Source organism: Lelliottia sp. 7254-16 (assembly GCF_002922995.1).
Classification (GTDB): domain Bacteria; phylum Pseudomonadota; class Gammaproteobacteria; order Enterobacterales; family Enterobacteriaceae; genus Enterobacter; species Enterobacter jeotgali.
The window spans coordinates 1-57,671 of record NZ_PQVS01000008.1; the positions used below are offsets into that span (position 1 = coordinate 1).

The following is a 57,671-nucleotide window of genomic DNA, read 5'->3' on the forward strand; positions in this document are numbered from 1 at the left end:
CTGCAGCGTGCCTTTGACCACTGGCGCAACGTCTATAACCTTGAACGGCCGCACACCTCGCTGGATATGGCAGTGCCCGCTTCGCGGTATCAGCCATCAGCGCGGCAGTACAACAGTCACGCTGAACCCCCGGAATACGACGAGGGCGTGATGGTCAGGAAAGTGGATATCAGCGGAAAGCTGAGCCTGAGAGGGGTAACGCTGAAGGCAGGAAAAGCGTTCAGGGGTGAATATGTGGGACTGAAGGAAGGGGCTGAAGATGGCTGTTATGAGGTGTGGTGGTACAGCACGAAAGTGGGGGTGATCGACCTGAAGAAAAAGTCGATCACCATGGGTAAAGGATGTTAAATAGTGTTCACTATGTCCCCGAACACCTGTCTACCATGTCCCCGGACCGTACAGACCTCAGGGAGAGGGCGAAAACCACGCCGATCTGATCCCCTCTCACTCAGGGAGAGGGTTAGGGTGAGGGTGGAAAATCACGGCTCAAACGGCCTTCTCTGGAACTGGTCGTGCCCGCATTTTGGGCAGCGCGGCAGGACGTCAGGCGTATACACCGCCAGGTGGAAATGACAGTTTTCGCACACCAGATTCCCCAGCCCTACCACCTCGCCGCTGTGATACACGCCGTGATGATTCAAATCCTGGAAAACTTCGCGCCACTCCAGCTGGGTTTTATCCGTAATATCCGCCAGCTCCTGCCACAGACTCTCTTTAATCACCCGCATAAATACACTGTCGGTGACCTCGTCCTGGCTCTCTTCGTAGCTCCGCGCAAACTCTTCCAGATCGCGGCGCACAGCTCGCGTCACCTCTTCTACTTCAGTCCGCGTTAACTCACCCGTTTGCACGACGCGCGCCCGTGCCTGTTCGACAAGAGCATCGATATCACGTTCGCCGTTACGCAGGCGTTCCGTGAGTGTGGCAACCAGTTCGCGGTAAAATTGAGCAACCTTGTTCATCCTTTCGCCTCCCAGGTAAGTAACTGTCTCTAATAATAGACCTTATTTGGCAACCGCTTTGTCAGGTCAGCCACACAGCGGGTAAATTCCTGCAAAGGGGAAATGCGATACCTTGCATAGTATTTGAACACTTCGTGCTAAGATGAAGCTCATTCATTGAAAGGTTAATCATCATGTCTCTTCTCGATTACGCAATGAAGCTCATCGGTGGAGCATCGACCACCACCGTCACCTGCCCGCACTGTGGGCTCAAGTCCTCACACCCAACATCTAAAATCCGTCTGAAACAGGCGATGCTGTGCCCAGGCTGTAAAGCGCTGTTTGTTGCGCCGCGCTGATCCCCACGCGCGTTCTGGCGCAAAATCGGTGTTCTATACTTAAGTAAGATTCCAGCAGCTGTTAAATCCCTGATGCCCCACACCCATCCTGAGAGAACGTTTCTGATCTGATTTCGCAACTGCTCCTGCGCGTTCACGTCGCACCAGAGCATCGCTATGAAAATGAACCTTAAGAAGTGGCGGAGTGGCTCCCGTTCGTTGCCCCCTGCGCTGGCTCCTGCCCTTTTGGGCCACGAACCTGCAGCAGAAAACAGTTTTAAAGCTGAGCTATTTTCGACGGCCCAGATGGCACGATACGGACAAAAACTGGCCCGCTCGCACAAGTTATCCCCGAATAAGCTGCCCTATTACCTGCTCAAACGCCTCGATGACAATGAGACGGTGATTACACAAAACTGCTACGTCCTCAATGCCGGAAAAAAAGCGAGCATCATGCCCGCCGGAGAATGGCTGCTGGATAACTACTACCTGATCGAGGAACAGATCCGCATCGTGCGCCAGCACCTGCCGAAGAATTTCGGCAAAGGGCTTCCGGCGCTGGCTTCGCCGCATGATTGTCCGCGCATCTATGATATCGCCGCCGAAGCCATCGCCCACGGTGACGGGCGCTGGGACGCCGCGAATCTGACCAGCTACATCACGGCTTATCAGCAGGAAACGCCGCTGACGCTGGGCGAAGTCTGGGCGTTGCCGGGCATGATGCGTCTGGCGCTAATCGAAAACCTGCGTCGGGTCAGTATCGACGTGGTCAAAGCCCAGCAGGAACGCAATCTGGCGGACAGTTGGGTCACACGCATTTTCGAGTGCGCAGAGAACACGCCCGCCGAGCTGATCATGGTGATCGCCGATATGGCACGCTCGCGCCCACCGTTAAGCAGCGCCTTTGTGGCGGAACTGGTGCGTCGTCTGCAGGGACGCGGCAATATGCTGGCGCTGCCCCTGACCTGGATCGAACAGCGCCTGACTGAACAGGGCGTGACCACGGATACCCTCATTCACCGATTCAATCAACAGTTAGCCGCCAGCCAGCTTTCCGTAAGCAACAGCATCGCGGGCCTGCGCTTGCTGAGTGAAACCAACTGGGCAGAATTTGCCGAGGCCATGAGTGTGGTTGAACAGACGCTGCGCCAGGATCCGGCCGGGATTTATCCACTGATGCACTTCGATACGCGCGATCACTATCGCCATGTGATTGAGCTTCTGGCACGAGACAGCCATTTCAGCGAGCCGGAAGTGGCCCGTCGCGTGCTGGCGCTGGCCGGTGAAAACGCCCCCGACACGCCGGGCGCCCATATTGGCTATTACCTGATGGGCGAAGGGCGTCAGCAGCTGGAAATCCTGCTATCCGCCGATGCCTCACGGCTCATCCGCCTGCGGCACAGTTTCAACCAGATCCCGTTGATGTCCTGGCTCGGTAGCCTGAGCCTGTTGACCACCGCAGCTACCGCTGAAATCCTGCACCACACCGCGCAGCAAGGCCTGGGCTGGCTGCTGATCCTCCTCGCAATCCCGTTGATTATTGTGCTCAGTCAGCTCGCCAGCGATCTGCTCAGCGAGGCGACCACCCGTTTTCGCACCCCACGCCCGCTGCCGCGTATGGATTATTCCAGCGGTATTCCGGCTGATTCCGCCACCATGGTGGTGATCCCCTGCCTGCTTACCAGCCCCGACGGGATCAGCAAGCTGATCGCCAGTCTGGAAGTGTGCTGGCTGGGCAATCAGAGCGAGCATCTGTGCTTCGCTCTGTTGACGGACTTTACCGATTCGGCGAATGAATCCTCTTCGCAAAACACGGCCCTGCTCGACCAGGCCATGTCGCTGACGCAGGATCTCAACCGGCGCTATCCGGCCAGCCGCCCGCGTTTTTATTTGCTCCACCGCGCCCCCGAATGGAACCCGCCGCAGGGCGTGTGGATGGGTTATGAACGCAAACGCGGGAAACTGGCGCTGCTCAACAGCTGGTTACGCCAGCCGGACAAACAATTTTCCAGCGTCGCCGACCTGCCTGCGCACCTGTTGCCGGAGCAAATCAAGTACGTCGTCACTCTCGACAGCGACACCCTTCTACCACGCGACACGGCGCATAAGCTGGTCGCCACCATGGCGCACCCACTGAACAAACCGGAATATGACGCCGCCCGCCAGCGCGTGGTGAAAGGCTACGGCATTCTGCAGCCGGGCCTCGCCGAAGAGATGCCGCGCAACGGCCAGGGGCGCTATGCCGCCATGTGCAGCAGCATCGCCGGGAATAATCCCTATTCGATGATGTCGTCTGATATTTATCAGGATCTGTTCAACGAAGGATCGTTTGTCGGGAAAGGCATTTACGATGTCGATATTTTTATGCAGGCCACGCACAACACCTGCCCGGAAAACCTGGTCCTCAGCCATGATTTGCTGGAAGGATGTTACGCCCGCTCGGGGCTGCTGAGCGAAGTGCTGCTCTACGAGCAGTACCCGAACAACTATCTCTCCGATGTTGCACGCCGGACCCGCTGGATCCGCGGCGACTGGCAGTTGCTGAACTGGCTCAAACCGCGCGTCAGAAAAGCGGATGGCACACGCGATAAAAACCCGCTCTCCGCTCTGTCGTACTGGAAATTATTCGATAACCTGCGCCGCAGCCTGGTCGCTCCATCCCTGTTAGCGCTGCTGTTTTGCACCCTGCTGTGGGTGCCGAATCCGTTTTACTGGCTGGGTGTGCTGGTACTGGTGTGGCTCCTGCCCACCGGGCTGGCGGTCGCCTGGGATCTGCTTAACAAACCGACCCGTCGCCCTGTTGTGCAGCATCTGCTGCTGGTCGCCACCGGGGCGCTGAAACGCCTTTCCCGCGTCGGGATGAATTTCGCCATCCTGCCTCATGAGGCAGGATATTCTCTGTATGCGATTGCCGTGACGCTCTGGCGTCTGGGATTCAGCCAACGCAACCTAAGCCAGTGGGCCAGCTACAGCCCCGACAACGATCGGGAAAAAACCTCCCCCATCCGCTTTTACCGGGCGATGTGGATTAATGTCGCCACAGGCGTGGCGCTCACCGTTCTGACCGCGCATATCGCACCGCTGTTTTCGTTCATCGCGCTGCCGGTCAGTTTGCTGTGGTGCCTGACGCCGCTGCTGCTGAGCTGGATGAGTCGCTCGCCCGCCCGCAGCGTGTTTTCACCGAACAAAGAGCAGAAGCAGTTACTGCGCCAGACGAGCCGTGAAATCTGGGCCTTTTTCGAAACCTTTGTCATCGCGAAAGAGAACTGGCTGCCGCCGGATAACTATCAGGAGATCCCGCACCCGGTGATTGCCCATCGAACGTCGCCTACGAACATTGGCCTGTCGCTGATGGCGAATCTGACCGCCTGGGACTTTGGCTATCTTCCGTCTGGCGAAGTGTTACAGCGCGTGACGCTGACCCTGGATACGCTCGACAAAATGGAGCATTTCCGCGGGCATTTGTATAACTGGTACGACACGCAGACCCTCGCCCCGCTTAGTCCGCGCTATGTCTCGAGCGTCGACAGCGGCAATATGGCGGGCCATCTGCTGACCCTGCGCGAAGGGCTGTCGGCGATGCGCAATCAGCCGGTATTAAACAGCGTCCAGGTGCTGGCCGGGCTGAACGACACGCTGGGGATTCTGGAGAAACACTGGGGGCAGAACGCCCCCACGGGTTTGCGGCTGTTGCGTAAACACTGTCTTAGCGCCGTTTCGTTGTCGCCCGCGCAGCTGTTTATCGAATTGAAACAGATGCGTACCCAAAGCAATCACCTGACCACGCTCTGTCATCAGGACGACACACTCACCCTGCGCTGGATCGAGCATTTACAGCGCCAACTGGTGATGATGTGCCACGAGTGGTCGCATCTCCTTGGCTGGATCACGCCCGCCTGGGACTCGCAGACGCTGCCGTCCCTGAGCTGGCTGGCTACTGCGAAACACAGCGGGGAAGGCACGCCGTCCGCCTCGGCGATTGCCCTGGCGCGTATGCGCCTGGATATCATTACCGAACTGGAACAGCGGCTGAATGAGCACGCACGGATGGATTTTACCTTCCTGTACAGCGAAGTGACCAGCCTGCTGAGCATCGGCTACAACTGTGACAGCAATATGCTGGATAAAAGCCATTACGACCTGCTGCCCTCTGAAATTCGCCTGACCAGTTTTATCGCCATCGCCACCAACCAGCTGCCACTGAAAAGCTGGTACGCGCTGGGAAGGCTGTTTACCACCATCGATCGCGACACCGCCCTGATGTCCTGGAGCGGTTCGATGTTTGAATACCTGATGCCGAATCTGGTGATGCCCACCTGGCCCGGCAGCCTGCTCGATGAAATGAGCCAGTCAGCCGTAACGCGCCAGATACACTGGGGCAAAGAGCGCGGCGTGCCGTGGGGGGTGTCGGAATCTGGCTACCATGCGTTTGATGTTCAGCAGAATTATCAGTATCAGGCCTTTGGTGTTCCGGGCCTTGGCCTGCGTCGCGGCCTGGCGGACGATATGGTTGTCGCTCCTTACGCTACGCTGCTGGCGCTGATGATTGCCCCACAAAAAGCCTGTGACAATCTGGCCCGTCTGGAGAAAAACGGCGCGCGCGGCGAGTTTGGTTTCTATGAAGCGCTCGACTATACGCCGTCACGCCTCGCCACCGGGCAGCTTTACGCCGTGGTGCAGTCGTGGATGGCGCACCATCAGGGGATGGCATTCCAGGCGCTGGCGCACGTCCTGCTCGATGCGCCAATGGCCGACCGGTTTATGGCCAGCACCGCCTTCCAGTCCGCGAGCCTGCTGTTACAGGAACGCGTGCCGGATGCGGTCGATCTCTACAGCCCGCGCCGTCACTTTGAGTCTCACGAAGGGCGCGTTAAACCTGTCCGCTACGAACCGCGTATTTTCACCGCCGCCGACAGCCTGATCCCAGAGGTACAGCTGCTTTCCAACAGCCATTACCATCTGATGATGACCCACACCGGCGGGAGTTACAGCCGCTGGAACGACCTGGCCCTCACCCGCTGGCGCAGCGATACCACCCGCGATAACTGGGGCGCTTTCTGCTACATCCGCGATCTGCAATCGGGCGACATCTGGAGCAATACCTGGCAACCTGCCGGCGAAACAGACAGCAACGACGAAGTGATCTTTACCGATGCGGGCGCAGAATTTAAACGCACGTTCGGCTCCCTGAACGTCAAAACGCAGGTGGTGGTGTCGCCGGAAGACGATATCGAACTGCGGCGCGTCACCCTTCTGCATCGCGGGCGTCAGCCGCGCACCATTGAATTGACCACCTACGCCGAGGTCGTGCTGGCCCCAGCCACCAGCGATCTGGCGCACCCGACGTTCAGTAATCTGTTTATCCAGACGGAGCTAGTCCCCGCGCAGAACGCCATTTTGTGCCACCGCCGCCCGCGCGCGCCAGACGAAAAGAGCCCCTGGTTATTCCACATGATGGTGGTGCATGGCAGTAGTCAAAGCGGCGTCTCGTTTGAAACTGACCGGGCGAAGTTCCTTGGACGTGGCAGGACGCCAGCGGATGCACAGGCCGCCGGGCAAAGCGGGCCGCTCAGTAACAGCTCCGGCTCCGTGCTGGACCCGATGCTGGCGATCCGCCAGACCATCACCCTGCAACCCGGCCTCCCGGTCACCGTCGATATCCTGTATGGCGTGAGCGAAAACCGCCAGCTCAGCCTGGCGCTGCTGGAAAAATATCGCGATCACCCTATCGCCGACCGCGTCTTTGAACTTGCCTGGTCGCACAGCCTGGTGGTGTTGCGCCAGATTAACGCCAACGAAGATGACGCCGCGCTGTTTAACCGTCTCGCCGGGGCCATTCTTTATCCGTGCCAGGAGTTGCGGGCCGACGGACAGGCCATCAGCCGCAACCGGCGCGGTCAGTCCGGCCTGTGGGGCTGGGCGATTTCCGGTGACTTGCCGATCGTGCTGCTCATCATCAGCAGCGAAGAGAGTATTCTGTCCATTACCACTTTAATTCAGGCGCACCGCTACTGGCGCCTCAAAGGGCTGGGTGCGGATTTAGTGATCCTCAACGACAGCCCCGGCGGCTATCAGCAAGCATTGCAAAATCACATCATGGATCTGATTTATGCCGGGTCTGAGGCCAGCCTGTTGGATAAATCGGGAGGGATCTTTGTCCGTAACGGCGAACATCTCTCCGCCGAGGACAAACTGCTGCTGCAAAGTGTGGCGCATCTGTGTCTGGATGACCGCGCGGGCGGGCTGAACGAACAGCTCGATCAGCGCCTGCACGCGTTAAAAACGGTTCCGAGACCCTTCGTTGCTCACAGCGTTCCGGGCATCAATCTGCACATTCCCTGGACGCCGAATACCGATCAACTCCTGCATTTCAACGGCCACGGCGGATTTTCGCAGGACGGTCGCGAGTACCAGATTGTGTTGCGGGAAAATGAACCGACACCCGCTCCGTGGTCAAACGTGCTGGCTAACGCCCGCTTCGGCAGCGTGTTGTCCGAGGCCGGGCAAGCCTACAGCTGGTATGAAAACGCCCACGAATATCGCTTAACGCCGTGGGAAAACGACCCCGTCAGCGATCGCGGTGGTGAAGTGTTTTATCTGCGTGACGAAGAGAGCGGCGCGTGCTGGTCACCGACCACCTTACCGGTGCGCGGTCAGGGGGATTATCTGTCTCGCCACGGCTTCGGCTACAGCGTGTTTGCCCATCGAGAGAGCGGCATCGACAGCGAACTGACGGTGCTGGTCGCCGAAGAGGCGCCGGTCAAACTGGCGATCCTGACAATCAGCAATAACTCCGGGAGGACGCGAAAACTTTCCGCGACAGGCTATGTGGAGTGGACGCTCGGCGAGTCTCGCACCTCATCGGCGCTGCACATCGTGACCCATGCGGCCAGCGTTGCGGACGGCTGCGGCGTGATGGCGAATAACTTTTACGGCAGCAACGGTGCCGGGCGCACCGCCTTTTTCGCCGTGACGGGTGCGCACTGCTCCCTGACGGGCGACCGCCGCGAGTTTCTCGGTCGCAACGGTTCCCTGCAAAACCCGGCGGCTATGCATCTGCGCTGGTTGTCGGACAAAACAGGTGCAGGTCTTGACCCCTGTGGTGCGGTGCAATCTGCCGTCACGCTGATCGATGGAGATCAGAAGACCTTTATCTTTGTGCTGGGCGTTGGCGAAGACGCGGTCGAAGCACAGACGCTTCTCGCGCGATACTTGAATGAAGATGCCGCCCGCGAGGAGCTCAGTCGCGTACACCGTTACTGGCACAGCGTACTTGATAAAATCGTCGTCCACACGCCTGATACCTCCGTCAATTTACTCACCAACGGCTGGCTGCTGTATCAGACGGTGGCCTGTCGTTTGATGGCTCGCAGCGGCTACTATCAGTCTGGCGGCGCGTTTGGTTTTCGCGATCAGCTGCAGGACACACTGGCGCTGAGCCACCCTGCGCCGGAACGCCTGCGCGAGCAAATTCTGCTCTGTGCCTCACGGCAGTTTATCGAAGGCGATGTGCAGCACTGGTGGCACCCGCCTCACGGTAATGGCGTGCGCACCCGCTGCTCGGATGATTATCTCTGGCTGCCGCTGGCGACCTGTCACTACGTGCAAACCACCGGCGACACCGGCGTACTTGAGCAGCGTATTTCGTATCTGGATGGTCGCCTACTCCAGCCTGGCGAAGAGTCGGTCTACGATACACCGGTCATCAGCGCCGTCGAAGAAACCCTGTGGCAGCACTGCGTGAAAGCCATCCGGCATGGTTTGCAGTTCGGCTCGCACGGGTTGCCGCTGATGGGCGCGGGCGACTGGAATGACGGAATGAACCGGGTCGGCATCGACGGAAAAGGCGAAAGCGTCTGGCTGGGCTTTTTCCTGTACGACATTTTGCAGCGTTTTGCGGATCTCGCCGAACTGCGTCAGGACGATACGATTGCGGAACTGTGCCGCACTGAAGCCTCCCGTCTACAGAAAAACCTCGAAACCTCCGCCTGGGACGGAGAGTGGTATCGACGCGGCTATTTTGACGGCGGCGAAGCGCTGGGATCGAAAGCCTCGCAGGACTGTCGGATTGATGCCATTGCACAAAGCTGGTCGATTCTCTCTGGTGCGGCCAGCCCTGAGCGCAGCGCGCGTGCCATGCAGTCGCTGGATAAACTGCTGGTAGATGACGACGCGGGGCTTATCAAACTCCTGACGCCGCCATTCGACGGTCACGGGCCGAACCCGGGCTACATTCAGGGCTATCTGCCCGGCGTGCGGGAAAACGGCGGACAGTACACGCACGGTGCCATCTGGGCCGTCATGGCCTTTGCGCGGATGGGCAATTCGGAACGCGCGTGGCAACTGTGGTCGATGATCAACCCCGTCAACCATGCCCTCACTCCCGATGACGTTGAGCGCTATAAAACCGAGCCGTACGTTATGAGCGCCGATGTGTATAGCGTCGCGCCGCATATCGGACGCGGTGGCTGGAGCTGGTATACCGGCTCGGCGGCCTGGGCGTATCGTCTGCTGACCGAGGAGTTACTGGGCATTAAGCGTTTCGGCGACATCATCACTGTCCATGCACAGCTACCTGCCCACTGGCCGTCTATCAGCATGACGTATCAGCATGGCGGCAGTCAGTATCAGATCTCCATTTCAAGGGGCAGCGAGCTGTACCGGGTCACAATGGATGGCGTACAGCTCCCGGATGGTCAGATTCCACTCGTGGATGACGGGAATCATCATCAGGTGGAAATTACCCAGCATTAAAGACCTATACTTGACAGGGTCTATCCATTATTGCTGTATGCAGAGAGGGGCTTATGAAAACCAAAAAAGCGGTGTTTATTGAAGGGCATATCGTCGAAAGCCGACGGCTCGGAGAAACATGTCACCCTTTCTGCATCCACAGCGTTGTCTTCAGCAATGGCAAATATGCCATTGTGCGCGAGGCGTCAGGCGTGTGCTTTCAACCGGGCGATACCCTTGAGCGCAACAATGCAGAGTGGTTTTTCCACCAGGCAAAAATACATCTGCTGCCTTTTCAGTACATTAAAGAGGACGAAACCCACAGGCAATTATCGGAATATGAAACCTGATCATTCGTGACCCCTGCTAAAAACGCCAATTCACGCCTCCTTCTGCGCAGACAGATAAGGGCTGTTTTGACGCGGGCGTTTGGGCTATGCTATGCGGATCTGAAATACCACATCCATTGGCTACGTTTGTAGCTGTATTGAGAACAGGACCACTGGCTGCCATGCAAGAGCAATACCGCCCGGAAGAGATAGAATCAAAAGTCCAGCAACACTGGGACGAGAAGCGTACCTTCGAAGTCACTGAAGACGAGAGCAAAGAGAAGTATTACTGCCTGTCGATGCTTCCCTATCCTTCTGGTCGACTACACATGGGCCACGTGCGTAACTACACCATCGGTGATGTGATCGCACGCTATCAGCGTATGCTCGGTAAAAACGTTCTGCAGCCTATCGGCTGGGATGCGTTTGGTCTGCCAGCCGAAGGCGCGGCCGTAAAAAACAATACCGCACCTGCGCCGTGGACGTACGACAACATCGCCTACATGAAAAACCAGCTCAAAATGCTGGGCTTCGGTTATGACTGGAGCCGCGAGCTGGCGACCTGCACCCCGGAATACTATCGCTGGGAGCAAAAATTCTTCACCGAGCTGTACAAAAAAGGGCTGGTGTACAAGAAAACATCTTCTGTGAACTGGTGCCCTAACGATCAAACCGTTCTGGCGAACGAACAGGTTATCGACGGCTGCTGCTGGCGCTGCGATACCAAAGTTGAGCGTAAAGAGATCCCACAGTGGTTTATTAAAATCACCGCTTACGCTGACGAACTGCTGCGCGACCTGGATAATCTGGACCACTGGCCAGATACCGTTAAAACCATGCAGCGCAACTGGATTGGCCGTTCTGAAGGCGTAGAAATCACCTTCGACGTGCAGAACAGCGATCAGAAACTGACCGTTTACACCACCCGTCCAGACACCTTCATGGGTTCTACTTACCTGGCCGTGGCTGCGGGTCATCCGCTGGCGCAACAGGCTGCGGCAACGAATCCAGAACTGGCTGCCTTCATCGATGAATGCCGCAATACCAAAATGGCCGAAGCCGAAATGGCAACCATGGAAAAACGCGGCGTGGCGACGGGCTTTAACGCCATTCACCCGCTGACCGGTGAAGCCATCCCTGTCTGGGCAGCTAACTTCGTTCTGATGGAATACGGTACCGGCGCAGTGATGGCGGTTCCGGGCCACGACCAGCGCGATTACGAATTTGCGACCAAATACGGTCTGAACATCAAGCCGGTTATCCTGGCAGCAGACGGTTCTGAACCCGATTTGTCCGAGCAGGCGCTGACTGAAAAAGGCACCCTGTTCAACTCCGGTGAGTTTAGCGGCCTGAGCTTCGAAGAAGGCTTCAACGCCATCGCCGATAAACTGGCAGCGCTGGGCGTCGGTGTACGTAAAGTGAACTATCGTCTGCGCGACTGGGGTGTTTCTCGTCAGCGTTACTGGGGCGCGCCAATTCCAATGGTGACCCTGGAAGACGGCACCGTGATCCCAACGCCTGAAGATCAGCTTCCGGTGATCCTGCCTGAAGACGTAGTGATGGACGGTATCAGCAGCCCAATCAAAGCCGATCCTGAGTGGGCAAAAACCACCGTTAACGGCCAGCCTGCCCTGCGTGAAACCGACACCTTCGATACCTTTATGGAATCGTCCTGGTATTACGCGCGCTACACTTGTCCGCAGTATCAGGAAGGCATGTTGGATTCCAAAGCCGCTAACTACTGGCTGCCAGTGGATATCTATATCGGCGGTATCGAACACGCGATCATGCACCTGCTGTACTTCCGCTTCTTCCACAAACTGATGCGCGATGCGGGCCTGGTGAACTCTGATGAACCAGCCAAACAGCTGCTGTGTCAGGGGATGGTTCTGGCTGATGCGTTCTACTATCTCGGCGAAAACGGCGAGCGCAATTGGGTGTCTCCGGTTGACGCCATCGTTGAACGCGACGAGAAAGGCCGTATCGTGAAAGCCAAAGACGCGGCAGGTCATGAGCTGGTGTATACCGGCATGAGCAAAATGTCGAAGTCCAAAAACAACGGCATCGACCCGCAGGTCATGGTAGAGCGCTACGGCGCAGATACCGTGCGTCTGTTCATGATGTTTGCGTCTCCGGCGGATATGACTCTGGAATGGCAGGAATCCGGCGTAGAAGGCGCAAACCGCTTCCTGAAACGCGTTTGGAAACTGGTCTACGAGCATACCTCTCAGGGTGATGCGCCAGCACTGAACGTGGCTGCGCTGAGCGAAGATCAGCAGGCACTGCGTCGCGATGTTCACAAAACTATCGCCAAAGTGACCGATGATATTGGTCGTCGCCAGACCTTCAATACCGCAATTGCGGCTATTATGGAACTGATGAACAAGCTGGCGCGAGCGCCGCAGGAAGGCGAGCAGGATCGTGCCTTAATGCGTGAAGCGCTGCTGGCAATCGTGCGTATGCTGAACCCGTTCACCCCTCATGCCAGCTTTACCCTGTGGCAGGAGCTGAAAGGCGAAGGCGATATCGATAATGCACCGTGGCCGGTTGCGGATGAATCCGCGATGGTTGAAAACACTATGCTGGTGGTGGTGCAGGTTAACGGAAAAGTGCGCGGCAAAGTTACCGTGGCTGTCGATGCTACGGAAGAACAGGTTCGTGAGCGAGCTGGCCAGGAACATCTGGTGGCGAAGTATCTTGATGGCGTTACCGTGCGTAAAGTGATCTACGTTCCCGGTAAACTGCTGAATCTGGTCGTTGGCTAAGCGCGGGAGGAAACGTGCGACTTCTGGCAACATTACTCTTATCTCTGGCGGTGCTTGTCACCGCTGGCTGTGGCTGGCACCTGCGTAATACAACAGCAGTGCCTGCTCAGATGAAAACCATGATCTTCGATTCTGGAGATCCGAACGGCCCATTGAGCCGCGCTATTCGTAACCAGCTGCGCCTGAATGGCGTTGAGCTTATCGAAAAAGGCACCTTGCGTCAGGATGTTCCGTCCTTCCGTGTACTGACCTCTTCCCTGAGCAAAGACACGGCGTCCATCTTCCAGGATGGTCGTACGGCGGAATACCAGATGGTGATGTCGGTCAGCGCTGCTGTCCTGATACCGGGTAAAGACATTTATCCGATCAGCACTAAAGTCTACCGTTCATTCTTTGATAACCCGCAAACTGCGCTGGCGAAAGATGCCGAGCAGCAGATCATTATCAATGAAATGTACGACAAGGCTGCAGAACAGCTGATCCGTAAATTGCCAAGCATTCAGGTTGCATCGAAAGAGACCAGCACGGAACACTCTGTTCCGCTGGATACTACGCCGCAAGTGACCGGAACCCTGGGTAACTAATGGTTCGGTTGTATCCTGAACAACTCCGCGCGCAGCTCAATGAAGGGCTGCGCGCGGCGTATCTGCTTCTCGGAAACGATCCGCTTTTGCTTCAGGAAAGCCAGGACGCCGTGCGCCAGGTGGCCGCGACTCAGGGCTTTGATGAACACCACGCCTTCCAGATAGACAACAGCACCGACTGGCAGACGATCTTTTCCCTGTGCCAGGCGATGAGCCTGTTTGCTTCGCGCCAGACTATCCTGATTCAGCTGCCGGAAAATGGTCCCAATGCGGCCATTAACGAACAGCTCGCCACGCTGGTGAGTCTTCTGCATCCGGATTTACTGCTGATTGTGCGCGGGAATAAGCTCACCAAAGCGCAGGAAAACGCCGCCTGGTTTACCCAGCTCGCGGCGAACTCCGTGCAGGTGACGTGCCAGACGCCTGAACAGGCACAGCTGCCAAAGTGGGTCGCGGTGCGCGCAAAACAAAAAAATCTGCAGCTGGACGACGCGGCCAATCAGCTGCTGTGCTATTGCTACGAAGGTAATCTGCTGGCGCTGGCGCAGGCATTGGATCGCCTGTCGCTTCTCTGGCCAGACGGCAAACTGACGTTACCGCGTGTCGAACAGGCGGTGAACGACGCGGCGCACTTTACCCCGTTCCATTGGGTCGATGCGCTGCTGGCAGCCAAGAGCAAACGCGCGCTGCATATTCTGCAGCAATTGCGGCTCGAAGGCAGCGAGCCGGTCATTTTGCTGCGTACACTGCAGCGCGAACTGCTGCTGCTCAATACGTTAAAACGCCAGTCAGCTAACACCCCTTTGCGCGCGCTGTTCGATAAACACCGCGTCTGGCAAAACCGCCGAGCCATGACCACTGAAGCGATCAATCGTCTTAGCGCTGAACAACTTCGCCAGGCGGTACACCTGCTGACGCGTGCTGAGCTGACGCTGAAGCAGGATTACGGTCAGTCGGTGTGGGCCGAACTGGAAAGTCTTTCTCTGCTGTTGTGCCACAAGGCACTGGCAGACGTTTTTATTGATGGATGATATGAGCTCTTTACAGGCGCTGTTTGGCGGTACATTCGATCCGGTCCATTACGGCCATCTGAAGCCGGTAGAAATACTGGCGAACCTGATCGGCCTGCAGCGCGTGATTATCATGCCGAATAACGTCCCGCCGCACCGCCCGCAGCCTGAAGCTACCTCTGAACAGCGTAAGCACATGCTGGAACTGGCTATTGCGGATAAGCCGCTGTTTCAGTTGGACGAGCGCGAACTGCGCCGCGATACGCCGTCATATACTTCGCAAACATTACAGGAGTGGCGCGCTGAGCGTGGCCCAACACAACCGCTGGGATTTATTATCGGCCAGGATTCCCTGCTGAATTTCCCAAGCTGGCATCAATACGAAACCATTTTACAAAACAGCCATCTTATCGTCTGTCGCCGCCCGGGTTATCCGTTAACCATGAAAGAAGAGCAGCATCAGGTCTGGCTGGATAGCCATCTTACAAACGATGCGGAAGACCTGCATACCCTGCCCGCCGGTAAAATTTACCTGGCCGAGACGCCGTGGTTTGATATCTCCGCAACCCTCATTCGTGAACGTCTACAGCAAGATTTATCCTGCGACGACCTTCTGCCCGCGCCCGTTCTCAACTACATCCGCCAGCAGGGGTTGTATCAGAAAAGCACAGATGAATGAGGCGATACGCGAAAAATCGCGTAATTCACCGCCCTGCCATTGACAGCCCTTTTCAGGCTGATATCCTCCGCAGCCTGAGTTCCTGCCAGTCATAGCTTTACAGAAATTGTTTTACAAAAATGGCGATGCATTGTCAGGCCGGGGATGGGATGATACCCGCCTTAAAAAGTCCGTCAGGTGACATTTGTCCCGACACAGCCGTCAGTTAAGGTATACTGCCAGGCTATCCATTTAATCGTTGCTCAACTTCACTCACCAGGGGGAAAACTTGCAGGGTAAAGAACTCCAGGATTTTGTTATCGACAAAATTGATGACCTGAAAGGTCAGGACATCATCACCATCGACGTTCAAGGTAAATCCAGTATCACCGACTGCATGATCATTTGCACCGGCACATCCACGCGTCACGTTGCCTCTATTGCTGACCATGTGGTTCAGGAATCGCGTATGGCAGGTCTTATGCCACTGGGCGTAGAAGGCCAGGCCATTGCTGACTGGGTTGTTGTCGACCTTGGCGATGTGATTGTCCACGTCATGCAGGAAGAGAGCCGTCGTCTGTATGAGCTGGAAAAACTCTGGGGTTAATGCGTGAAGTTGCAACTGGTAGCCGTCGGCACAAAAATGCCGGACTGGGTACAGACGGGTTTTACTGAATATCTGCGTCGTTTTCCTAAAGACATGCCGTTCGAACTGGTGGAAATCCCAGCAGGAAAGCGCGGCAAGAACGCGGATATCAAACGTATTCTCGACAAAGAGGGTGAGTTAATGCTGGCGGCCGCTGGCAAAAACCGCATTGTAACCCTCGATATCCCAGGAAAACCCTGGGATACGCCGCAGCTGGCGCTTGAACTGGAACGCTGGAAGCAGGATGGCCGCGACGTTAGCCTGTTGATTGGCGGTCCGGAAGGGTTATCCCCCGCCTGCAAAGCGGCCGCAGAACAAAGTTGGTCCCTCTCCGCGCTGACGATGCCCCACCCACTTGTTCGGGTGCTGGTGGCAGAAAGTCTTTATCGCGCGTGGAGCATTACTACCAACCACCCTTATCACCGTGAGTAATGATTGACCAGGGCAAATTAAGCAGCGGATGAAACTACAGAATTCTTTTCGCGACTATTCGGCTGAGTCCGCGCTGTTTGTGCGCCGGGCGCTGGTCGCTTTTACCGGGATTTTGCTGCTGTCTGGCGTGCTCGTCGCCAACCTCTACAATCTGCAAATCGTCCGTTTTACCGACTACCAAACCCGTTCCAACGAAAACCGAATCAAGCTGGTGCCCATCGCGCCAAGCCGTGGGATTATCTACGATCGTAACGGCACGCCGCTGGCGTTAAACCGCACCATCTATCAAATCGAGATGATGCCGGAAAAAGTCGATAATGTGCAGGACACGCTGGATGCGCTGAAAGGCGTGGTGGATCTCACTGATGATGATATCGCCGCCTTCAAAAAAGAACGTTCTCGTTCACACCGTTTTACCTCTATCGCCGTAAAAACCAATTTAACGGAAGTTCAGGTCGCCCGCTTTGCGGTGAATCAGTACCGCTTCCCCGGCGTTGAAGTCAAAGGCTATAAGCGTCGTTTCTATCCTTACGGCTCCGCGCTGACGCACGTCATCGGCTACGTTTCCAAAATAAACGATAAAGATGTCGACAGGCTCGATAAAGACGGCAAGCTGGCGAACTACGCCGCGACTCATGATATCGGTAAACTTGGCATTGAGCGCTTCTATGAAGACGTTCTACATGGGCAAACCGGCTACGAAGAGGTTGAAGTTAACAACCGTGGCCGTGTGATTCGCCAGTTGAAAGAAGTGCCGCCTCAAGCCGGTCACGACGTCTATTTGACGCTGGATCTTAAGCTCCAGCAGTATATCGAAACGCTGTTAGCAGGCAGTCGCGCTGCGGTAGTCGTCACCGACCCTCGCAGCGGCGGAATTCTGGCACTGGTCTCCATGCCAAGCTACGATCCCAACTTGTTCGTCGATGGGATCTCCAGCAAAGATTATTCCGGTCTGTTGAACGATCCAAACACCCCGCTGGTGAACCGTGCCACCCAGGGTGTTTACCCGCCAGCATCTACCGTCAAGCCTTATGTCGCCGTCTCCGCGCTGAGCGCTGGCGTCATCAATCGCAATACTAGCCTGTTTGACCCCGGCTGGTGGCAGTTGCCAGGTTCAGATAAGCGTTATCGCGACTGGAAAAAATGGGGTCACGGTCATCTGAATATCACCAAATCTCTGGAAGAGTCGGCGGATACCTTCTTCTACCAGGTCGCCTATGACATGGGGATCGACCGTCTGTCGGAATGGATGAGCAAATTTGGTTATGGCCATTACACTGGCGTGGACTTGTCTGAAGAACGTTCAGGAAACATGCCGACGCGCGAGTGGAAGCTAAAACGCTTTAAAAAACCGTGGTATCAGGGCGACACCATCCCGGTCGGTATCGGCCAGGGCTACTGGACCGCAACGCCAATTCAGATGAACAAAGCGATGATGATCCTCATTAACGATGGCGTGGTGAAAGTGCCGCATCTGCTGATGAGTACCGTCGAAGATGGCAAGCAGGTTCCGTGGTCACAGCCACATGAAGCGCCGGTGGGCGATATTCATTCCGGCTTCTGGGAAATAGCCAAAGACGGCATGTACGGTGTGGCCAACCGTCCTAACGGTACTGCACATAAATATTTTGCCGGAGCCCCTTACAAAGTCGCGGCGAAATCCGGTACCGCGCAGGTCTTCGGTTTGAAAGCGAACGAAACCTATAACGCGCACAAAATTGCCGAGCGTCTGCGTGACCATAAACTTATGACCGCGTTTGCGCCTTATGATAAACCGCAGGTTGCGGTAGCGATTATTCTTGAAAATGGCGGCGCTGGCCCGGCGGTGGGTACCATTATGCGCCAGATCCTCGACCACATTATGCTGGGCGACAACAACACCGAACTTCCGGCTGAAAACCCAGCCGCCGCTGCGGCGGAGGACCAATAAACATGACGGATAATCCAAATCAGAAATCGCTGTGGGACAAAATCCACATCGACCCGGCCATGCTGCTGATCCTGCTGGCATTGCTGACCTACAGTGCTCTCGTTATCTGGAGCGCCAGCGGCCAGGATATCGGCATGATGGAACGCAAGATTGGTCAGATCGCGATGGGTCTGGTGATCATGGTGGTGATGGCGCAAATCCCGCCTCGCGTCTATGAAGGCTGGGCACCCTACTTATACTTCATCTGTATCATTTTGCTGGTTGCGGTGGATGCATTTGGGGCGATTTCAAAAGGCGCACAGCGCTGGCTGGACCTCGGCATTGTGCGTTTTCAGCCCTCGGAAATCGCGAAAATCGCCGTTCCACTGATGGTCGCACGCTTTATCAACCGTGACGTTTGTCCACCCTCACTGAAAAATACCGCCATTGCGCTGGTGCTGATCTTCCTGCCCACTCTGCTGGTGGCGGCGCAGCCTGACCTGGGAACGTCCATACTGGTCGCATTGTCCGGCCTGTTCGTGCTGTTCCTGTCAGGTTTAAGCTGGCGCTTAATCGGCATTGCGGTGGTATTGGTGGCAGCCTTTATACCGATACTGTGGTTCTTCCTGATGCATGACTATCAACGTCAGCGCGTCATGATGTTGCTCGATCCGGAAACCGATCCGCTGGGCGCAGGCTATCATATTATTCAGTCTAAAATTGCCATTGGCTCGGGTGGATTACGTGGCAAAGGCTGGCTGCACGGGACGCAGTCGCAGCTGGAGTTCCTGCCGGAACGTCACACGGACTTTATCTTTGCGGTTCTGGCTGAAGAGCTGGGTCTGGTCGGCATTTTGATTTTGCTGTCACTTTACCTGCTGCTTATCATGCGCGGACTGTGGATCGCCGCGCGCGCGCAAACCACCTTTGGTCGCGTCATGGCGGGCGGATTGATGCTTATCTTATTCGTTTATGTCTTCGTAAATATTGGTATGGTGAGTGGGATTCTGCCTGTGGTGGGCGTACCGCTGCCGCTGGTGAGCTACGGAGGCTCGGCACTGATCGTGTTGATGGCCGGGTTTGGGATAGTAATGTCTATCCACACCCACAGAAAAATGTTGTCCAAAAGCGTATAACAATAAGGGGATCGCCATGCGTAAGCAGTGGCTGGGAATCTGCATCGCAGCAAGTTTACTTGCAGCTTGTTCAAGTGACGATGGTCAGCAACAGGCGACTATCGCGCCGCCGCAGCCTGCGGTATGTAACGGTCCGGTCGTTGAAATCAGCGGTGCGGACCCGATTTATGAACCGCTGAACGCCACGGCGAATCAGGATTATCAACGTGACGGCAAGAGCTATAAAATCGTTCAGGACCCGTCGCGTTTCAGCCAGGCCGGTTTTGCCGCTATTTATGATGCAGAACCCGGCAGCAACCTGACCGCGTCCGGTGAAGCGTTCGACCCTGCACAGATCACTGCCGCGCATCCGACGTTGCCGATCCCAAGCTATGTGCGCGTCACGAACATGGCCAATGGCCGTATGATTGTGGTGCGTATCAACGACCGTGGCCCATATGGCAACGACCGCGTGATCTCGCTGTCCCGTGCTGCGGCCGATCGCCTGAATACCTCAAACAACACCAAAGTACGCATCGACCCGATTATTGTGGCACAAGACGGTACGCTGTCTGGCCCAGGTACGGCGTGTACGACCGTGGCAAAACAGACTTACGCCCTTCCCGCTCGCCCGGATTTAAACAGCGGGATGGGCAGCGCCTCCTCTATGCCACAGGACACCACACCTGCGGATAACGTTCGCGCTATCAGCAACGATACCCTGAAAAGCGACGACGCCACCGGCGCACCGGTGAACAGCAGTGGTTTCCTGGGTGCAGCAACACCGCTGGCTTCAGGCGTTCTCGAAGGTAGCGAACCGACGCCAGCCCCCGTTGCAGCCACGCCTGTTACTCAACCAGCCCCCGTAACCGCTCCTGCTGTCGTAACGCCGCCAGCGGCGGGTTCTGCCAGCGGCAGTTTTGTGGTTCAGGTGGGTGCAGTGAGCGATCAAGCGCGTGCGCAGCAGTATCAGCAGCAGCTGAGCCAAAAATTTGGTGTCCCTGGCCGCGTTGAGCAAAACGGAGCCGTCTGGCGTATTCAGATGGGGCCGTTTGCCAGCAAATCTCAGGCCGCATCGTTGCAGCAACGTTTGCAAAGCGAAGCGCAATTACAATCGTTTATCGCTGTTGCGAAGTAATTAATCGGCGGTATCCGAATTGTCAGCTTAGGTAACTTGCGTTCACAAACTCGCGCTGAAAGTCGGATGCCTGCCTGTATAGCATTTGCTATAGTAAGGCACTTTTTTTAATTCCATCACGGATGTCGTAGTTCTGACCATGAAGACCACTCTCTCCGCTCGATTCCTGCAGCGCATGGCGCTGACCACGGCCCTTTGCGCAGCCGCTCTTTCAGCCGCTCACGCTGATGACCTGAATATCAAGACCATGATCCCTGGCGTCCCGCAGATTGATGCGGAATCCTACATCCTGATCGATTACAACTCTGGCAAAGTGCTGGCAGAACAGAACGCTGACTCGCGCCGTGATCCTGCGAGCCTGACAAAAATGATGACCAGCTACGTCATCGGTCAGGCCATGAAAGCCGGTAAATTTAAAGAAACCGATCTGGTCACCGTGGGTAACGATGCCTGGGCCACCGGCAACCCGGTGTTCAAGGGCTCTTCCCTGATGTTCCTGAAACCAGGCATGCAGGTGCCTGTTTCTCAGCTGATCCGCGGTATCAACCTGCAATCCGGTAACGATGCCTGTGTGGCAATGGCCGATTTCGCCGCCGGTAGCCAGGACGCCTTTGTTGGCCTGATGAACAGCTACGTTTCCGCGCTGGGCCTGAAGAATAGCCACTTCCAGACCGTCCACGGCCTGGATGCAGACGGTCAGTACAGCTCCGCGCGCGATATGGCGCTGATTGGCCAGGCGCTGATCCGCGACGTGCCGAACGAATACACTATCTATAAAGAAAAAGAATTCACCTTCAACGGCATCCGCCAGACCAACCGTAACGGTCTGCTGTGGGATAACAGCCTGAATGTGGACGGCATCAAAACCGGCCATACGGATAAAGCAGGCTACAACCTGGTGGCCTCCGCAACCGAAGGCCAGATGCGTCTGATCTCCGCAGTGATGGGCGGTCGTACCTTTAAAGGTCGTGAGACGGAAAGTAAAAAACTGCTGACCTGGGGCTTCCGTTTCTTCGAAACCGTGAACCCACTGAAAGCCGGTAAAGAGTTTGCCTCAGAGCCGGTGTGGTTTGGCGACAACGACCGCGCATCCCTCGGCGTAGATAAAGATCTGTACCTGACCATTCCTCGTGGCCGCATGAAAGACCTAAAAGCCAGCTACGTGCTGAACACCAGCGAACTTCACGCTCCGCTGCAGAAGAACCAGGTGGTGGGCACCATTAACTTCCAGCTGGACGGTAAAACCATCGATCAGCGTCCGCTGGTGGTGCTGGACGAAATTCCAGAAGGTAATTTCTTCGGCAAAATCATTGATTACATTAAATTGATGTTCCATCATTGGTTTGGTTAAAAATTGAACACTTGAAAGTGTGATTTTGATCCCCATATACTAAGTATCCTGATAACTCCCACCTGCACGTGGGAGTTATTATTTTTTGATGTAATGCCGGAGCTGACATGAAAACCAAACTTAACGAACTGCTTGAATTCCCTACCCCGTTTACTTACAAAGTAATGGGTCAGGCGTTGCCGGAGCTGGTTGACCAGGTGGTTGAAGTGGTACAGCGCCATGCGCCGGGTGACTACTCTCCGACGGTAAAACCAAGCAGCAAGGGCAACTACCACTCGGTTTCCATCACCATCACTGCTACACATATTGAGCAGGTCGAGACGCTGTATGAAGAACTCGGCAATATCGAAATCGTCCGTATGGTGCTGTAGTCCCCTCGTGGTTACCCGCTTTGCCGGGTAACCCGCTCTTCCTCTGTGATATACTTCCGCTCACCTTTTGTCGCTACATCCCCCGGAGTTGCCGTTTTGTATCAGGATAAAATTCTTGTCCGCCATCTCGGGCTGCAACCTTACGAGCCTGTCTCTCAGGCTATGCATGATTTCACTGACTCACGCGATGACACCACTCCTGACGAAATTTGGCTGGTCGAGCACCTGCCTGTCTTCACTCAGGGGCAAGCGGGTAAAGCTGAGCATGTTCTGGTTCCCGGTGATATTCCCGTGATTCAAAGCGACCGAGGCGGTCAGGTGACCTACCACGGGCCCGGTCAGCAGGTGATGTATGTGCTGCTGAATCTAAAACGCCGAAAACTCGGGGTGCGTGAACTGGTCACCGTACTGGAACAAACCGTGGTCAATACGCTGGCAGAATACGGCATTGATGCGCATCCGCGCGCTGATGCGCCAGGGGTGTATGTCGGAGAGATGAAGATTTGTTCGCTAGGACTACGCATCCGCAAAGGCTGCTCATTCCACGGTCTGGCACTTAATATCAATATGGATCTTTCGCCTTTCCTGCGCATCAATCCCTGCGGTTATGCGGGAATGGAAATGACCCAAATGCGTCAGTGGGTAGAAAAAGCCACACCTGATATTATTCGCCCTTCGCTTGTCAGTCATCTTTTAGCGCTGCTAAACAATCCACCGCACGAATATATTCCCGCTTAATATATAATACATCATGGTCCATTTATTTGATGGACCATCGCGTATTTACCGCATTTACGCTTTACAATAATCCATTGTTTCTATATTTTCGAAGCGCTTGAGCAGGTTTACTTATTTGCCTATTTTAATTTCAGTGCGTGAATACCACCTGTCGAATTGGCCTTCATTTGATTGAAAATTACACAGATTCTTGATTTTCTTAAACAAATTACATCCATAAATATCTTTACCAATAACAATAAGCACAATAATTAAATTCAACTATCATTCATATTGTGAATGAATACGGAGTGACAGCGTGGATTATAATAATTTACCAGCTAAACGACTGAATGAGCCCGGCGGTCAGGACAAGCCGCAAGTTTTTAGGACTTTACGTAATATTGACCTCAATTTATTGACAATCTTTGAGGCAGTATATGTCCATAAGGGTATCGTAAATGCTGCGAAAATTCTTAATCTCACACCCTCAGCAATTAGTCAGTCTATTCAGAAATTACGCGCGATATTTCCTGACCCTCTGTTTATTCGTAAGGGCCAGGGCGTCACACCAACCGCCTATGCCACGCACCTGCATGAGTACATTAGTCAGGGTCTGGAGTCTATTCTTGGCGCACTGGATCTCACCGGTAGCTACGACAAACAGCGCACAATAACTATCGGGACTTCACCGTCCGTCGGTGCGATGGTGTTACCTACTATCTACCAGGCAGTCAAACGCGAAGCCCCACAGCTGCTGCTGCGCAATATTCCTGTCAGCGATTCCGAAACTCAGCTATCGCAATTCCAGACTGACCTGATCGTCGACAGCAATGCCTTCGGTGCCCGTGCGTTGGCCCAGAATGTGCTCTATGCCGACGGACTGCTGCTGGTGTGTCGCAAAAACCATCCGGCATTGAGCCAGACGGCAACGGCGGAAAATCTGCGTGAATATGAATACGCGCTGTTCATGAACGACGGGCAGAATCTCAATCAGCTTCACCAGCGGATTAATGAACTGTTCCCGGATCGTCAAATCAGCTTTAGCAGTTACAATATGTTCACGATTGCCGCCCTGATTGGCAGCAGCGACTTACTCTCTGTTATGCCTGCTCGTCTTTACAACCTGCTAAATCAGTGCTGGCCGCTGGAGCATATTCCCTATGCGCCCCTCAATGCGGAATCTATCGAGATATCACTGCATTACAACAAACTGAGCCTGCGTGACCCGGTTCTTGAAAACGTGATCAATATTATCCGTCAGGCGTTTTGACGTCTCTCCCCAGCGCAAGCCCCCGTCCCGTAGGGGGCAAAGGGCACAAAACAACAACTATTTTACAATTTGGCGACCTCACAGGCTGCTTTATCGCCCTTATCAATGATATACTGCCTGTCGTTCGTTCAAAAATAGTTGATAAATACAACATTCCCTTGAATTGAAACGCTTTCCCTCGAATTTCGCAACTGGAACACGCACGCTATGAGTAAACCCATTGTGATGGAACGCGGTGTTAAGTACCGCGACGCCGATAAAATGGCCCTTATCCCGGTTAAAAACGTGGTTACGGAGCGCGAAGCGCTGTTAAGAAAACCGGAATGGATGAAAATCAAACTCCCGGCCGACTCGTCACGCATTCAGGGTATCAAAGCGGCGATGCGTAAGAATGGCCTTCACTCCGTCTGTGAAGAAGCGTCTTGCCCTAACCTTGCGGAATGTTTCAACCACGGTACGGCAACCTTCATGATCCTCGGGGCCATTTGCACCCGTCGCTGCCCGTTCTGCGATGTGGCACACGGTCGCCCAGTCACACCGGACGCCAATGAACCGCAGAAACTGGCTCAGACCATTGCTGACATGGCATTGCGTTATGTGGTGATTACCTCCGTTGACCGTGACGATCTCCGCGACGGCGGTGCTCAGCACTTTGCTGATTGCATTAGCGCCATCCGCGAGAAAAGCCCGACCATCAAGATTGAAACGCTGGTGCCTGATTTCCGTGGTCGTATGGATCGCGCACTGGACATTCTTACCGCCACGCCACCGGACGTGTTTAACCACAACCTGGAAAACGTTCCTCGCGTGTACCGTCAGGTTCGCCCTGGCGCAGATTTCAACTGGTCGCTAAAACTGCTGGAACGCTTTAAAGAAGCGCATCCACACATTCCGACCAAATCAGGTTTGATGGTCGGTCTGGGTGAAACCAATGCGGAAATCATCGAAGTGATGCGCGATTTGCGCCGTCATGGTGTCACGATGCTGACCCTGGGCCAGTATCTGCAACCTAGCCGCCATCACCTGCCGGTTCAGCGCTACGTGAGCCCGGATGAGTTTGACGAGATGAAAGCCGAAGCAATGGCGATGGGCTTTACCCACGCTGCCTGTGGCCCATTCGTTCGCTCTTCCTATCATGCCGACATGCAGGCGAAAGGCGAAGAAGTGAAGTAATAATTTATTACACTTCAGGCATAAAAAAACCGGCTATTACGCCGGTTTTTTTCTTTCCAGAGTTCTGGAAGGATGTAGCCATTATTCTTTGTGCGACAGCTTCTCAGCCGGGACTTCATCATCTGCGGTTTTCTTCGCAGAGGAATCGTCGTCATTCATCGCTTTTTTGAAGCCTTTGATGGCCGTACCCAGGTCTCCGCCCAGAGTACGTAACTTCTTGGTACCAAACAGCAGGACGACCAGCGCCGCAACCACCAGCAGTTTAGTAATACTAATCTCACCCATAGATACCTTCTTCACTTGAAACAGGCTGCATACAGCGCCAGAAAACCTGATGTTATTAACGGACATTCGACGCGCGCACACAATAGCAATCTGTAACAAGGTGAATCAAGCTCTGATGAAAAAAACATCACAATAATTGCGGTGGCGCAAACCGTCGGTTCATCAGCACTGGTAATTGCCGCCGCGCCTGCACTATGCGCTCGCGGTCGATTTCTGCCATCAATAGCGCAGGGGCCTCAGCCGCCGCCGCAATAGTCACGCCGAGGGGATCAATAATCCGGCTCTGCCCGATATTCTTGTTTCCGCACTCTCCCGCAGCCACCACATAGCAGGTGGTGTCCAATGCGCGCGCAGCCAATAAGGTCGCCCAATGATGCTCTTTGAGCGGTCCCTTAACCCACGCAGCGGGCAGAACTAACACTTCAGCGCCTGCCAGTGCCAGATTCAGCGCCATCTCGGGAAAGCGCAAATCGTAGCAAGTCATCAGCCCCAATGTAATGCCTTCGACGTCTATCAACGGCGGGAGCTGGCCTCCAGGATCGACCAACCGCGACTCCCGAATAGTAAAGGCGTCATAAAGATGGAGCTTGGCGTATGTCCCGATGATTTTCCCTTCGCGTATAACTACCAGCGTATTCGCCGCCCTGCCCTGCGTCGTCGGGATATGAACAGTCAATACGGTGGTGAGTCGGTTGCGCTGGCTTTCCTCCAGTAATGTCTGCAGAAAACCGCCGTCCAGCGGTTGTGCTGACTTCACGGAGAGGTCCGGATCCTGGTCATCACGCGCCAGCAGCGCTTCCGGTAGTACCAACAGCGCCGCACCCTGACGCGCCGCTTGTGCCATCAATAAGACGCACTGACGGGCATTTTCCTCCCACAATGGCGTTACCGCAAACTGCCCGACCGCAACATACATATTTTCCCCTTACTTCAGTTAGCGATACACTCTCTATTCTGACTCAATCAAACAGCAGGAATTGCAAGTGGTACAACTCCTTTTAGCCGTGTTTATTGGTGGCGGCACCGGAAGCGTTGCACGATGGTTTCTCAGCATGCGTTTTAATCCTATGCATCAGGCCATTCCCATCGGAACGCTTGCCGCCAACCTGATTGGCGCATTTATTATTGGTATGGGGCTGGCATGGTTTAACCGAATGACCAATATTGACCCCGTCTGGAAGGTACTGATTACCACCGGTTTTTGCGGCGGCTTAACAACGTTTTCCACCTTCTCTGCCGAAGTGGTATTCCTGTTCCAGGACGGGCGTTTTGGCTGGGCGCTGACCAACATCGCTGTCAATATGCTCGGTTCGTTTGCAATGACCGCGCTCGCATTTTGGTTATTTTCTGCCGCCAGCGCGCACTAAGCGCAGGCACATTAATGTTAGCTTAATTTTTCTCTGTCACTCTGGTCGACAAACCGACCAGGGGTGATCAAATGAAAGATAAAGTGATGAGCGCAGGCATGGTGTTACTGAGCGTACTTATCGTCGCCAGCTTCCTGAAAATCTATCTGTTTTAGCTGAAAAAAAAGCCAAAAAAAACCCGCTCAATGAGCGGGTTTTGAAGTTCTTGCTGAACGGCTCGAATTACAGAGCAGTTACGTTAGCAGCAGAAGGACCTTTGGCACCGTTAGTGATTTCGAACTCAACGCGCTGGCCTTCAGCCAGGGTTTTGAAACCATTAGTCTGGATTGCAGAGAAGTGTACGAACACATCTTTGCTGCCATCTTCCGGAGTAATGAAACCGAATCCTTTGGACTCATTAAACCACTTAACGTTACCTTTAATCTTAGACATCAAAATTACCTTTACATGAAAAATGGACACAAATGCTGTGTCGGGTATCAGTACAACAATTGTGGGGCGTTTTGTCCAGCGGTTCTTTATCAAAAAGTGACAAAAGTCGCGTTAATTTTATCGGCTGGCTTTTTATTCTTTTTGACACAAATAACGTGTATTTTTCAGCCAGTCAGGCGCCGTTTTTCAGTTAAAACTGAAAGCGCATCCAGGCAAAGTAAACGTTTCCGTTATTGTAAGTGCCCGGAATGTAGGTCATCTGGAATGTCGCCGGGCCATAGCCAATCGAGGCCAGCGGCAACAGCACCGGGATCGGGATGTACTTCCAGTTATCACGCGCCGTGAACCCTGCCGTGTACCCCAGGCCCAGATGGAAATTATCATCCGCCAGCGGACGCCAGGTTTTCTCCCAACCGTAACCGCCAATCGGCTCCCATTTGTTGTAGGAGTCTTTAAACGCCATCAGGTAAAGACCGTGCCAGTTACCCTCTTCATCCCAACGGGATTGACCGAAACCGGCACCCCACGGGCGTTCGTTGTAACGATCCGTTTTCTCTTTGTCGTAGGCAAAGCGTGCATGCCACGTGATTGCCGGAACATAGAGGTCGTAATGCTCTGGTTCATTCCAGGTTTGCGCCACGTTATCGGTGAACGTTGAAAACCAGCCTTTGCCTGCTGCATTCTCTTCTGCCATTGCCGAAGACGACAACGCCAGTTGCCCCAAAATAAACAACAACACTAAATAAATATTATTTCTTACCGTCACAATGAGATTACCATTTTTTGTATTCGGGGCGATCTTAACAAATTTTAATTAAATGAAGACTTAATAAAATCGGTTTTATTCCGAATTATTTACTTTCAAAATGGGAATATTCCTACTGAACGGTAAGGATGCGCCTCAATATAGGCGAGGCGCATACACAACTTAACGTTTATGTAACAATTTATACAAAGCAGGAATAACCAGCATCGACAATAACGGCGCCGTTATCATCCCGCCGATCATCGGGGCTGCGATGCGTTGCATCACCTCCGAACCACTGCCACCTCCCCACATGATAGGCAGCAACCCCGCCATGATCGTCGCCACTGTCATCACTTTTGGACGCACGCGCAGCACCGCGCCTTCGTGGATAGCCCGCATCAACTGAGTGTTTCCGCCGCCGGGATACTTATCCAGCGCCTGATTAAGATACAGCACCATAATAACGCCAAACTCAGCGGCAACGCCTGCGAGCGCAATAAACCCAACAGCACCTGCGACAGAAAGATTATATCCCAGCAGCCACAGTAACCAGACGCCGCCAATAAGTGCGAAAGGTAATGTCCCCATAATTAATAAGACATCTGAAACGCGTTTAAACGTCAGCCACAGTAATATAAAGATAATCATTAGCGTTACCGGCAGAACCACTTTCAGTTTTTCCGTCGCACGCTCCAGATATTCAAATTGCCCTGACCACGCGAGCGAAACGCCCTGCGGCAATGTGACCTTTTCGGCAACTCTTTGTTGCATTTCCTCCACCGCCGATTTCAAATCCCGCCCGCGCAAATCGACATATATCCAGTTCGACAATCGCGCATTTTCGCTTTTCAACATTGGCGGCCCTTCTGTCACCACAATGTCCGCCAGCTCGCCCAGCGCAATTTGCCCGCCGTTCGCGGTTACCACCGGCAACACCCGCAGTTTATCGACGTTTTCTCGCAGGTCGCGGGGGTAACGCACGTTAATCGGATAGCGCTCGCGCCCCTGGATTACCTCGCCAATATTGTCACCGCCCACAAGCGTAGACACCATGCTTTGCAGCTCATCGACAGAAACGCCATAACGCGCCGCTTTCTGCCGGTCGATACGAATATCGACGTAGCGCCCACCCGCCAGCCGTTCAGCCAGCGCGGAGGTCACACCCGACACCTCTTTCACAATCGATTCAATCTGCGCGGCAATGCGCTCGATATCGCCAATATTGTTGCCGTTTACCTTGATGCCAATCGGGCTTTTAATCCCCGTTGCCAGCATGTCCAGACGGTTGCGAATCGGTGGCACCCACACGTTGGCAATGCCAGGAACCGAGACGGTTTTATCCAGCTCATCCACCAGCTTTTCGGGCGTCATGCCCGGTCGCCACTGGTCTCGTGGTTTGAAGTGAATGGTGGTTTCAACCATCGTGAGGGGTGCAGGATCGGTAGCCGTTTCAGCCCGTCCTGCTTTGCCAAATACGCTGGCGACTTCTGGAACGCTTTTGATAAGACGATCGGTTTGTTGCAGCAGACGGCTGGCTTCGCGCGCCGAAATCCCCGGCAACGTCGATGGCATATACAGCAAGTCGCCCTCGTCCAGCGGCGGCATAAATTCGCTGCCCAACCGGTTGAGCGGCCACAATGTCACCAGTAAAAGCGCCAGTGCCAGTGCCAGCGTGGTTTTTGGGAACGTCAGCACTTTATCCAGCAGCGGTTCATACAGTCGAATCAAAAAACGGTTGATAGGGTTCGCTTTCTCATCCGGGATTTTGCCGCGAATGAAATAGCCCATCAGCACCGGAATCAACGTAATCCCGAGCCCTGCGGCCATCGCCATCGACCAGGTTTTGGTGAAAGCCAGCGGCGAGAACATCCGCCCTTCCTGCGCTTCGAGGGAGAAGACCGGAATAAACGACAGCGTTATGATCAGCAAACTGCAAAAGAGAGCCGGACCCACTTCGACCGCCGCGCGCTCAGCCAGGTGCCAGTAGTCGCCTGACGACGGCTCTTGACCCGGATGCTCATGCCTCCACTGCTCTAGCACTTTGTGCATGTTTTCAATCATTACAATCGCAGCGTCCACCATCGCCCCGATAGCAATCGCAATCCCGCCGAGCGACATGATATTCGCGTTGATACCCTGATAGTGCATCACCACAAACGCGCCCAAAATCCCCAGCGGCAGCGAGACGATCGCCACCAGCGCCGAGCGGAAATGGAAGAGGAATAACGCACACACCAGCACCACCACTGCAAACTCTTCCAGCAGCTTGTGGGTGAGGGTTTTGACCGAATCTTCAATCAGCGTTGAGCGATCGTATACCGGAACAATTTCTACCCCTTCCGGCAGCGTTTTTTGCAGCGCCTGGAGTTTGTCTTTCACTGCATGAATAGTTTCCAGCGCGTTCTGCCCGTAGCGCATCACTACCACGCCGCCGGCCACTTCACCTTCGCCGTTCAGTTCAGCCACGCCGCGACGGATTTCGGGACCGTAGTTCACCGTAGCGACATCACTTAGCAACACCGGTTTACCGTCGCGCGAGGTGAGCACCACGTTGCGAAAATCATCAAGCGAGCGTAAATAGCCAGTGGTGCGCACCATGTATTCAGCCTCGCCCATCTCCAGCAAGGCGCCGCCACTCTCTTTATTGGCCGCCTGAACCGCACTCACGACCTGTCCATGCGTGATATTCAGGGCGCGCATTTTCTCAGGCGATACCACAATCTGATACTGGCGCACCATTCCGCCAATGCTGGCGACCTCCGAGACGTTTGGCACGGTCTTCAGCTCAAACTTTAACGTCCAGTCCTGAAGCGCCCGTAAATCCGCCAGGCTGTGCTTGCCTGTTTTGTCGATCAATGCATATTCATAAATCCAGCCCACGCCTGTGGCGTCCGGTCCCAGCGAGACTTTCACCCCAGCCGGTAATTGCGACTGAACCTGGCTTAAATACTCCAGCACTCTGGAACGCGCCCAGTACAAGTCGGTACCATCTTCAAACAGCACATAGACATAGGCATCGCCAAACATTGAAAAGCCGCGCACGGTTTTTGCGCCTGGCACAGAGAGCATCGAGGTGGTCAGCGGCCACGTGACCTGATCTTCAATCACCTGCGGTGCTTTACCGGGATAACTGGCTTTGACGATCACCTGCACGTCAGACAAATCAGGCAGCGCATCCAGAGGTGCTCGTTGCATTGCCCACCAGCCCCAGCCTGCCATAATCACTGCTGCGAGAATGACTAACAGCCGGTTACGCAGCGAAGCACGAATCACAGCGGCAATCATTGCGTCACCTCCGGCAGCGCACTACGCAGGCTGGCTTCTGAGTCGATCAGGAATTGCCCTGAGGTGACAACGTTATCGCCCTCTTTCACGCCAGTGGTGATTTCAGTCCAGCCCCCGGCGGTGGCCCCCGTCGTCACGTTAACCGGACGGAAATAGCCGTCGCCCGTTGCCAGCAGTACCCGCTGAGATTCGCCGCTATTGATAACCGCCTCTTCCGGAACGGCGAGCACTGCCGCTCCACGCGTTTGTTCTGCACGAGACACATTCAGGAACATGCCTGGCTTCAGTTTGTTATCCGGGTTGTCCAGCACGATGCGCGCCTGGAGCGTACGCGTGGTGGTTTCCATCTGCGGTAACAGTTCGCTGACTTTTCCGTGAAAACGTATCCCCGGCCAGCTTTCGGAAGTGGCGATCATGTCACTGCCTGCGATAAGCGATTGCGCCTGCGTTTGCGGATAATCAACCACCAGCCAAACCGTATCCAGCGCGGCGATGTCAAACAGCGGCGCAGTGGCCGCCACTTGCGCCCCTTCCCTGGCATCCAGTTTAACGACATATCCAGCGCGTTCGGCTCGCAGCGTCAGTCGGGTTTGCGGTTTGCCGCTACGCTCGACGCCGCGAATGATCTCTTCCGGCATAAATTGCAACGCCAGTCGCTCGCGCGCCGCGCGGGTGAGCGTCGCGTCACCCAGCTGACGCACGGCCAGATATTCCTGCTGCGCGGTTGTCCATTGCGGAACCCAAATCTCTGCCAGCGGCTCACCGGCTTTGACCTGCTGCTGCTGAGCGCGAACGTACAGTTTGGCGATCACTCCTGCGGCAGGCGCCGGATAGCTGGTCAGACTGCGTTCATTAATCGATACCGTCGCATAAGAGGAAAAAGATTGCGCGAGCTGCCTCTTCTCAACGCGGACTGTTTTCATCCCGAGGTTTTGCTGCTGCTGCGTGCTAATCGCCACGCCTGCCGCCGCTTTTTCCTCATCGGCGTAGCGCGGAACCAGCTCCATATCCATAAAGGGTGATTTGCCCGGTTTATCAAAACGCTGGCCAGGCATCATGGGGTCGTACCAGTAGAGCACTTTGCGTTCGGCGGGTTTGGCTGCGTCGGAAGCAACATGATTCTGATGCTGGCCAAAATAATAGCCGCCGCCTGCCGCCAACAGCACGGCCAGCGCGATCGCGCTAAGGGTGAGTGTTTTCATTGTGTGATTTCCTGCGGGGAAAGCCATTGAATGGCCGCCCAGGTCCGCGCCATTTCGCGCTCGGCCTGGTTTGCTGCCAGTTCGGTGTCGAGCACGCTGCGACGCGCCTCAAGAAGCGCCGGAAGCTCCGACTGCCCGGCTCGGTACTGTGCGGCGAGCACGTCCAGCCGTTTATGCTGGAGCGGCAAGATGTCATCGCGTTGGCGCTGCCACAGAGTCTGGGCGGCCTGATATTGCGCCACCAGCGACTGCACTTGCGCGACATGCTCGCGCTGAATCAACGTCAGTTGATCCACCGCCTGCATCGAGCGCGACACGTCGGCGGCGTAATCTTTGTCCTGCCTGCGCGACTGGAATAACGGCAGATCCACGGTAAACATCACCCCGGCCATATCGTCATACCCTTCAGCGCGATGGGAATAGAACACTTCCACATCGACGTCGGGAATGGCTGCGACCGCTGACTGTGCCGATCGCGCTTTCGCCGTTTCCGATTCTCGCTGTGCGGCTTCTACTTCCGGGTGGCGGACAATCGCCTCCTCCAGCGTTTTCTCATCGGCGGGCAAGCGCTGATAGCGCGGCAGCGGGCCTTGCACCTCGGTGATGGATTGCCCGGTGAGCTGGAACAGACGGCTTTGCGCCAGCTGAACATCCCGTGTCGCCAGGGTGACTTTGTCGCGCATCGCGCTCAGGGTCATTTGCAGCGATAGCACACTATCCGGCGCCGCACTTCCCGCGCCAACACTGGCTTTTTGCGCACCCTGCTGGCGTTCCGTTTCGTTCACCAGTTTTTTAGCTGCATCCAGCGCCTGAGTTGATAAAGCCAGATCGAGCCACGCCTGGGCCGTATCACGCTGAAGCGCGGCGCGAATGGTCTCGGATTTCGCCTCCACCCCGCGCGCTTGCGCCTGTAACGTCTGCGATTTACGCTCCCGTTTTTCAGCACTCACATAGCTTTGCATAATGCCAATGCGCTGCATCGTCATCCCTTCGCGGGTAAAACGCTGATCATTACTGCCCTGAACTGGCACGTTTTCGATGCCAAATTTGAGCTTAGGATCGGGAAGTTGCGTGGCAGAATCCGCCATCATATCCAGGGCCTGCGCCTCATTTCGGCTGGCAGAAAGTTCGGCGGAATAGCGCTGGGCTTCGGTCAGGGTTTGCGCGAGCGTCCAGGGCTGCGCCTGAACCGCTGAGCTTAAAAAGCCGAGCAGCACCCCACCGAGCCAGAGGCTCAGTGTTTGTGGTTTCATGGTGTGCTCCCTTAGTGCAGCGGCGTCAGCGAGATAATCTGGAATCCGTCACCCGCTCGTTCGAGCGTAAAGGTGACGCGATCGCCCACTTTCACCGAGGCAGTATCCGCGCTTTTCGCCAGCACAAAGGGCATGGTCATTGCGGGCCAGTTCAGCTCGGGAATCGCCTGATGTTGCAGGATAATTTGTGGCGGAGAGATTTCCTGAACCACGCCCTGGCCTTGCCACTGCTGCGCAGCGGACGGCTCGGTAGCTTGAACAGAAAGAGAAGAAAGGGAAAGCAGTACGCCCGTAAGCGCAGAAACAAAAAATGAACGCATGATAAAACTCCTGTTAATCGTAAATGAAAAATAAATTCAACGAATTAACAGTGAGTTATTCCCGGAACCGGCAAAAACGAATCGTTGCCGGCGGCCCTGCTGCGGGAGGGGTCAGGGACCATGCCGAATGCGCGACTTCGCTGCACGACGGCGTATTTAAGGTGATAGTCATGGTCGCCGGAATAGCGACCAGCTGCGGCTGAGCAGGATCTTTTTGCACCTGATCCGGCACGCAGTGTTTTTCACACAGGGGAGAAATAGTGCTGAGTTGGTAATGCTGCGGCGTGTCCATCATATCCATATGCTGGATCATGGCACTTTCGCCGCGCGGGCTCAGGGAGCAGTCATGAGACGCCACCGCGACCTGGCTCTGGATCAGCAGCCAGCCAAACGCGAGCAAAAACATCAGCAGATGTTTTTTCAGAAAGCGCAGGCGGTAAGTCCAGCTGGCATGCATATTCGCGTCGTCGGGTATCAAAAGGAGCCCGAGTATATGAACAGCGCGTGTTGAAATTAAAGCTATTTTAAATAGTTTTACGTTCTTTATCTGTTCGCTGATAAAACCCTTCAAATATCACAACAATTAATTATCAACTTAGTGACATATAATAATCATAGCTACGGTCAATAGTGTGATGACACAAATGACGCAGTGGTGGCAAAATATCGTCGATGATAGTTCTAGTAGTGGTTTTATTGATTTTAGTCATCAATGACTGCCCATTTATTCGGCACATTTCCACACTTCTTATTTTTTGATTTTCCGTGCTCTCTGGGGAGCGCACGCACAGGGGAAACCATGCTTACCTTTATCGAACTCCTCATCGGAGTGGTCGTCATTGTCGGCGTTGCGCGCTACATCATTAAAGGCTATTCAGCCACCGGGGTATTATTTGTCGGGGGTTTAACCCTGCTGATTATTAGCGCGCTAATGGGCCATCAGGTGTTACCGGCCAGCGAAACCAGCACCGGATATACCGCCACCGATATTGTGGAATATATTAAAATTCTGCTGATGAGTCGCGGTGGCGACCTCGGTATGATGATTATGATGCTGTGTGGTTTTGCCGCCTATATGACCCATATCGGTGCTAACGATATGGTCGTCAAACTGGCCTCTAAACCGCTGCAATATATTAATTCCCCGTACATTCTGATGATTGCCGCCTATTTCGTGGCATGCCTGATGTCGCTGGCGGTCTCATCCGCTACCGGTCTCGGCGTGCTGCTGATGGCAACCCTGTTCCCGGTCATGGTGAACGTTGGGATCAGCCGTGGCGCTGCTGCGGCGATTTGCGCCTCCCCTGCGGCGATTATTCTTTCTCCGACATCGGGCGACGTGGTGCTGGCTGCGAAAGCCGCCGAAATGCCGCTCATCGACTTTGCCTTTAAAACTACGCTGCCAATCTCCATTGCCGCGATTATTGGCATGGCGGTCGCGCACTATTTCTGGCAGAAGTATCTCGATAAAAAAGAGAATATCAGCCACGAGATGCTGGATGTCAGCGAAATCACCACCACCGCGCCTTCGTTCTACGCCATTCTGCCGTTCACGCCGATCATTGGCGTGCTGATTTTTGACGGCAAATGGGGTCCACAGCTGCACATTATTACCATTCTGGTGATCTGCATGTTGCTGGCTGCGGTGCTGGAATTTGTGCGTGGTTTTAACACTCAGAAAGTGTTCTCCGGGCTGGAAGTCGCGTATCGCGGAATGGCAGATGCCTTCGCGGGCGTGGTCATGCTGCTGGTCGCGGCGGGTGTATTCGCCCAGGGTTTGAGCACCATCGGCTTTATCCAGAGCCTGATTTCCATCGCCACCTCGTTCGGCTCTGCCAGCATTATTCTGATGCTGGTTCTGGTTGTCCTGACCATGCTGGCGGCGATGACCACGGGTTCCGGTAACGCGCCGTTCTATGCGTTTGTAGAGATGATTCCAAAACTGGCGCACTCTTCCGGTATTAACCCGGCTTATCTGTCGATTCCAATGCTGCAGGCTTCCAACCTTGGTCGTACAATTTCGCCAGTATCTGGCGTGGTCGTGGCGGTCGCTGGGATGGCAAAAATTTCGCCGTTCGAAGTTGTGAAACGCACCTCCGTTCCGGTGCTGGTCGGCTTGATGATTGTGATTATCGCCACCGAAATTCTGGTGCCGGGTACGGTCGCGCATTAAGCGAGGTAAAAGCAAAACGGCAACGTAAGTTGTCGTTTTTAATGTTTGTTCCCTCTCCCCGTGGGAGAGGGCCAGGGTGAGGGCACCAGACCGCAGAAGAGTTTTGTCGGTCGGGCGCCGCCGGACAACAAACACAGAGCCAAAAGCGCCCACGGGCGCTTTTTGTGCTTTAATAAGTTCCTGGAATTAATTTCCCTTTAATCATCAGGAATTCAAATGTTCAGGAAGGATATTTTTCTTCGGTTCAGTGCAACCGCCCTTGCGCTGTGCGCATTCTCAGCCCATGCCGCCCCGCTTCAGGCCACACAGTATGCCGATTTCGATCGCTACATTCTGGCACTTTCCTGGCAAACTGGATTTTGCCAGAGCATGCACGATCGCGATCGAAACGAACCTGACGAGTGCCGACTGCAAAAAGAGAGCCAGAACAAAACGGACTTCCTGACGGTTCACGGCCTGTGGCCGAGCCTGCCTAAATCTATCGCCTCGCGTGGAGTAGACGATCGCCGCTGGATGCGTTTTGGCTGCGCCACTCGCCCTATTCCCAACATGCCGGAAGCCAAAGCCAGCCGTAAATGCGCCGCTGCCGAAACCGGGCTGTCGTTCGAAGCCGCCGCTAAGCTCAACAGCGTAATGCCAGGGGCTGGCGGTGAATCCTGTCTGGAACGCTACGAATACGCCAAGCACGGCGTATGCTTTGGGTTCGACCCCGATGCCTATTTTGGCACTATGGTGCGCATGAATCAGGAAGTGAAAGGCAGCGCACTGGGGAAATTCCTTGCCAATAATTACGGTAAAACCGTTTCGCGCCGCGACTTTGACGAAGCGGTCGCCAAAAGTTGGGGCAAAGCGTCGGTCAAAGCGGTCAAACTGACCTGTAACAACAACCCCGCTTACCTCACCGAAATGCAGATCTCACTCAACGCCGCGACGATCAACGCCCCGCTGACTGCCGCGTCCTTCGCCCCGCAGCCTCATCCAGGCAACTGCGGCAAGCAGTTTGTCATCGATAAAGTCGGCTACTGATCCTCTGCCGGACGATCCCGCGTCCGGCGTTTCATCCTTTTCCCTTATATGACGACCAGCGTCACACTTCTGATCTCACATCACTTTTATCCAGCCAATGCATCATTTCTCCGGTAAACAATCATGAAACCTCCCCGCCATAATCGCGGTGTCATCAACAGGAGAATGTTCACATGGCTAAAAAACTGATTGCGCTGTGCGCCTGCCCGATGGGGCTGGCCCATACCTTTATGGCCGCTCAGGCGCTGGAAGAGGCCGCAGTAGAAGCGGGCTACGAAGTCAAAATTGAAACTCAGGGGGCGGATGGGATTCAGAACCGCTTAACGCCACAGGATATCGCGGGCGCAGACATCATTATCCACGCCATCGCCATCACCCCGGAAGACAACGAGCGCTTTGAAACGCGAGATGTGTACGAAATCACCCTTCAGGACGCCATTAAAAATGCGGCGGGAACCCTGAAGGACATCGAAGAAATGATTGCTGCAGAACAACAATAATCCTCCACCTCAGGGGTCTTCGTTATGGCAATTAAAAAACGCAGTGCGGTTCGGTCGGACGGTCACGAAGGCGATACTCTCGCCCTCAAAGCTGCCCCCGTCGCAACGGGCAATACCTTCTGGAAAGAACTTCCGCAGCACATCATGTCGGGAATTTCCCGCATGGTGCCAACGCTTATTATGGGCGGGGTGATCCTCGCCATTTCACAGCTCATCGCCTATGTCTGGCTGGAAATCCCGCCGGATACCGGCATTATGGATGCGCTAAATTCCGGGAAATTTACGGGCTTTAACCTGTCAGTGCTGAAGTTTGGTTATCTGACGGAATCCTTCGGCGGGCTGCTGTTCAGCTTCGCCATTCCGATGTTCTCCGCCTTTGTCGCCAACTCCATCGGCGGCAAGCTGGCCTTTCCGGCCGGTTTTATCGGTGGACTGGTCTCCACCCAGCCAACGCTGGTGCTGAATTTCGACGCGGAAAAGCTCACCTGGCTTGCGACAAAACCGGTGCCTTCGACCTTTATTGGCGCACTGATTATCGCCATTGCCGCGGGCTATCTGGTTAAATGGCTGAACAGCAAAATCGCGCTCCCTCAATATCTGCTGGCGTTTAAAAGCACCTTCCTGATCCCGATCCTCTCCGCGCTATTTGTGATGCTGGCAATGTATTACGTCATCACCCCAATTGGCGGCTGGTTAAATGCCGGTATGCGCGCCTTGCTGCTCGCCGCAGGCCAGTCCGGCTCGATGATGTACGCCATCGGCATGGCGGCGGCGACCGCTATCGATCTCGGGGGGCCAATCAACAAAGCGGCAGGTTTCGTCGGGCTCGGTCTCACCACCGACCACGTGCTGCCGATCACCTCCCGCGCCGTCGCGATTGTTATCCCGCCGATTGGTCTGGGGCTGGCGACGCTTATCGACCACCGCCTGACCGGCAAACGCCTGTTCAGCCCGCAGCTTTACCCGCAGGGGAAAACGGCGATGTTCCTGGCGTTCATGGGCATCAGCGAAGGGGCCATTCCCTTCCTGCTGGAGAACCCGCTCGCCACTTTACCGGCCTATATGGTGGGCGCGATTGCCGGGGCAATGACGGCCACTGCGCTCGGTGCCGTCCAGTGGTTCCCTGAGTCCGCTATCTGGGCGTGGCCGCTGGTCACCAATCTGGGAGCCTATATGCTCAGCATTCTGGTGGGTGCAACCATCACCGCCCTGCTGGTGGTGCTGATTCGCAACAACATGCACAAGCGCGGAAAACTCTCCGTCGATACGCTGTAAAGAGGTCTTAAGATGGAGTTACTGACAAGGCTGCGCGCCTGGCTGACAGCCGAAAAACTGGATGCTGTGCTGATCTCCTCACGCCAGAACAAACAGCAGCATCTGGGGATTTCAACCGCTTCGGGCTACGTGCTGGTGACGCATCAAGCCGCGCATATCCTGACGGACTTTCGCTATTACAGCGATATAGCCTCGCGCGTGTCGGGTTATACCCTTCACCTGCTGGATGCAGCTAACCCGCTGACTGCGTTGCTAAGCAACCTGATCGCTGAAGAGGGGATCGCCACGCTGGGCTTTGAAGGCGAACAGGTCAGTTGGCAAACCGGAAGCCAATGGCGCGATACGCTGGATGCGAAGCTTTGCAGTATCTCCCTCGATGCGTTGCGACAGATTAAAACCGCGGATGAAATTGACCGTATTCGCGCGGCCTGCCAGATTGCCGACCGCGCGGCACAGTATATTCGTCGCTTTATCCAGCCCGGCATGCGCGAGCGCGAGGTGGCGGCTGAACTGGAATGGTTTATGAAGCAGCAGGGAGCGGATAAACCCTCTTTTGACACCATCGTTGCCAGCGGAGCGCGCGGAGCATTACCACACGGTAAAGCCACGGACAAAGTGATTGCCGCCGGCGAGATGGTCACACTCGATTTTGGCGCCCAACACCAGGGGTATTGTTCGGACATGACGAGGACATTCCTTGTCGCCGGGCAAGGCCAGAAACAGGAGGACCATCCGCTCTACCGCGTTTACCAGACGGTACTTGAGGCACAGCTCGCCGCCATCGCAGCTATCAGGCCGGGCGTCGCCTGTCAGCAGATAGATGCCGCCGCCAGAACGGTTATCGAACGCGCGGGTTTCGGCCCTCAGTTCGGTCACAACACCGGGCATGCGATTGGCATCGACGTGCATGAAAATCCGCGATTTTCGCCGACCGACATGACCTTGCTACAGCCCGGCATGCTGCTCACCGTGGAGCCGGGTATCTATATCGATGGCCTGGGCGGTGTGCGTATTGAAGACGTGGTGCTGGTGACGGCCACGGGTGCTGAGGTTCTTTACACTATGGGCAAAACGCTACTGGCCACAGGGGAAAACTGATGGACACAGAACTGCTGCGAAAGCTGAGCGAAGCCGATGCCATCGCCGCCTCTGAGCAAGAGGTGCGCGATCTCCTGCTTATCGAAGCACAACATTACGGGAAAGAAGTGCAGTTTGACGGGCTTGGCTCAGTGCTTATCCGCGTCAATCACAGCGACGGTCCAAAGGTAATGGTCTGCGCCCATATGGATGAAGTCGGTTTCATCGTGCGCTCTGTTTCACGAGAAGGGGCTATCGACGTGTTGCCCGTCGGCAATGTCCGCATGATGGCGCGTACGCTGCAGCCGGTGCGGATCACTACCCGCGACGGGCGTAAAATTCCCGGCTTGCTGGATGGCGAGACGAAGGGCGAAACCGTCGAGAATTTGCGCGTCGATATCGGGGCCACATCCGCCGACGAGGTTCTGGCGTCAGGTATAGACGCGGGCGACCGCGTGACATTTGACACCCGTTTTCAGTCCCTTCCCCACCAGCGCGTGATGGGCAAAGCCTTTGACGACCGTCTCGGCTGCTATCTGCTGATAACCTTGCTGCGCGAGCTGCACGCCACACCGCTGGACTGCGAGCTGTGGCTGGTGGCGAGTTCCAGCGAAGAGGTCGGACTGCGGGGCGGGCAAACGGCCAGCCGAGCTGTAAATCCCGATCTCGCCCTGGTGCTGGACACCGCCTGCTGGTCAAAAAACTTCGATTACAGCAACGCCAACCACCGCCAGACGGGAGCCGGGCCGATGCTGGTGCTGTATGACAAATCGCTCGTTGCCCCGCCGAAGCTGACCGCTTTCGTTGAAGAGGTTGCACGCGCGCAGTGCATCCCGCTGCAAAAAGATATGTTCAGCAACGGCGGCACCGACGGCGGCGCTATCCACCTTTCCGGCACCGGCGTGCCGACCGTGGTGCTCGGGCCACCGACCCGGCACGGCCATTGCGCCGCATCCATCGCCGATACCCAGGATATTGACCATACCCACCAGCTGCTTGTTGCCCTGGTGGCTCGTCTGAATCGTGAGACCGTAGCGCATCTGTCGGACTTCAGATGTTTTCCTCACGATGAACGGAGATAAACATGTTATCGATTGAGTTCTGTTGCCCGCTGCCCAACGGCCTGCACGCTCGCCCGGCCTGGGCATTAAAAGAACAGTGCAGCGCGTGGCGCAGCGACATCCGCTTTATCAACAAGCGCCTCAACACCCACGCTGATGCCAAAAGCTCGCTGGCGCTGATCAGTACCGGCACACTCTTTAATGACAGCTGCGTACTGGAAATCAGCGGCAGCGACGAAGAACAAGCCCGGCGCGTCCTTGAGCATTACCTCACTGTCGCGTTCATCGACAGCGACAGCATTCCATCGGGCGATGCGCCACATATCGCACATCCCCTTCCCCGCTCGCTGGTGCGGCTCAATCCCCAGTTACGGCAGGCCATTACCCTGGCAAGCGGCATTGGCACAGGCACGCTTCGCCGTCTGCAGAGCGATAACCTCGAACGCTATCGCCAGAACCCGGCAAGCGCGGAAGATATCACGCGTCTGGAGCACAGTCTGGCGACCCTCGCCGAACAGCTCAATCAGCGCTTGCGCGGGCTGGATGGCGAAAGTAAAACCATCATCAGCGCCCATTTGTCGCTTATTCAGGACGACGAATTTGGCGGCAATATTCGTCGTCTGATCGCAGAAGAACGCCTGAGCCTGGCGAATGCCATCATTCGCAATATGGAGCAAATCTGCGACAAGCTTTCGCTCTCCGCCAGTGACTACCTGCGTGAGCGGGTCAGCGATATCCGCGACATCAGCGAACAGTTGTTGAGCATTACCTGGCCTGAACTGAGCCAGACCACCACCTTTGCGCTGGAGACGCCGACCATTCTGGCGACTGAGGATTTAACACCCAGTCAGTTTTTAAGTCTCGACACTCGCAAGCTTCAGGGATTGATCCTCGAGAAAACCGGTCGCACCTCCCACACGCTTATTCTGGCGCGTGCGGCATCAGTGCCGGTGATGAGTGGGCTTAGCGTGGCGTCGCTAACGGCGGATATCGGCAAAGAGGTGATTCTGGACGGGGTGTGCAGCGTGCTCGTCGTCGAACCTGACGAAGCCGTCAGCCACTACTACAGCGTGGCACAACGCCTCGCCGACAAACGTCATCAGCAGCAAATCAAGCACGCCGGATTGCCCGCAGTGACGCGGGATAATGTCCCGGTGGCGATCGCCGCTAATATAGGCAGTGCGCTGGAAGCGCCCGGTGCCTTTGCCAACGGCGCTCAGGGCGTGGGACTGTTTCGCACAGAAATGCTGTACATGGATCGCGACGCGGCACCGGACGAGCAGGAACAGTTTGAGGCCTACCAGCAAGTGCTGTTGTCCGCCGAAGGCAAACCGGTCATTTTCCGCACGATGGATATCGGCGGGGATAAACAGATCCCGTGGCTCAATATTCCGCAAGAAGAGAACCCGTTTCTCGGCTACCGCGCGGTGCGCATCTACCCTGAGTTTGTCGAGCTTTTCCGCACCCAGCTACGCGCCATTTTGCGCGCAGGAGCGAGCGGTAACGCCCTGTTGATGATCCCGATGGTGCACAGTCTCGATCAAATTTTATGGGTAAAACAGGAGTTGCGGAACGTACAGGAGGCGCTGAAAGCGCAAGGGCTGCGTCATACCTCGCATCTGCCGCTGGGCATCATGGTCGAGGTGCCTTCGGTCTGTTTCATCATCGATCACTTCTGTGACGAGGTGGATTTTTTCAGCATCGGCTCAAATGACATGACCCAATATCTGTATGCGGTCGATCGCAACAACCCGCGCGTGTCGCCGCTGTATAACCCGATCACGCCGTCATTTTTACGCATGGTGCGCCAGATTGTCACCGCCGCCCACCGTCACGGGAAATGGGTCGGTATTTGCGGTGAACTCGCCGGTGAATGCCGCTATCTTCCTCTGCTGCTGGGGCTGGGCATTGATGAGTTCAGCATGAGCGGCCCTCGAATCCCGCCGGTGAAAACGCAGCTACGCCAGCTTGAAAGTCTCGCCTGTCAGGCATTGGCCGATAACGCCTGCGAATGCCGCAGCGCGGAGGAAATAGAAGAACTGCTTACCGAATTCACCCCGCAAGAACCTGCGCGCCCGCTGCTGGCGCTGGAGAATATTGTGGTAAATGAGCCGCTCACGTCGAAAGAGCAAGTGCTCCAGTTCATGTGCGGCAATCTGGCGATTCAGGGGCGTACAGATAACCCGCTAGAGCTGGAAGAAGATCTTTGGCAGCGCGAAGAAATTGTCACCACCGCAGTGGGTTTCGGCGTGGCCATTCCGCACACCAAATCCGCGTGGATACGCCATTCCAGCATCAGCATCGCACGCCTGGAAAAGCCCATCGACTGGGAGTCCGATATGGGTGAAATAGAGCTGGTGATCATGCTGACGCTCGGCGCGCAGGAAGGGATCAACCACGTCAAAGTCTTCTCTCAGCTCGCGCGTAAACTGGTCAACAAAGCGTTTCGCGCGTCGCTGTTTGCGGCCAATTCCCCCCAACAGATCCTTGATCTGCTCAACGCCGAACTCAGCTTCTGACCGTAACTGAAAAACGTGCGCGGTACTCACCCGGCGTCAGGCCAAACTGGCGCCGAAACAGCCGACAAAAATAGTCGCTGTCGGGGTAGCCGCAGCGTTTCGCCACCTCACTCACGGGCAGGTGGTACTTTTGCAAAATCGTGCGCGCTTTGGCCATCCGCACCCAGCGCACATAATCCACAAAGTTCATGGTTCCTTGCTGTGAAAACAGGCGGGACAGATGGTTGGGAGTGATGGTAAACAGCGCGGCGACGCTCTCGCGTGAGACCGGCCCGGCATAATTTTCCTGCACCCAGTTGCAGATGCTCTGATAGAGAAAATCCCCGCGCGATAAGCCCGGCTCAGGCTTTGTACTCACCACTTTACGGCACCAGTGCAACACGCTCAGGGTCAGCGGCTGAATGATCGCCTGATCCTGCGGCGAGGCGCTCAGATGGGTCAGCGCCATCAGCATCGCCGCGCATTCGCCCCGTTCAGGATGCGGTAATTCAATTTTTCGTTGTGGATACACGGGCTGCCCGCTGCGAGAGTCGAGAAACGCCAGACCGAGCCATGAAGGGGCAAAGACAATACTCAGCAACATGTTCGGTTTTTCAAACGCCGACATATTCGCGGCTCCGGCGGGAATAAACAGCATCTCCCCCTGCCCGATCACCTTTTGTTCCGCAACCAGCCGGTTGCCGTATTCACCGCGCAACACCACATCAAGACGTGGCCACTCAATGCTAAAACAACCCGCAGGAAGCGTGGCATGACAATGCGCAAACCAGACACGTCCCAACTGCTGCGGATTGAGGACCAGACCGCTGAACAGGTCGGCAAAAAACTGCTGATCGGCGGGTAAGGAGCGCTCAGGCATATTACCCCCTGCGCGCATCCGGGCGCACCAGATCAAAACGGTGGTCTTCGCTTATGGAATAGTAAGCCGAAGGCCCGCCCGCACGTAGCACTGGATTGGCCTTCGCGGTCTGATAAATGCCGTCTTCCAGCAGCGACTGTGCAATATGAATTCCGACGACTTCACCCAGTACCAGCCAGCTATCAATCGCCGTTCCGTCTGCGGCGGTCAGTTGAATGCATTGCGACAGTCGGCACTCAAAGTTCACCGGGCTTTCTGCCACCCGCGGCACCTTGACCAGCCTGCTCTCAGCTTTTGTTAGCCCCGCAAACGCAAACTCATCTTCCCCTTGAGGAAGGCTGGCGGAGGTTTCATTCATCGCCTGAGCAAGTTCGCGCGTGGCAAGATTCCAGACAAACTCTTTGGTCTCGACGATATTCCGTACGCTGTCCTTCCAGCCGCTGCTGGCAAAACCAATAATGGGCGGACGGTAATTAAAACAGTTGAAGAAACTGTACGGTGCCAGATTGGTATGCCCTACGGCATCCTGTGAGGCAATCCAGCCGATTGGCCGCGGGCCGATAATGGCATTCAGGGGATCGTGCGGCAAACCATGTCCCTGCGAAGGCTGATAAAAGTACACTATGCTCTCCAGTGAATAGTCAGAACCTCATTATGCCGCGCGAACTCGCCTGGCGCAGCAGCAACCCTGAAATCATGCCGGTATAAAAGCCATCTGCGCAATGAATGTGACATTCATCACTTCAAAGTTAGGTGCTCAGTGAGTATCATCAGGAGAGATAAAACCCTCGCTGCCAGACGGCGAGGGTTTTCTTTTGGATTGGTTTCTGCGGGATACGCAGCATTAACGACATGGAGTAAAAATGTCCAGACCTACAATTATCATTAATGAGCTCGACGCAGAACGTATCGATCGCCTTCTGGAAAAAGCAGAATTTGCTTCACTGCCCGTTGCCGATGCCCTAAACGCCGAGCTGGACCGGGCGCAAATGTGTACCCCGGAGACGATGCCACACGACGTGGTGACGATGAACAGCCAGGTAAAATTCCGCGATCTCACCACCGGTGAAGAGCGCACCCGTACGCTGGTCTACCCGGCGCAAATGACTGACAGCAGCACCCAGCTTTCCGTGCTCGCGCCAGTTGGCGCCGCGCTGCTCGGCCTGCGTACTGGCGATACTATTCACTGGGAATTACCCGGCGGTACCTCGGCGCATCTGGAAGTGCTGGAATTGCTATACCAGCCAGAAGCCGCTGGCGATTACCTTCGTTAATCCTATCTGAATAAGCGCCATCACCGCTTTGCCCAGAGGATGCGTCTGCATCCTCTTTCCGTAAAATCACCTTAATTTCTTATAGATGCCATAATTATCTTCATCCAGGCTTAATCCGTTTCATCACCTTAAGGACGGACATGAATGAGATAGTGGTCATCTCCCTGATCTATTTCATTTTTCTGGCGATAATCGTCACGGCCGTGCTTTACCTCGAACGCCACTGGTAGCCTTAAATTCCCGCCCACAGTTCGCAAATCTACGTCAATAAACGCAACGATATGAAAAAGTGTCTGACAGCTATCAGAAACAGATATTATTTTATGTTTGAATGATTTCAGCGTTTATAAACATGGAGAAACGGGTATGTACCAGACAATCATTATGCCGGTTGATGTTTTTGAAATGGAACTGAGCGACAAGGCCGTACGCCACGCCGAGTTTCTGGCGCAACAGGACGGCATCATTCATCTTCTTCACGTCTTACCTGGATCTGCCAGTCTGAGCCTGCATCGCTTTGCTGCCGATGTCCGCCGCTTTGAAGAGCATCTCCAGCACGAAGCCGAAGCCCGGTTACAAACTATGGTGAGCCACTTCAGCATCGATCCGTCGAGAATCAAAACCCACGTTCGCTTCGGCAGCGTGCGCGATGCGGTGAACGAAATGGCCAACGAACTGAAAGCCGACGTGGTGGTCATCGGTTCACGCAATCCGTCGATCAGCACCCATCTGCTGGGCTCTAACGCCTCCAGCGTGATTCGCCACACCCACATTCCGGTGATGGTTGTCAGATAATCACCCAAAAGAAAAACCCCGCTTTCGCGGGGTTTTGTCTGGTGCAGGTGCTGCCTTACTTTCTTTTATTATGCTGTTTTGGTGCGAATCAGATAATCAAATGAGCTTAATGACGCTTTCGCCCCTTCGCCGGTGGCGATGATAATCTGCTTGTACGGCACCGTGGTGCAGTCGCCCGCCGCAAACACGCCCTTCACGCTGGTTTCGCATTTGGCATCGATGATGATTTCGCCCATACGGTTGCGCTCAATGGCGCCTTCCAGCCAGGTGGTGTTTGGCAACAGACCAATCTGCACGAAAATCCCTGACAGCGGCACGCTGTGAACGTCACCGCTCACGCGGTCGCGGTATTCCAGGCCGGTCACTTTAGTGCCATCGCCTTTCACTTCCGTCGTCTGTGCGTTCAGCACGATATCGACGTTCTTCAGGCTGCGCACTTTATCCTGCAATACCTGGTCGGCTTTCATTTCTGGTGCAAATTCCAGCAGCGTTACGTGTTCCACAATGCCGGCCAGATCGATGGCGGCTTCCACGCCGGAGTTACCACCGCCGATCACTGCGACGCGCTTACCTTTAAACAGCGGGCCATCGCAGTGCGGGCAGTAGGTCACGCCTTTGGTGCGATACTGATCTTCACCCGGCACGTTCATGTTGCGCCATTTCGCGCCGGTGGCAATGATCACGCTGCGCGCTTTCAGCACCGCGCCGGAGGCGGTTTCAATCTGATGTAAGCCACCTTCCTGCGCCGCCGGAACCAGTTTGCTGGCACTCTGGCTGTCGATCACGTCCACTTCATAATCGCTAACGTGCGCTTTCAGTGCGCCCGCCAGTTTTTGACCTTCGGTTTTTGGCACGGAGATGTAGTTTTCGATATCCACGGTGTCGAGCACCTGGCCACCAAAACGCTCGCCCATCAGGCCAGTACGAATCCCTTTACGCGCCGAGTAAACCGCCGCTGCCGCACCCGCCGGGCCGGAGCCGACAATCAGCACGTCGTACACGTCACGTTTGTTCAGCTCATCTGCCGCACGTTTCTCCGCGCCGGTATCGATTTTGGCTACGATTTCGGTCAGCGTCATTCGCCCCTGGCCGAACTCTTTACCGTTCACATAAACCGCCGGAACGCCCATCACGTTGCGATCGGTGATTTCATTCTGGAATACGCCGCCGTCGATGGCCGTGTGTTTGATGCGCGGGTTAAGCACCGACATCAGGTTCAGGGCCTGCACCACGTCCGGACAGTTGTGGCACGAGAGCGAATAGTAGGTTTCGAACTCAAAATCACCGTCGATTTGGCTTATCTGCTCAAGCAAAGACTGCGCTTCTTTCGACGGATGTCCGCCGGTCCACAGCAGCGCCAGCACCAGAGAAGTAAACTCATGGCCCAGCGGAGAGCCAGCAAAGCGCGGCCCCTGGTCAGAACCCGGATTGGTAATCAAAAATGACGGCTTGCGCACCGCCAGCGTATTGTCTTCTTTAAAGGTCACTTTCGGTGACAGTTCAGCGATTTCCGCCAGCAGTTCCTTGATTTCTGCCGATTTAGCGCTGTCATCCAGCGTGGCAATCAACTCAACAGGTTTGGTCAGTTTCTCAAGGTAGGCCTTGAGCTGGGTTTTCATGTTGGTGTCGAGCATCATTAATCTCCTGCTTAAAAAACATCATCATGCAAGCTGCCTTGCGGGCGGCCTGAATGCGGCTTGCATCATGGGGTTTGGAATAAAACGGGTGCGTATTGCACCCGTTTGTAGACCGGTCTTGTAGGCCGGATAAGCGTAGCGCCATCCGGCTTCAAAGCGCCTGAAAATCTTAAATCTTACCAACCAGGTCCAGGGATGGAGCCAGCGTTGCTTCGCCTTCTTTCCACTTAGCCGGGCACACTTCACCTGGGTGAGAAGCCACGTACTGCGCAGCTTTGATTTTACGCAGCAGGTCAGATGCATCACGGCCGATACCTTCAGCGGTAACTTCGATCGCCTGGATAATACCCTGCGGGTCAACAACGAAGGTTGCACGATCTGCCAGGCCTTCATCTTCACGCATGTTTTCGAAGTTACGGGTCAGGGCGCCAGTCGGGTCGCCGATCATCGCGTATTTGATTTTGGCGATGGTTTCAGAGCTGCCGTGCCACGCTTTGTGAGTAAAGTGGGTATCGGTAGAAACGGAGTAAACGTCTACGCCCAGTTTCTGCAGTTCGTCGTAATGATCCGCTACGTCGCCCAGTTCGGTCGGGCAAACGAAAGTAAAGTCAGCCGGATAGAAGAAGAATACGCTCCAGCGACCTTCGGTATCTTTCTCGGTCACTTCAACGAATTCACCGTTTTTGAACGCCTGGTTTTTGAAAGGTTTAATTTTGGTGTTAATCAAAGACATCTGTACTTCCTCCGTGTTGTCGTTGAGATGTAAGGTAACGAACTTTGGCCGAGGCGGCTAATGCGTTTGCCGTATCAAATCAATCAGCCATACCTTACAACCCGAACAAGACATCGTTGTGAACGTTTTGGATGGGACCAAAAGTAAAAAGGCCGCCTCAGAGGGCGGCCCAGATACCTGAACTCCCTACAAGGTCATTCAGTGCCAGCATGCGCTGGCGTTGCGTTGCGCTCTACATCACCTGAGTCAGGTTGTAACAGCGAAACGATTACACCACCCGGACGCACATTGAGCAATCCACCGCAGGAGCATTCGTGTCTATGGCTGTGATAGGTTTGACCGAACAAGGCGCGATTTTATTTAACCATTAAAAATACAAAATAATGATATTTTATTTTTAAACATTCATGCAGTTTATTATTCCCCGACTCAAGCAGCCCCTCGTAAAAATAAAAAACTCGCGAATACCGTCCGTTCAAATCAGCGTTCACGCTAACCACACCCGGCCATTATCAATCACTCATGATTTTCTTTTTACACATTATGAAGAATTGCTTTATTATCAGAAGCTAATTTAAGTTAAAGGCCTATTATGGCATCGAATAGCCATATCGAGGTTAAACATGTCTATCTATAAATATCCCCTTAATCATGATGTCCTCGACGCGGCAATAGAGAGAATCGACTGGACACTGGAAAACTTATCTAAAGTTTGCGTCTCTTTTTCGGGTGGAAAAGATTCCACTATCATGTTGCATCTTACGGCACAACGCGCACGCCAGCAGAAGCGCAAAATTAGCGTATTATTTATCGACTGGGAGGCGCAATTTTCCTGCACTATTGCTCACATCGAAAACATGCGCGCACAGTATCACGACGTGATCGACCAATTTTATTGGGTTGCTTTGCCACTCACCACCCAAAATTCGCTGTCACAATTTCAACCCGAGTGGCAGTGCTGGGAACCCGGCACTGACTGGGTCCGCCAGCCGCCTGCGGATGCCATCACCGACCCGCTTTACTTTGATTTTTATCAGCAGGGTATGACCTTTGAATGCTTTGTCAGAGCGTTTTCCGACTGGTACGCCCAAAAACGCCCTGCGGCCGTGATGATTGGCATTCGCGCTGATGAATCCTATAACCGCTTTCTGAGCATAGCCAATGCGCGCAAACAGCGCTTTGCGGACGATAAGCCGTGGACCACCATCGCGCCGGGCGGCCACGCCTGGTATCTGTATCCAATCTATGACTGGAAAACAGCCGATATCTGGACCTAGTTTGCCAAAAGCGGCTGTTGCTATAACCCGTTGTACAACCTGATGTATCAGGCCGGTGTTCCGTTACGCTATATGCGTATTTGCGAACCTTTTGGCCCGGAACAGCGCCAGGGGTTATGGCTCTACCATGTGCTCGAACCTGAGCGCTGGGCGGCGATGTGCGAACGCGTCAGCGGCGTCAGAAGCGGAGGAATCTACGCAGGCCACGACAACCATTTCTACGGCCACCGTAAAATCCTTAAACCTGAGCATCTTTGCTGGCAAGAATACGCCATGTTATTACTCGACAGCATGCCAGAGAAGACGGCGGAACATTATCGCAACAAAATTGCGGTCTATTTACACTGGTATCAAAAGCGCGGGGAAAACAATATTCCCGATACGCAGACCGGGGATATTGGTTCAAAAGACATCCCCTCCTGGCGAAGAATTTGCAAGGTGCTTCTTAATAATGATTACTGGTGTCGTGCATTATCATTTAGCCCAAATAAACCTAAACATTACCAGCGCTACAGCGACCGAATGAAAAACAAACGTCAGGAGTGGGGAATTTTATGCAACAGCGATTAATTCATGAAATGAAACATTATCTGCAATCACTTTCTGAAGATGAGAAAATTGCCGCCATCAACTCTTTCCGTCAAGCCATTCATGAACTCAGCCCCTTTCGTGAACAGCCTGTCGACTGTGTACTTTGGGTAAAACAAGAAGAGATCACCGCCAACGATTACAACCCTAATAATGTGGCACCGCCAGAAAAACGCCTGCTCAGCAAATCGCTGGAACTGGATGGTTTTACGCAGCCCATCCTGGTGAGTGAAAACTGCCCGCATCATTATGTCATCGTGGATGGCTTTCACCGGCATGAAATTGGTACCCATCGGGCAGCGCTGAAGCGCCAGCTGAAAGGCTATTTGCCCGTCACCTGTCTGCGTAAAGAGCGGCAGGAAAAGTTCGACCGAATGGCGTCGACTATCCGGCATAACCGTGCACGCGGTCGCCATCAAATCAACTCCATGTCGGAGATTATCCGCGAACTGGTATTGCTGGGATGGGACGATGAGAAGATCGGCAAGGAGCTAGGGATGGACAGCGATGAAGTGCTGCGCCTGAAGCAAATCAACGGCCTGCTGGAACTGTTTGCAGACCGTCGTTATTCAGAAGCCTGGACCGTGAAATAACTACAGTGTGTTAAGGCGCTCGGCAGCCGCTAACAGCGTCGATTCCTGCTTCGCAAAACAGAGACGAATCAGTTTGTGCGGGAACGGATCGGCGCAAAATACTGATAATGGAATGGCGGCAACGCCTGCCTCTTTGGTCAGCCACTGGCAAAAACTCACGTCATCCAGACTGGAAATCGCGCTGTAATCTGCCAGTAAAAAGTAGGTCCCTTCGCACGGCAGAATTTCCAGTCGGCTGCTGCTGAGCGCATTCACAAACAGATCGCGGCGCGCACGATAAAATTCCGGTAACTCCCGATAGTGTTCCGGCTCGGCGCGGAGCATATCCGCCAGCGCCAACTGCGCCGGGGTATTCACTGCAAAGGTCAGATATTGATGAACCTTGCGCAGCTCCGCGCTGATCGCGGCAGGCGCCACGCAATAACCCACTTTCCAGCCGGTCATATGGTAGGTCTTACCAAATGACGACACCGCAATCGCCCGTTCACGCAGCTGCGGATGGGCGAGCACGCTGGCATGCCCTTCTTCGGCAAAACAGATGTGTTCGTACACTTCGTCACTCAGTACATAGATTTCACGCTCGGCAATCGCCTGCCACAGGGCGGCGAAATCCGCTTTGCGCCAGACGGTCGCTGACGGATTGTGCGGGGTATTCAGGATTACCAGACGGGTTTTGTCGCTCAGCAACGCGGCAAACGCCTGCCAGTCAGGGCGAAAATGCGGCGGCTGAAGCGCCACACGTTTTACCACTCCGCCGGAGAGTTCAATCGCTGGCGCATAGCTGTCATAACTTGGGTCGAAGCAAATCACCTCGTCGCCGGTACGCACCAGCGCGGTAATCGCTGCATACAACGCTTCCGTCGCGCCCGCCGTCACGGTGACTTCACTGTTAGCATCCGGCTTGTAGCCATACAGTTCCCGCGTTTTATCGGCGATCGCTTCCCGCAGCGGCAGTGCGCCCGTCATCGGCGCATACTGATTCGCACCCATCGCAACGTGGTAAGCCAGCCTTTCCTGCAAATACCCTGGCCCATCAAAATCCGGGAATCCCTGCGAAAGATTAATGGCGTTGTGCTGCTGAGCCAGGGCGCTCATTTGCGTAAAGATAGTCGTACCCAAATTAGGAAGTTTGCTCTGAGGAATCAACGGGTTATTGCTCATGGTATCGCGCCTGCGTGTAATACTTATGTTGCTGACACTATAACACGATGTTAGTCTTTGGCAATCAAGACGCTTAGACGTCTATACCATATGAATATTCCTGGCCGAGAGGGTAAAAGGAAATGACACACCACCTGCAACTCACACAGCTCGTCGACGCCTGCCGCTGGATTGGCGCAAAAGGCTGGGCGCCCGCAACCGGCGGTAACATGTCCGTACGTCAGGACGATGCGCTGTGTTGGCTTAGCGAATCCGGTAAAGACAAGGGCAGCCTGACCACGGACGATTTTCTGCAAGTGGAGATTGCGACCAACCGCGCGCCTTCCGGGCGCAAACCCTCGGCGGAAACGGGCCTGCACACGCTAATTTATCGCCTGTTTCCGCAGGCCAACGCGGTGCTGCACGTTCACACCGTCAACGCGACGGTGCTGTCGCGTCTGACGAAGACGCCTGAACTGTCGATCAGCGGTTTTGAGATGCAAAAGTCCCTCAGCGGACAGACTACCCATCTGGATACGCTCACCATTCCGGTGTTCGACAACGATCAGGACATTGACGCCCTCGCCTCACGAATCGCCCATTACGCGCAGGAACGCCCGCTTAATTATGGTTTTCTTCTGCGCGGTCATGGCTTAACCTGCTGGGGACGCGATGTGGCCGAAGCCCGCCGTCACCTTGAAGGCCTTGAATTCTTATTTGAATGCGAAATGCGTTTACGACAACTGGAGAGATTATGATTCGCGCGATAGTGACGGATATTGAAGGGACCACCAGCGATATTCGTTTTGTTCACAATGTGTTATTCCCCTACGCGCGCGAGCGGCTGGCGGCGTTTGTTACCGCCCAGCAGTACGCCGAACCGGTGAAATCCATTCTGGACAACCTGCGTGATGAAATCAGTGAGCCGAACGCCAGCGTAAGCACGCTTATCGACACGTTGTTTACGTTTATGGATGAAGACCGCAAATCCACCGCGCTAAAAGCCCTGCAAGGGATAATCTGGCAGGACGGTTACGTTAACGGTGATTTCACCGGCCATCTCTACCCGGATGTTCTGCCTGCACTGGAAAAATGGAAGTCGCAAAACATTGATCTCTATGTTTATTCCTCTGGCTCAGTGGCGGCGCAGAAACTGTTATTTGGCTACAGCGACGAAGGTGATATTACTCATTTGTTCAGCGGATATTTTGATACCCATGTGGGTGCGAAGCGCGAAGTGCAATCTTACGCCAACATTGCCGCGCAAACCGGCATCGCCCCGTCGCAAATCCTGTTCCTCTCAGACATTCACCAGGAGCTGGACGCCGCTGAACAGGCAGGTTTTCGTACCCTGCAATTGATTCGCGGTGATGAGGATGGCGCAAGCCACCACCATCAAATACATCGATTCGACGAGATTAATCCGGAGCAGATCCCTTCATGAGCGCATTGACCCTTTATTCCGACACCGACACCCGTACCCCGCTGTGGCACAGTACACACGCGGACGAAATCGCTGAAAAGCTCAACGCCCGCGGCGTGCGCTTTGAACGCTGGGAAGCCGATCGCGATTTAGGCCACGATCCTGCGCCGGAGACGGTGATCGATGCGTATCAACATGCGATCGATAAACTGGTGGCGGAGAAAGGCTATCAGAGCTGGGATGTGATCAGCCTGCGCGCGGATAACCCGCAGAAAGAGGCGCTGCGCGCCAAGTTTCTCAACGAGCATACTCACGGCGAAGATGAAGTGCGTTTCTTCGTCGAGGGCGCCGGGCTGTTCTGTCTGCACATCGAAGACCAGGTTTATCAGGTGCTGTGCGAGAAAAACGATCTCATCTCCGTCCCCGCCGGAACGCCGCACTGGTTTGATATGGGTTCTGAGCCGAACTTTACCGCGATCCGCATTTTCGATAACCCCGAAGGATGGGTGGCACAGTTTACCGGGAGTGAGATTGCGGACGGCTATCCGCGCCTGGCTTAAAAACAGTGTCGGGTGGCGGCTACGCCACACGGTGTATTCAATCTCCGATCCCGTAGGCCGGGTAAGCGCTAGCGCCACCCGGCTTTTTTACAGCGACCGCGGCAACCCGTTCGCGTAAACCACCAGCTGGTCCAACACAATCCCCCAGCCTTCATGGAAGCCCATCTTCTCATGCCGCTCGCGGATTTCCGCCGTGGGATGACGTGCAATGGCGGTATACCGCGTTTGCCCTTCTCCCACATCTTCCAGCAGCAAAATGGCGGTCATGAACGGGTGTTCGGCGGGTTTCCAGCCTTCTGTGTAGCCATCGGTAAAGACCAGTTTCTTACCCGGTTCGATCTCCAGAAAGACGCCTTTGTTGTCCATCCGTTGGCCGTCCACCTCAAACACCGTGTTAAAACGCCCGCCTACGCGCAGGTCGAGGTCACACTCGGTCACTTTATGGGGAACAGGAATGAAGAACTGTTTGATGTGCTCGGGCGTTGTCCAGCACAGCCACAGCAGGTCGCGTGGCGCATTCACCACGCGTTCCAGTTTTAAGTCAGTATCAGGATTGAGCGTCACGGTTTGATCCTCTTCGGGGAAGGCCCTTAAAGGATAGCCGGACTCAGGCGAATTTCCCTGCTGCCACCTCGTGCGGCCACACCACGCCCGTATCCAGTACCCAGCCGCTGATCAACGCCGCAGGCGTAACGTCAAACGCCGGATTGTAGACTTTCGCCTCTTCCGGAGCCCACTGCACCGCGCCAAAACTCCCGGCGACGCCCGTCACTTCGCTGGCGGCACGCTGCTCAATCGGGATCGCCTCACCGTTCGGACAGTTTGGATCGAGCGTGGTTTGCGGGGCCGCAACGTAGAACGGAATACCGTGGAATTTCGCCAGCACCGCCAGAGAGTAAGTCCCGATTTTGTTCGCCACATCGCCGTTGGCGGCAATGCGATCCGCCCCGACCCACACCGCATCCACTTGCCCTTTCGCCATCAGGCTGGCGGCCATAGAATCGGTGATCAGCTGATACGGCACGCCCAGCTCACCCAGTTCCCAGGCGGTCAGCCTGCCGCCCTGCAATAGCGGACGCGTTTCATCCACCCAGACATTGGCGATTTTGCCCTGCTGATGCGCAATCGCAATCACCCCCAGCGCGGTGCCGACGCCCGCCGTCGCCAGGCCACCGGTGTTGCAGTGGGTCAGCAGACGGCTTCCCGGTTTGACCAGTTCGCTCCCCGCGCGGGCGATGGCGTCGCAGAGCTGTTTGTCTTCCTCAATCAGACGCAGCGCTTCTGCCGTCAAAGCGGGAACAAAATCCTCCTGCCACAGCGCCACCTTCATGCGGTCGAGATTGTTCATCAAATTCACCGCGGTCGGACGTGACGCGCGCAGGGTTTCCAGTGATTCAGCCAGTTCATCGCGGCTTTTCCCGGACTCGCCCAACAGTGCCAGCAACAGACTGGCAGACAGCCCGATCAGCGGCGCGCCGCGCACTCTGAGCGCGTGAATGTGGCCGACCAGCGCCTCTACCGTTGAAGCGTCCAGCCAGCGTTTCTCCTGCGGAAGCGCCTGTTGGTCGAGAATAAATAGCTGATTATCCGCCACCCGCAGGCTGGTCGTCTGTAATTTCTGCATGTCGTTAATTCTCTGTTGCGTTGTTGTATCACATTGTGTCAGGATAAAATTCAGATGTATAGACGTCTAAATGTCTTTATTACCAGAACTGATGAGGAACAGGCAATGTCGCAATACCGTACCTTTACCGCCCAGGATGCCGTGGAATATGCAAAGCAGTTTGGCGGCCTCGATAACCCATCATCGCTGGTGGAGGCGCAGGAAGTGGGCGACGGCAACCTCAATCTGGTGTTTAAAATTTTTGATGCCGAGGGCGTGAGCCGCATCATCGTCAAACAGGCGCTGCCCTATGTGCGCTGCGTCGGCGAGTCCTGGCCGCTGACGCTGGATCGCGCCCGTCTTGAAGCGCAGACCCTGGTCGAGCACTATCAGCACAGCCCGCAGCATACGGTCAAAATCCACCACTTTGACCCGGAGCTGGCGGTGATGGTGATGGAAGATCTCTCCAGCCATAAAATCTGGCGCGGCGAGCTGATTAGCGGGGCGTATTACCCACAGGCTTCACGTCAGCTGGGGGAATATCTGGCCCACACCCTGTTCCACACCAGCGATTTTTACCTGCACCCGCACGCTAAAAAAGCGCAGGTGGCGAAGTACATTAACCCGGAGATGTGCGAGATCACTGAAGATCTGTTTTTCAACGATCCGTACCAGATCCACGAGCGCAATAACTATCCGGCTGAGCTGGAAGCAGACGTAGCCGCCCTGCGAAATGACGATCGACTAAAAGTCGCTGTCGCGTCGCTCAAGCACCGCTTCTTCTCGCAGGCCGAAGCCCTGCTGCACGGCGACATTCACAGCGGCTCAATTTTTGTTGCTGACGGCAGCCTGAAGGCGATTGACGCCGAGTTCGGCTATTACGGCCCAATTGGGTTCGATATCGGTACCGCCATCGGCAATCTGTTGCTGAACTTCTGCGGTCTGCCGGGCCATCTGGGCATTCGTGATGCGGCTGCCGCCCGCGAGCAACGTCTGACGGATATTCAGGAGCTGTGGAACACTTTCGCAGAACGCTTCCAGGCGCTGGCGCGCGAGAAGACCCGAGATGCGGCCCTGAGCGCGCCGGGCTATGCCTCTGAGTTTCTGAAAAAAGTCTGGACCGATGCGATTGGTTTTTGCGGTACGGAGCTGATCCGCCGCAGTGTAGGGCTGTCGCACGTGG

At 55.1% G+C, this 57,671-nt stretch carries 50 protein-coding genes and 2 pseudogenes (1 of these 52 running past the window's edge); 35 read left to right on the plus strand and 17 right to left on the minus strand.

Features of this window, described 5'->3' with window-relative positions; all coding sequences use genetic code 11:
* Positions 1 to 348: pseudogene (locus C3708_RS12205) on the plus strand (IS481 family transposase); the annotation flags it as partial.
* A 131-nt stretch (positions 349 to 479) separates the two neighbouring features.
* On the opposite strand, the gene C3708_RS12210 reads toward C3708_RS12205, so the two are convergent.
* Positions 480 to 962, minus strand: a complete 483-nt coding sequence (locus C3708_RS12210) for a zinc ribbon-containing protein (RefSeq protein WP_095281227.1) — start codon at positions 960 to 962, stop codon at positions 480 to 482.
* Positions 963 to 1,135: 173 nt separating this feature from the next.
* Here C3708_RS12210 and C3708_RS23780 point away from each other — a divergent pair, with 173 nt between their 5' ends.
* The 17 genes from C3708_RS23780 to lipA all read left to right on the plus strand — a co-directional run bounded on the left by C3708_RS23780 (position 1,136) and on the right by lipA (position 25,483).
* Complete coding sequence (locus C3708_RS23780) at positions 1,136 to 1,300, plus strand: YnfU family zinc-binding protein (protein ID WP_164971751.1); 165 nt, start codon at positions 1,136 to 1,138, stop codon at positions 1,298 to 1,300.
* Between the two features lie 156 nt (positions 1,301 to 1,456).
* On the plus strand, positions 1,457 to 10,033 hold the full coding sequence (locus C3708_RS12215; protein WP_103949444.1) for a GH36-type glycosyl hydrolase domain-containing protein: 8,577 nt from the start codon (positions 1,457 to 1,459) through the stop codon (positions 10,031 to 10,033).
* Between the two features lie 53 nt (positions 10,034 to 10,086).
* Complete coding sequence (locus C3708_RS12220) at positions 10,087 to 10,362, plus strand: hypothetical protein (protein WP_095281225.1); 276 nt, start codon at positions 10,087 to 10,089, stop codon at positions 10,360 to 10,362.
* Positions 10,363 to 10,523: 161 nt separating this feature from the next.
* Positions 10,524 to 13,106 (plus strand): leucine--tRNA ligase, encoded by a 2,583-nt coding sequence (gene leuS / locus C3708_RS12225; RefSeq protein ID WP_158251364.1) that lies wholly within the window; start codon positions 10,524 to 10,526, stop codon positions 13,104 to 13,106.
* 14 nt (positions 13,107 to 13,120) lie between these two features.
* A complete protein-coding gene (gene lptE, locus C3708_RS12230) occupies positions 13,121 to 13,690 on the plus strand; it encodes an LPS assembly lipoprotein LptE (protein ID WP_095281223.1) in 570 nt (189 codons plus the stop codon).
* Positions 13,690 to 14,721 carry a DNA polymerase III subunit delta gene (gene holA, locus C3708_RS12235; protein WP_103949446.1) on the plus strand — a complete coding sequence of 344 codons (1,032 nt, stop codon included), beginning with the start codon at positions 13,690 to 13,692 and terminating at the stop codon, positions 14,719 to 14,721. Before lptE ends, holA begins: the two co-directional genes overlap by 1 nt.
* A complete protein-coding gene (gene nadD, locus C3708_RS12240; RefSeq protein ID WP_095281221.1) occupies positions 14,714 to 15,379 on the plus strand; it encodes a nicotinate-nucleotide adenylyltransferase in 666 nt (221 codons plus the stop codon). The genes holA and nadD overlap by 8 nt, the downstream gene beginning before the upstream one ends.
* A 268-nt stretch (positions 15,380 to 15,647) precedes the next feature.
* Entirely contained in the window at positions 15,648 to 15,965 is a 318-nt protein-coding gene (gene rsfS, locus C3708_RS12245; RefSeq protein ID WP_095281220.1) for a ribosome silencing factor, read from the plus strand.
* Positions 15,966 to 15,968: 3 nt separating this feature from the next.
* On the plus strand, positions 15,969 to 16,436 hold the full coding sequence (gene rlmH, locus C3708_RS12250; protein ID WP_095281219.1) for a 23S rRNA (pseudouridine(1915)-N(3))-methyltransferase RlmH: 468 nt from the start codon (positions 15,969 to 15,971) through the stop codon (positions 16,434 to 16,436).
* A 28-nt stretch (positions 16,437 to 16,464) separates the two neighbouring features.
* Entirely contained in the window at positions 16,465 to 18,366 is a 1,902-nt protein-coding gene (mrdA, locus tag C3708_RS12255) for a peptidoglycan DD-transpeptidase MrdA (RefSeq protein WP_095281218.1), read from the plus strand.
* A 2-nt stretch (positions 18,367 to 18,368) separates the two neighbouring features.
* Positions 18,369 to 19,481 carry a peptidoglycan glycosyltransferase MrdB gene (gene mrdB, locus C3708_RS12260; RefSeq protein ID WP_095281217.1) on the plus strand — a complete coding sequence of 371 codons (1,113 nt, stop codon included), beginning with the start codon at positions 18,369 to 18,371 and terminating at the stop codon, positions 19,479 to 19,481.
* Positions 19,482 to 19,497: 16 nt separating this feature from the next.
* Positions 19,498 to 20,598: an endolytic peptidoglycan transglycosylase RlpA gene (rlpA, locus tag C3708_RS12265; RefSeq protein ID WP_103949447.1), complete on the plus strand. Its 1,101-nt coding sequence runs from the start codon at positions 19,498 to 19,500 to the stop codon at positions 20,596 to 20,598.
* Between the two features lie 139 nt (positions 20,599 to 20,737).
* Positions 20,738 to 21,949, plus strand: coding sequence for a D-alanyl-D-alanine carboxypeptidase DacA (dacA, locus tag C3708_RS12270; protein WP_095281215.1), 1,212 nt, complete (start codon positions 20,738 to 20,740; stop codon positions 21,947 to 21,949).
* A gap of 107 nt (positions 21,950 to 22,056) precedes the next feature.
* Positions 22,057 to 22,320 (plus strand): DUF493 family protein YbeD, encoded by a 264-nt coding sequence (gene ybeD / locus C3708_RS12275; RefSeq protein WP_095281214.1) that lies wholly within the window; start codon positions 22,057 to 22,059, stop codon positions 22,318 to 22,320.
* Positions 22,321 to 22,416: 96 nt separating this feature from the next.
* Positions 22,417 to 23,058 carry a lipoyl(octanoyl) transferase LipB gene (lipB, locus tag C3708_RS12280; RefSeq protein WP_095281213.1) on the plus strand — a complete coding sequence of 214 codons (642 nt, stop codon included), beginning with the start codon at positions 22,417 to 22,419 and terminating at the stop codon, positions 23,056 to 23,058.
* A 298-nt stretch (positions 23,059 to 23,356) separates the two neighbouring features.
* Entirely contained in the window at positions 23,357 to 24,310 is a 954-nt protein-coding gene (locus C3708_RS12285) for a YbeF family transcriptional regulator (protein ID WP_095281212.1), read from the plus strand.
* Positions 24,311 to 24,517: 207 nt separating this feature from the next.
* Positions 24,518 to 25,483, plus strand: coding sequence for a lipoyl synthase (gene lipA / locus C3708_RS12290; protein ID WP_103949448.1), 966 nt, complete (start codon positions 24,518 to 24,520; stop codon positions 25,481 to 25,483).
* An 81-nt stretch (positions 25,484 to 25,564) separates the two neighbouring features.
* On the opposite strand, the gene tatE is transcribed toward lipA, so the two are convergent.
* Positions 25,565 to 25,768, minus strand: coding sequence for a twin-arginine translocase subunit TatE (gene tatE, locus C3708_RS12295; protein WP_095281210.1), 204 nt, complete (start codon positions 25,766 to 25,768; stop codon positions 25,565 to 25,567).
* 127 nt (positions 25,769 to 25,895) lie between these two features.
* A complete protein-coding gene (locus C3708_RS12300; RefSeq protein ID WP_103949449.1) occupies positions 25,896 to 26,684 on the minus strand; it encodes a deaminated glutathione amidase in 789 nt (262 codons plus the stop codon).
* A 67-nt stretch (positions 26,685 to 26,751) separates the two neighbouring features.
* On the opposite strand from C3708_RS12300, the gene crcB reads away from it, so the two are divergent.
* Complete coding sequence (crcB, locus tag C3708_RS12305) at positions 26,752 to 27,135, plus strand: fluoride efflux transporter CrcB (RefSeq protein WP_095281208.1); 384 nt, start codon at positions 26,752 to 26,754, stop codon at positions 27,133 to 27,135.
* A 222-nt stretch (positions 27,136 to 27,357) separates the two neighbouring features.
* Here the strand turns inward: crcB and cspE are convergent, their stop codons facing one another.
* The 7 genes from cspE to C3708_RS12340 form a co-directional block, all read right to left on the minus strand.
* The gene (cspE, locus tag C3708_RS12310; RefSeq protein ID WP_000034826.1) at positions 27,358 to 27,567 is read right to left on the minus strand and encodes a transcription antiterminator/RNA stability regulator CspE; all 210 of its coding nucleotides are present in this window, start codon (positions 27,565 to 27,567) and stop codon (positions 27,358 to 27,360) included.
* Between the two features lie 190 nt (positions 27,568 to 27,757).
* On the minus strand, positions 27,758 to 28,333 hold the full coding sequence (gene pagP, locus C3708_RS12315; RefSeq protein WP_095281207.1) for a lipid IV(A) palmitoyltransferase PagP: 576 nt from the start codon (positions 28,331 to 28,333) through the stop codon (positions 27,758 to 27,760).
* Between the two features lie 162 nt (positions 28,334 to 28,495).
* Complete coding sequence (locus C3708_RS12320; protein WP_103949450.1) at positions 28,496 to 31,600, minus strand: efflux RND transporter permease subunit; 3,105 nt, start codon at positions 31,598 to 31,600, stop codon at positions 28,496 to 28,498.
* Complete coding sequence (locus tag C3708_RS12325) at positions 31,597 to 32,802, minus strand: efflux RND transporter periplasmic adaptor subunit (RefSeq protein ID WP_103949451.1); 1,206 nt, start codon at positions 32,800 to 32,802, stop codon at positions 31,597 to 31,599. The genes C3708_RS12320 and C3708_RS12325 overlap by 4 nt, the downstream gene beginning before the upstream one ends.
* Positions 32,799 to 34,055, minus strand: coding sequence for a TolC family protein (locus tag C3708_RS12330; protein ID WP_095281204.1), 1,257 nt, complete (start codon positions 34,053 to 34,055; stop codon positions 32,799 to 32,801). Before C3708_RS12330 ends, C3708_RS12325 begins: the two co-directional genes overlap by 4 nt.
* Positions 34,056 to 34,066: 11 nt before the next feature.
* Positions 34,067 to 34,375, minus strand: a complete 309-nt coding sequence (locus C3708_RS12335; protein ID WP_103949452.1) for a copper-binding protein — start codon at positions 34,373 to 34,375, stop codon at positions 34,067 to 34,069.
* Positions 34,376 to 34,430: 55 nt separating this feature from the next.
* Positions 34,431 to 34,832, minus strand: coding sequence for a hypothetical protein (locus C3708_RS12340; RefSeq protein WP_103949453.1), 402 nt, complete (start codon positions 34,830 to 34,832; stop codon positions 34,431 to 34,433).
* Positions 34,833 to 35,174: 342 nt separating this feature from the next.
* Here C3708_RS12340 and dcuC point away from each other — a divergent pair, with 342 nt between their 5' ends.
* From dcuC to ptsP, 7 genes are all read left to right on the plus strand, one after another.
* A complete protein-coding gene (dcuC, locus tag C3708_RS12345) occupies positions 35,175 to 36,548 on the plus strand; it encodes an anaerobic C4-dicarboxylate transporter DcuC (protein WP_103949454.1) in 1,374 nt (457 codons plus the stop codon).
* A 216-nt stretch (positions 36,549 to 36,764) separates the two neighbouring features.
* Positions 36,765 to 37,574, plus strand: coding sequence for a ribonuclease I (gene rna, locus C3708_RS12350; protein ID WP_103949455.1), 810 nt, complete (start codon positions 36,765 to 36,767; stop codon positions 37,572 to 37,574).
* 173 nt (positions 37,575 to 37,747) lie between these two features.
* Positions 37,748 to 38,074 carry a PTS fructose transporter subunit IIB gene (locus C3708_RS12355; protein WP_095281199.1) on the plus strand — a complete coding sequence of 109 codons (327 nt, stop codon included), beginning with the start codon at positions 37,748 to 37,750 and terminating at the stop codon, positions 38,072 to 38,074.
* A 24-nt stretch (positions 38,075 to 38,098) separates the two neighbouring features.
* A complete protein-coding gene (locus C3708_RS12360; protein WP_095281198.1) occupies positions 38,099 to 39,349 on the plus strand; it encodes a PTS fructose transporter subunit IIC in 1,251 nt (416 codons plus the stop codon).
* Positions 39,350 to 39,361: 12 nt separating this feature from the next.
* Positions 39,362 to 40,447 (plus strand): aminopeptidase, encoded by a 1,086-nt coding sequence (gene ypdF / locus C3708_RS12365; RefSeq protein WP_103949456.1) that lies wholly within the window; start codon positions 39,362 to 39,364, stop codon positions 40,445 to 40,447.
* Entirely contained in the window at positions 40,447 to 41,508 is a 1,062-nt protein-coding gene (gene ypdE, locus C3708_RS12370; RefSeq protein WP_103949457.1) for an aminopeptidase, read from the plus strand. The genes ypdF and ypdE overlap by 1 nt, the downstream gene beginning before the upstream one ends.
* A 2-nt stretch (positions 41,509 to 41,510) precedes the next feature.
* The gene (ptsP, locus tag C3708_RS12375; protein WP_103949458.1) at positions 41,511 to 44,006 is read left to right on the plus strand and encodes a phosphoenolpyruvate--protein phosphotransferase; all 2,496 of its coding nucleotides are present in this window, start codon (positions 41,511 to 41,513) and stop codon (positions 44,004 to 44,006) included.
* Here ptsP and C3708_RS12380 read toward each other — a convergent pair.
* Both C3708_RS12380 and C3708_RS12385 read right to left on the minus strand, forming a co-directional pair.
* Positions 43,996 to 44,865: a helix-turn-helix transcriptional regulator gene (locus C3708_RS12380; RefSeq protein ID WP_174348638.1), complete on the minus strand. Its 870-nt coding sequence runs from the start codon at positions 44,863 to 44,865 to the stop codon at positions 43,996 to 43,998. The two genes, ptsP and C3708_RS12380, sit on opposite strands and share 11 nt — an antisense overlap.
* Position 44,866: 1 nt before the next feature.
* The gene (locus tag C3708_RS12385; protein WP_103949460.1) at positions 44,867 to 45,487 is read right to left on the minus strand and encodes a flavin reductase family protein; all 621 of its coding nucleotides are present in this window, start codon (positions 45,485 to 45,487) and stop codon (positions 44,867 to 44,869) included.
* Between the two features lie 241 nt (positions 45,488 to 45,728).
* On the opposite strand from C3708_RS12385, the gene rnk reads away from it, so the two are divergent.
* From rnk to uspG, 3 genes are all read left to right on the plus strand, one after another.
* Positions 45,729 to 46,139: a nucleoside diphosphate kinase regulator gene (gene rnk, locus C3708_RS12390; RefSeq protein WP_095281192.1), complete on the plus strand. Its 411-nt coding sequence runs from the start codon at positions 45,729 to 45,731 to the stop codon at positions 46,137 to 46,139.
* Positions 46,140 to 46,279: 140 nt separating this feature from the next.
* Positions 46,280 to 46,369, plus strand: a complete 90-nt coding sequence (gene yldA / locus C3708_RS24005; protein ID WP_276329564.1) for a small membrane protein YldA — start codon at positions 46,280 to 46,282, stop codon at positions 46,367 to 46,369.
* Positions 46,370 to 46,505: 136 nt separating this feature from the next.
* Positions 46,506 to 46,934: a universal stress protein UspG gene (uspG, locus tag C3708_RS12395; protein ID WP_095281191.1), complete on the plus strand. Its 429-nt coding sequence runs from the start codon at positions 46,506 to 46,508 to the stop codon at positions 46,932 to 46,934.
* A 68-nt stretch (positions 46,935 to 47,002) separates the two neighbouring features.
* On the opposite strand, the gene ahpF is transcribed toward uspG, so the two are convergent.
* Positions 47,003 to 48,568 carry an alkyl hydroperoxide reductase subunit F gene (ahpF, locus tag C3708_RS12400; protein WP_103946695.1) on the minus strand — a complete coding sequence of 522 codons (1,566 nt, stop codon included), beginning with the start codon at positions 48,566 to 48,568 and terminating at the stop codon, positions 47,003 to 47,005.
* Positions 48,569 to 48,740: 172 nt separating this feature from the next.
* Positions 48,741 to 49,304, minus strand: a complete 564-nt coding sequence (gene ahpC / locus C3708_RS12405; RefSeq protein ID WP_095281189.1) for an alkyl hydroperoxide reductase subunit C — start codon at positions 49,302 to 49,304, stop codon at positions 48,741 to 48,743.
* Between the two features lie 623 nt (positions 49,305 to 49,927).
* Here ahpC and C3708_RS12410 point away from each other — a divergent pair.
* A pseudogene (locus tag C3708_RS12410) lies at positions 49,928 to 51,151 on the plus strand (phosphoadenosine phosphosulfate reductase).
* Positions 51,136 to 51,762, plus strand: a complete 627-nt coding sequence (locus C3708_RS12415) for a ParB/RepB/Spo0J family partition protein (protein WP_095281187.1) — start codon at positions 51,136 to 51,138, stop codon at positions 51,760 to 51,762. The pseudogene C3708_RS12410 and the gene C3708_RS12415 overlap by 16 nt, the downstream one beginning before the upstream one ends.
* Here the strand turns inward: C3708_RS12415 and C3708_RS12420 are convergent, their stop codons facing one another.
* Entirely contained in the window at positions 51,763 to 52,923 is a 1,161-nt protein-coding gene (locus C3708_RS12420; RefSeq protein WP_095281186.1) for a pyridoxal phosphate-dependent aminotransferase, read from the minus strand.
* A 122-nt stretch (positions 52,924 to 53,045) separates the two neighbouring features.
* On the opposite strand from C3708_RS12420, the gene C3708_RS12425 reads away from it, so the two are divergent.
* The 3 genes from C3708_RS12425 to C3708_RS12435 are packed head-to-tail and all read left to right on the plus strand — an operon-like array spanning position 53,046 to position 54,885.
* On the plus strand, positions 53,046 to 53,660 hold the full coding sequence (locus tag C3708_RS12425) for a methylthioribulose 1-phosphate dehydratase (RefSeq protein ID WP_103949461.1): 615 nt from the start codon (positions 53,046 to 53,048) through the stop codon (positions 53,658 to 53,660).
* Positions 53,657 to 54,346, plus strand: a complete 690-nt coding sequence (gene mtnC, locus C3708_RS12430; protein ID WP_103949462.1) for an acireductone synthase — start codon at positions 53,657 to 53,659, stop codon at positions 54,344 to 54,346. Before C3708_RS12425 ends, mtnC begins: the two co-directional genes overlap by 4 nt.
* Entirely contained in the window at positions 54,343 to 54,885 is a 543-nt protein-coding gene (locus C3708_RS12435) for an acireductone dioxygenase (RefSeq protein WP_095281183.1), read from the plus strand. The genes mtnC and C3708_RS12435 overlap by 4 nt, the downstream gene beginning before the upstream one ends.
* A gap of 87 nt (positions 54,886 to 54,972) precedes the next feature.
* Here C3708_RS12435 and C3708_RS12440 read toward each other — a convergent pair whose 3' ends face one another.
* Both C3708_RS12440 and mtnA read right to left on the minus strand, forming a co-directional pair.
* A complete protein-coding gene (locus tag C3708_RS12440) occupies positions 54,973 to 55,449 on the minus strand; it encodes an SRPBCC family protein (RefSeq protein WP_103949463.1) in 477 nt (158 codons plus the stop codon).
* Positions 55,450 to 55,492: 43 nt separating this feature from the next.
* Positions 55,493 to 56,509: an S-methyl-5-thioribose-1-phosphate isomerase gene (gene mtnA, locus C3708_RS12445; RefSeq protein ID WP_103949464.1), complete on the minus strand. Its 1,017-nt coding sequence runs from the start codon at positions 56,507 to 56,509 to the stop codon at positions 55,493 to 55,495.
* A gap of 105 nt (positions 56,510 to 56,614) precedes the next feature.
* Between mtnA and mtnK the strand changes: the two genes are divergently transcribed.
* On the plus strand, positions 56,615 to 57,671 hold the 5' portion of the coding sequence (gene mtnK, locus C3708_RS12450; protein WP_103949465.1) for an S-methyl-5-thioribose kinase. 143 nt of this gene lie beyond the right edge of the window; the window shows 1,057 of its 1,200 coding nt (coding positions 1–1,057); the start codon lies at positions 56,615 to 56,617; its stop codon lies beyond the right edge, outside the window.

Excerpts from the sequence above, each read along its gene's own strand:
- C3708_RS12210 (WP_095281227.1), bottom strand. The coding sequence starts at position 962 with ATGAACAAGGTTGCTCAATTTTACCGCGAACTGGTTGCCACACTCACG.
- C3708_RS23780 (WP_164971751.1), top strand. The coding sequence starts at position 1,136 with ATGTCTCTTCTCGATTACGCAATGAAGCTCATCGGTGGAGCATCGACC.
- C3708_RS12215 (WP_103949444.1), top strand. The coding sequence starts at position 1,457 with ATGAAAATGAACCTTAAGAAGTGGCGGAGTGGCTCCCGTTCGTTGCCC.
- C3708_RS12220 (WP_095281225.1), top strand. The coding sequence starts at position 10,087 with ATGAAAACCAAAAAAGCGGTGTTTATTGAAGGGCATATCGTCGAAAGC.
- leuS (WP_158251364.1), top strand. The coding sequence starts at position 10,524 with ATGCAAGAGCAATACCGCCCGGAAGAGATAGAATCAAAAGTCCAGCAA.
- holA (WP_103949446.1), top strand. The coding sequence starts at position 13,690 with ATGGTTCGGTTGTATCCTGAACAACTCCGCGCGCAGCTCAATGAAGGG.
- nadD (WP_095281221.1), top strand. The coding sequence starts at position 14,714 with ATGGATGATATGAGCTCTTTACAGGCGCTGTTTGGCGGTACATTCGAT.
- mrdA (WP_095281218.1), top strand. The coding sequence starts at position 16,465 with ATGAAACTACAGAATTCTTTTCGCGACTATTCGGCTGAGTCCGCGCTG.
- mrdB (WP_095281217.1), top strand. The coding sequence starts at position 18,369 with ATGACGGATAATCCAAATCAGAAATCGCTGTGGGACAAAATCCACATC.
- rlpA (WP_103949447.1), top strand. The coding sequence starts at position 19,498 with ATGCGTAAGCAGTGGCTGGGAATCTGCATCGCAGCAAGTTTACTTGCA.
- dacA (WP_095281215.1), top strand. The coding sequence starts at position 20,738 with ATGAAGACCACTCTCTCCGCTCGATTCCTGCAGCGCATGGCGCTGACC.
- ybeD (WP_095281214.1), top strand. The coding sequence starts at position 22,057 with ATGAAAACCAAACTTAACGAACTGCTTGAATTCCCTACCCCGTTTACT.
- lipA (WP_103949448.1), top strand. The coding sequence starts at position 24,518 with ATGAGTAAACCCATTGTGATGGAACGCGGTGTTAAGTACCGCGACGCC.
- tatE (WP_095281210.1), bottom strand. The coding sequence starts at position 25,768 with ATGGGTGAGATTAGTATTACTAAACTGCTGGTGGTTGCGGCGCTGGTC.
- C3708_RS12300 (WP_103949449.1), bottom strand. The coding sequence starts at position 26,684 with ATGTATGTTGCGGTCGGGCAGTTTGCGGTAACGCCATTGTGGGAGGAA.
- cspE (WP_000034826.1), bottom strand. The coding sequence starts at position 27,567 with ATGTCTAAGATTAAAGGTAACGTTAAGTGGTTTAATGAGTCCAAAGGA.
- C3708_RS12320 (WP_103949450.1), bottom strand. The coding sequence starts at position 31,600 with ATGATTGCCGCTGTGATTCGTGCTTCGCTGCGTAACCGGCTGTTAGTC.
- C3708_RS12325 (WP_103949451.1), bottom strand. The coding sequence starts at position 32,802 with ATGAAAACACTCACCCTTAGCGCGATCGCGCTGGCCGTGCTGTTGGCG.
- C3708_RS12330 (WP_095281204.1), bottom strand. The coding sequence starts at position 34,055 with ATGAAACCACAAACACTGAGCCTCTGGCTCGGTGGGGTGCTGCTCGGC.
- C3708_RS12335 (WP_103949452.1), bottom strand. The coding sequence starts at position 34,375 with ATGCGTTCATTTTTTGTTTCTGCGCTTACGGGCGTACTGCTTTCCCTT.
- C3708_RS12340 (WP_103949453.1), bottom strand. The coding sequence starts at position 34,832 with ATGCATGCCAGCTGGACTTACCGCCTGCGCTTTCTGAAAAAACATCTG.
- dcuC (WP_103949454.1), top strand. The coding sequence starts at position 35,175 with ATGCTTACCTTTATCGAACTCCTCATCGGAGTGGTCGTCATTGTCGGC.
- rna (WP_103949455.1), top strand. The coding sequence starts at position 36,765 with ATGTTCAGGAAGGATATTTTTCTTCGGTTCAGTGCAACCGCCCTTGCG.
- C3708_RS12355 (WP_095281199.1), top strand. The coding sequence starts at position 37,748 with ATGGCTAAAAAACTGATTGCGCTGTGCGCCTGCCCGATGGGGCTGGCC.
- C3708_RS12360 (WP_095281198.1), top strand. The coding sequence starts at position 38,099 with ATGGCAATTAAAAAACGCAGTGCGGTTCGGTCGGACGGTCACGAAGGC.
- ypdF (WP_103949456.1), top strand. The coding sequence starts at position 39,362 with ATGGAGTTACTGACAAGGCTGCGCGCCTGGCTGACAGCCGAAAAACTG.
- ypdE (WP_103949457.1), top strand. The coding sequence starts at position 40,447 with ATGGACACAGAACTGCTGCGAAAGCTGAGCGAAGCCGATGCCATCGCC.
- ptsP (WP_103949458.1), top strand. The coding sequence starts at position 41,511 with ATGTTATCGATTGAGTTCTGTTGCCCGCTGCCCAACGGCCTGCACGCT.
- C3708_RS12380 (WP_174348638.1), bottom strand. The coding sequence starts at position 44,865 with ATGCCTGAGCGCTCCTTACCCGCCGATCAGCAGTTTTTTGCCGACCTG.
- rnk (WP_095281192.1), top strand. The coding sequence starts at position 45,729 with ATGTCCAGACCTACAATTATCATTAATGAGCTCGACGCAGAACGTATC.
- yldA (WP_276329564.1), top strand. The coding sequence starts at position 46,280 with ATGAATGAGATAGTGGTCATCTCCCTGATCTATTTCATTTTTCTGGCG.
- uspG (WP_095281191.1), top strand. The coding sequence starts at position 46,506 with ATGTACCAGACAATCATTATGCCGGTTGATGTTTTTGAAATGGAACTG.
- ahpF (WP_103946695.1), bottom strand. The coding sequence starts at position 48,568 with ATGCTCGACACCAACATGAAAACCCAGCTCAAGGCCTACCTTGAGAAA.
- ahpC (WP_095281189.1), bottom strand. The coding sequence starts at position 49,304 with ATGTCTTTGATTAACACCAAAATTAAACCTTTCAAAAACCAGGCGTTC.
- C3708_RS12415 (WP_095281187.1), top strand. The coding sequence starts at position 51,136 with ATGCAACAGCGATTAATTCATGAAATGAAACATTATCTGCAATCACTT.
- C3708_RS12420 (WP_095281186.1), bottom strand. The coding sequence starts at position 52,923 with ATGAGCAATAACCCGTTGATTCCTCAGAGCAAACTTCCTAATTTGGGT.
- C3708_RS12425 (WP_103949461.1), top strand. The coding sequence starts at position 53,046 with ATGACACACCACCTGCAACTCACACAGCTCGTCGACGCCTGCCGCTGG.
- mtnC (WP_103949462.1), top strand. The coding sequence starts at position 53,657 with ATGATTCGCGCGATAGTGACGGATATTGAAGGGACCACCAGCGATATT.
- C3708_RS12435 (WP_095281183.1), top strand. The coding sequence starts at position 54,343 with ATGAGCGCATTGACCCTTTATTCCGACACCGACACCCGTACCCCGCTG.
- mtnA (WP_103949464.1), bottom strand. The coding sequence starts at position 56,509 with ATGCAGAAATTACAGACGACCAGCCTGCGGGTGGCGGATAATCAGCTA.